The following is a 57,388-nucleotide window of genomic DNA, read 5'->3' on the forward strand; positions in this document are numbered from 1 at the left end:
TGATATTTTACAGACAAAAGAGTACAAACCTTCTCTCACGAATTTGGGCTTGTACTCTCTTTTTCTCTTATCACTCAGTCATCAATCTTTTTTCACCAGTAATTTTTTGAATTTCATCAATATCCTGGGTCACTTCCGCTACCCCAAGATATTTTCCTGCTTCGTTTCGTACGGCATAGTAACGGATCAGGATATATTTACTTCCCATTCTGATCCAGAAATCTTCCTCATCTTTTCTGCCGCTTTTAAAATCCTCCACAATTTTTTCAACGATATGGACACTTGCAGGAGGATGACAGTTGGAGACATTTCTTCCTAATATTGTCCTGGTTCTGGGAAACGCCCGGTCCTTTCCTTCGGAAAAATATCTCACTTCATCTTTCTCATCGACAAATGTGATATCAAAAGGCAGGGTATTGAGCAGAGCAGTCAGTTCTTCCGTATTTAACTCTCCCGAGGGAAGCTTAATAATTCCCTCCTCCGTTTTTACACATGTGAGTTCTTCTTCCCCCGCTTCAGGCTCCCACTGAGCAACATGCTCAATCATATAGCCGATTTCTCCGCTTCCTTCAGCAATGGTCTTCCAATCCTCCATGGTGAGATTTTCCATCATCATGGGAACCATAATATTTTCTTCCTTAAATATCATCTCCTGAATTTTATCTGCAATATCCTGGACTTTTTCAATCAAAGTCTCCTTTGGTACGGATTGGCTGGCTGTCAAAGCCGCCACCTCTTTTATCTGGACCTTGATTTCGTCATCCACCCCCCACATGACTTTAGGCGGTGCTGTAACCCCGTATTTCTCCATGTACGGAAAATACAGATTTTCCTTTTTCTTATAATGAATGCTTATATCCTTTAACTGGTCGATTCCTGCTTTCAGCTGGTCCATTGCATTTGGATTCTCGAGTGCCTTAAGAGACAGGAACGGCCGCACATCCTTTTCCAGTATGTGTGATATTTTTTTATTTTCCCTTACCAATACCTGAACCGGATGTCCAGGTATGAGCGCCGGCTCCTCCGGCTGATGAATTTCTTCTATCGTCCCCTTAAATACCGCTGCATGAACGTCACAAAGCTTCTGTACCTCTTCAACGGGAAGCCCCTCCGCAATCAGTGCCCCTTCTGCTTTTGAAATCTCACTGGCAGATACTCCGTGAAAGACCTTTTCAAACTGGGATTTCACTTCCTCCGCTGTCTTTCCTTCATGAAGCTGCCGTATGATATCTTTTATTGTCTTTTGCCTCATCTCGCTGTTGTTGATGAATTCACTCATAACCGTTCTCCCTTTCTATTTAAGAGCGAAGTAAGAAAAACACCTCTGTCTGATTCTTTATTTCTTTCAGAAAGAGGTGCTTTCAGTGATTATTCTACTTTAATTACATCTACCGGACAGCCTTCCTGTGACTCCACTGCCGTTTGTTCTGCTGATTCGGGTACGGTATCAACGTATACTTCCGCAGGACCGTCATCCCCCATTCTGAATACTTCCGGACAAGTTGAGGCGCAGAGCCCGCATTCAATGCATCCCTCTCTATCTACTTCTGCTTTCATTCTTTAACTCCTTTCTGTTCTGTCCCAGGGACAGCTTTCATTCTTTACCCTTAAATGCACTTTTATTGTTGGTATTTTATAATAAAAATATCCATTTTTTTATTATAAATATAACGAAAAAAGAAGATCTGGTGACAGCACAGACCTTCTTTTTCATCTTCTATTATCTCTTATTTATTTTAGCCAGATATTCCTGACCGAGTACATCTGCAGCGATCAGGGCATCGTAAAGCTGTTCTGGCGTTACATCTCCAATCATATTATGGATGCTTTCTCCTTGCGCACATGCATTCTCAGCCGCAATGCGGACCCGCTCCCGGTCTGTTACACCAATTTCTTTTAAAGTAACAGGAAGTCCCACACTGGCACAAAATTCCTGAACCTGATTAAACTCTGCTGCCGGCGCATTTTCTAATACCAGCTGGGCAAGGGTTCCGAATGCGACCACACTGCCGTGCATGGTTGATTCACATTCCTCCAGAGCCGTAAATCCGTTGTAAACGGAATGAGATACTGCCAGACCGCCGTTATCAGCGCCTACACCGCTTAAGTAGGTATTCGCCTCAATAATTGCTTCCAGTGCCGGAGTTACAATGTGGTTCTCACAGGCTTTTAATGCCTTATAGCCATCTTCTAAAAGAGTCTCATAGCAAAGTCTGCAAAGAGCCATTGCGGATTTTGTGATTCCGCCATTCTCCAGGCTGGGGGCTTTTGCCTTTTCACAGGCTCTTGCTTCAAAATAAGTACCCAGTGCATCTCCCATTCCTGCAATGAGGAATTTCACCGGCGCATGAGCAATAATATCAGAATCAACAATCACGGCATCTGGATTTTTCGGATAGAATATGTAATGGGAAAAACTGCCGTCATCGTTATAGATCACGGACAGACCGGTACAGGGAGCATCCGTTGCCACTACCGTAGGAATGACAGCTACCGGCAGCTTCTCATAATGTGCGGTAGCTTTCGCAGTATCTATGGCAGAGCCGCCGCCTACAGCAACCACGCAGTCAATGTGACCGTCTCTGACAATCTTTCGCATCCGTTCTATCTCACCGGTGGAACTGATTCCTCCAAATATTTCAAAATGCACTCTGGCATCTTTTCCTTCAAAACTTTTCTCAATTTTTTCATGGCAGTTTTTGTATCCGCTGTTGCTGCAGATAAAAAGAAATGATGTACCAAGATTTTTTGTTTCCTCGTAAACCGCTGACAAAGCGCCCTGCCCCTGTACGTATTTTAAAGGTGATCTCATTAATTTCAGCATAATAGTCTTCTCTCCTCAATCAGTAAAATTTTATCGTTATGTCTTATTAAATATACGCCTGAGAGACAGATATGTCAAGATTTTAACGAGTGATAAATTCAGTCAATTTAGCAAGCAGCAATTTCCTTAATCATGAATTCCCTTCCACCCAGGAGTTCCCAGGAGTAGCTTTGACAGCAGGGACATTTCACATATCCTTCCGCTACATGGAATACATGATGACACTGCCTGCACCGGCCACTGGCAGGAATGATCTCTATATCCAGGCGGGTGTTTTCAAGCAAAGTCCCCTGGACAGCAGCCGGATAACACTGCTCTACATAACTGGGTACCACAAGTGCCATCTCACCAATCTGAAGTACAAGACGATCCACCTGTGTGAGACTTTGTTCCCTGACCGCATCTTCCACAATCCGTACTACCTCCATTAAAACTCCCAGTTCATGCATACCATTCCTCCTTACTGCTGCTTCTTATTGCGCCAATTCCTTCACTTTGCGATAGGATTTTAAATTAGTATAAAGCTCCGGTCCGTATGGGCTGCGCCGCTTTTTCCAGATATTATACCCCATATATACTGCCACTGCTCCATTGCATAACAGGGCAATCAGGCTGACCGCAAAGTAAATGCCTGGCCTGTAGGAAGAATCCACACGGAATTGTCCCACATCCTGGAAACCGGGAAACGTCTGGGCAAACATACACCAAAGAGCCAGCGTCTGGGCCCGGTGCTGCAGCCATGCGCCCTTTCCAACAGTAAATGCACAGAGGGTCGGTGCCAGAAGAAGTGCAAGCCCACAATACCATGCATGGTGGGGAAGGCAGTTATAAGTATAGGCAAAATTCCATATATCATAGGCAGCGATCCAGAACCACAGCATGTCAGGCCACAGCATATCTCTGCTTTTGTCTCTGGCTGTCTCCTTTCTCAGGCAGATACCAAACCATCCGGTTATGGTAATAATATTTAAGACCCCAGCAGCTGCATTCATAAAATTCCAGGGTCCCCCCATAAGAAGAACAGAAACATCTGCTGTCGCATCCTGAGCTATGGTATGGTATGTCATACCTACTTCAAGATCTCTTGTCACCGCTTCCATGATATTGACAGCCAGGATCAGAGGCGGGAAACAAAGGGCAATACGGCTGTCACAAAGGCGGAATACAGTATTGTCCTTTCTTGTTTTTTGATAATGCCGGATTAGCCAGAAGCCGATGCAGCCTGCCGTTGAGGAATAGACTTTTGCAAGATGAAACCAGTCTGTATATGTACTCTTTCTCATAACTGTAAACCAAAGAACAGATAAAACAGCAGGCATTACTAAAAAGAAAAGGAAACCAATCATCTTATAGCGCCGTGACACCTCATTGAGCAGGAATAGCAAAGCAAATACCAATAACCATACAAGCAGATAAGACAGGGGAAAGGCCCCCTTTGCTGATTGAAATACAAACATATTACTACCTCCAGTTACATTGGGCACAACCTTTGGTTGAACCACATATATTTTGTTTATATTTTAACACTTTCCAGAAAAATTTGTCATGATTTCGCATACATTTTACTAATTATCGGAAGTTTTCACAGTTACTTTTCTTGCTTTTTATATAAATTTACCATATAATTATGATTGTGGTATCTGGCTCAACCAGATACAGTCTTATACAGACAGGGGGAATGATTTATGGAGTTTAAAAAGCTGAGTGCTCCAACATTAAAGGAGCTGTTTATTAAAGAGCTGGAATCCTGCATTCTTTCCGGTAAGCTTCCTATCGGGTCGAAGCTTCCGCCGGAACGGGAACTGGCAGTTTCTATGCAGATCAGCCGGTCTGTGGTAAATGCAGGAATTAAAAAACTGGCAGAAAAAGGCTTTCTTGACATACGCCAGAGGCAGGGAACATTTATTGCAGATTTTAGAAAAGAAGGAACTATAGATACCTTTCTTTCTATTATGAATTACAATGGAGGAATCCTTCGAAAAGAAGAAGTAAAGTCTATTTTAGAGCTTCGAATCGCGCTGGACAGCCTTGCGGTTGAGCTGGGTTCTAAGGATATTACGGATTCAGAGATTTTACAGCTGAGGAATTTAACGGAATCCATCGGAAGAGCTGCCAGCCCTCATGAAGCGGCAGAATCTGCCTTTGCATTTCACCATCATCTGGCGCTGTTTTCCGGAAATTCTCTCCTTCCTTTAATTTTTCGGTCATTTAAAGCACTGACTTACTCTCTCTGGCTTCGTTTCTGCGCCTTATATGGAATCCCCGCTCTTTATGAAAATACCAACGAATTATGTACACTCATAGAAGAACGGGATTTTGAGGGAGCCGAAAGCTATTTAAAGCGGTCGCTCTCCGACAGCATCAGCGGTCACCGGGAAATTTATTATACACCGTAATTTTCAAATCCGGTTCCAACAGTTTTAAGAAAACCGCCGGAACCGGATATATTGCAAATCCTTTTACCTCTCATCCATATAGATCTTTAAAAATTCAGCCATAAGCATGGCATAACTGAACATAAACACAAAGCCAGCTGCAGCAAGAGGCCATTTCCTCTTTTTCTCCGGTACCGAAAGTCCAATCATAACACCCAAAGCACAAAGACAAACCTTTAGCAATGCAAAATCTTTGATTCTGCACTGTCTGATATACTCATCCGCACAATTTACCAACTGTTTCATTTGTTCTGCCTCCTTCTTCCTTAATCTTTTGTGTTTAGTATACACCTATTAAAAAATTTTATTAAGATCTTTGACAAAAGGTCATAATCTGTTTCACGTCTGCTCCCATTTCCCGAAAGCCAGACCATAAAAATTCAATTTTTTCTATTCTTATCCGGATTAAATGAAGAGCCACCGGAAGCTTCCTCACATTCTCATAGTCTAATTTTTTCATCGCCAGAAATTCAAGGTACTGCGTACTTCCAGTTTCAATTATTTCAGCCGTGCCTTTGATCTGCATCCCTCTTAGCTGATTCATGCCCTGAAACTCATTAAAAACTGCCACAGATACATTGGGATTTTGCAGAATATTGGCAAACTTTACCCCTCCCTCACTTATCACATATATAAATCCGTTCCTGTATTGGTATTCGATGGGCGTCGCCCGGATTCGGCTTTTGTATCCGGTTGACAAAGAACAGGTATTATGATTGGTCAGAAACTCCTCGCAAAAGCCAAGCAATTTTTTTTCGTCCATCACCTTTGCAGGACAGTCCTTCCACTCCTTTATGCTTAACAAAGTCTCCACATATTCGTCCTGGTCAAAGCAGAGATAATCCTGCTCATCAAATTCTGCTGACTTGAAAAATACCGCCATACGTGTTCGGTCTTCATCCTCAAGTCTGCTTAAAATAAGATTTCCGGCAATTCCACCCTGGAATATCACACTACTTCCAAGGAGCCCGCTCACCGGCTGTAAATACGTCTTTACATATTCCTTGATCAAACAAGTGCAAAAAAGGACTATTTTATTCTTCTTCAGCCACTCCAGATTGTTTTTTATATACTCAACAGCTTCCTGCTCCAGCCGTTCATAATAGACGGGAATCAGTAAAACTACAAGATCCCATTCCTGTCCGAAATCTTTCATTTCTGAAAAACGCATGCATTTTCCAGGTCCCAGTACCAGTGAAGCCTGCAAGGCAGCCATTTTTGTAAATCCGTATCTGCTTTCATAAAGAATCAGTGTATTTTTCATTCTTGCACCTCCTTGTTAATTTTTATGCAGATTACAATTTTTTAGAATGTGAGAAATTTTTATCGTTCTGCATCCTGTTGCTTTTTGTATTAAAACATATTAGAATTGGTTTATTGAAACGAAACTGGAGGCAGCAACTATGGTTCTGGACATTCCTACAATTTCCATTGTACTTTTTTATATCAGTTTCATACAGCTGCTCATTATGCTGTTTGTTTTCCGTATTATTAAAAATTATCCCGGCATGAATTACCTGCTCTTCAGTTGTTTTGCTTCAGCTGTCTGCGGGCTTCTTTATGCAATCCGAGCTTCTGCAGTTCAGGGGCGTTTATTGATACACTTATCTGATTTTTCGTTTTATTTTTCCATATTAGGGTTAAATATCGGTTTTTCCAAATTTCTGGAACTTCCTGTCGCCAAAGGAAAACTGTTAGCTCTGACCTTTCTGTTTCTAGTCAGTTATACCTGTTTTTCTTTTATCTATGACAATAGCAGTTACCGCACTATGTCATTTTGCTTGTTTTCTGCCATTGCTATATTTTTCACCGCAGCAAATTTAAACAATCATTCCATTAACTCTGTTCGTCCAGCTACATGCATTATTGCTGCAGCGTGTATACCTTACGGATCCTTTCTGATCATCCGCGCTCTTTTTACCTTTAATAATGAGACGCTAAATTATAACATTGGTTCCTTTTTAAACCTCATAAACTATTTTCTGTCCATTGCCGGAATCCTTTTATGGACTTATTGCTTTATTATAATGGCTGTCCAGAGGGAACACGCAGATAAGACACTAGCGGAAGAACGTTTTCGCCTCATATTTGAAACAATACCCGATTCTGTATTTATCACGGAACTGCATTCGGGAAAAATAATCGATGTGAATGAGACGTATACCACTATAACCGGTTTCACAAGGGAAGAATCCATAGGTAAGACAACTCTCGATCTGAAGTTCTGGAAAGGTCCGAGTGACAGAGACTGTTTCTTTGACATAATCAGGAAGGATGGCGGTTGTAAAAACCTGGAAATCACCTTTTTAACCCAAGAACGGAAAGAATTAAACGCCCTTATTTCATCAAAGATCATTCATTTTGAAAACAATACATATATCATCAGTGTTATCCGTGATATTACGTGGAATCATGAATTAAAAAAGCAGCTGAAAAAAAGCGAGGATACCTTTCAGGCAATTATGGAACAAAGTCCTGTCTCTTTTATTCTCACCAATACCTCTGGAGAAATTGAATATGCAAACCCAACCTTCTTACAGCTTATGGGGTATGAATTGCAGGAAGTTATAGGCAAAAATCCGAGAATCTTAAAATCAGGATATCACAACACGGAGTTTTATCATAATTTATGGAATACAATTCTTTCAGGAAAACAATGGAGCAGTGAAATTGTTAACAAGAAAAAGAACGGCGATCTGATCTGGGAAAATATAATTCTGACACCGATCTTAAATGAAGAAGGTGAAATCATTCAGTTTCTCTCCACACTGGAGGATATTTCAGACCGGAAAAGGACGGAACAGGAACTTAAAATCCAGGCGAGAACCGATATGCTCACCGGAATCATGAACAGGAGAAGCTTTTTGGAGTCAGCACAAAAAGAACTTTCTAATATGAAACAAAACAGCCAGACTGCAGCATTTCTTATGATGGATATTGACCGGTTTAAGTCCATTAACGACACCTTTGGACATAGTATGGGAGACCGGGCGATCTGTCTGGTTACAGAGGAATGCCAGAAACTCATGAAAGGAAATGATTTACTGGGGAGAATCGGCGGCGAAGAATTTGCTGCGTTGATTTTAGACAGTCATGAAACCGAAATTGTGCAGACTGCTGATAAGCTGTGCAGAAGCATCGAGCACTTGCTGCTATACAATGATGGTCAGGAACGAATCCCCCTGCGCATCAGTATTGGCGTAACTTTCTTTCACCCAGCTTCCGATACTCTTGAAAGTCTTATGGAACGTTCCGACATCGCCCTTTATCAGGCCAAGAATGCAGGAAGAAACCGGATCTCTGTGATTTACTGAATAAAAAAGTTGTGCCTGCAGCGGGAACACTGCCGCAGGCACAACTTTTTATTCCAGTGAAACTCCGTTTGTTTTTATCACCTTCTGATACCAGTAAAATGATTTTTTTCTGCTTCGTTTCAGGGTTCCATGTCCCTGATTGTCTTTATCCACATAGATAAATCCATATCGTTTTTTCATCTCTCCAGTAGAGGCGCTCACCAGATCGATACAGCCCCACGGAGTATATCCGATTAAATCCACACCGTCGATATCCACCGCATCAATCATGGCTTTTATGTGTTCTCTTAAATAATCAATGCGGTAGTCATCGGACACAGTCCCATCCTTCTCCATCACATCAGCTGCCCCCAGCCCGTTCTCAACAATGAAAAGCGGTTTCTGGTAACGGTCGTACAACGTGTTAAGAGTGATACGAAGTCCCAGCGGGTCGATCTGCCAGCCCCAGTCTGAAGCTTTGAGATACGGATTTTTAATACTCTTCATCACATTTCCTGCTGTGGACTTCTTTAAGACCTCCGGATCCGCACTGGCACAGCGGGAAGAATAGTAGCTGAATGAAATATAATCAACGGTATTCTCCCTTAATATGCGATAATCATCCTCTTCTGCATTCAGTATAATTCCTTCTCTCTCAAAAAATCTCTTTGCATAGGCAGGATACTGGCCTCTTGCCTGAACGTCGATAAAGAAATAGTTGTCCCTGTCCTTTTCCATGGCTTTCCACACATCATCAGGACTGCAGCTGTATGGATAAAAGTTCCCTGCTGCAAGCATACAGCCAACCCTGTACTCAGGATCGATTTCATGGGCAAGTCTGGTCGCCATGGCTGATGCCACCAGCTCGTTATGTGCTGCCTGATATTTGACCTGGTGGGAGTTCTCCCCTTCCTCAAAGAGGATCCCCGCTCCCATAAATGGCAGATGCAAAAGCATATTGATTTCATTAAAGGTAATCCAGTACTTTACTTTTCCTTTAAATCTATGAAAAATGGCATCGCAGTAACGGACAAAGCAGTCAATCAGCTTACGGTTCTTCCAGGAACCATATTTTTCTGCCAGAGCTAACGGCACATCGAAGTGGCAGATAGTAATGACCGGCTCGATGTTATATTTTAACAGCTCATCAATCACTTCTTCATAAAACTTAAGACCTTCCTCATTGGGCGCTTCTTCTTCCCCTGTAGGAAAGATCCTGGACCAGGAAAGGGAAAAACGATAACATTTAAAGCCCATCTCTGCAAAAAGGGCAATGTCCTCCTTGTAGTGATGATACATGTCAATGGCTTCTCTTGATGGGTAATAGGAGTCATCAGGCAGAGTTTTATAATCCATCTCTCCAAGCATGACAGGAAAACGGTTTTCCCCCCATGGCACGACATCCACAGTACCCATACCTTTGCCGCCTTCTAAATAACCGCCTTCACACTGGTTGGCTGCTGTTGCTCCTCCCCATAAAAAATCTTTTCTCATCGTTTTTACCATTCCTTTCATAGTGTCAGATTATAGTATTTACTTCTTTGCTTCCTCATCCCGGTAAATAATAAAGCAGGCTGCAAATGCGATCAGGGCTGCAACCACCACACCGGCAGTTACCCAGGGAATACTGGAGGTATCATTATTAGCGGGATTGATAAAAGCAGGGAAACCAAAGATTCCCAACGCACCGGACATATATTTCTTTACATTTCCAGCTCCAATGATGGCACCTCCGATGGAAGCAGCCACACAGGAAATAATAAACGGTTTCTTCTTCGGCAGGGAGATACCATAAATAGCCGGCTCCGTCACACCAAAGATACCAGAGATTGCTGCCGGAATACAAAGACTCTTTAAATTTTTATCCTTTGTCTTAAGCATAACCGCTGCAACCACCGCAGTCTGTGCAAAGGAAGCTGCAAAATAAGGCTGCATGAAGCTGTCAAATCCCTGTGTATTCAGGTTCATGATATAAACCGGAATCAGTCCCCAATGGAGTCCGAAAATAACAAGAACCTGCCAGAACGCACCAACAATTGCACCTTCTAATACAGGACTTGCGTGGTAAGCAGCCTGGGTAAGGTAGCCAATGACTGCGGCAACGGAGTTTGCCAGCGGACCTACCACAACAAAGGTTAAAGGCGCTGCAAGCATCAGAGTCAGAGTCGGAACCAGGAAGTTCTTTATTACATCCGGGATCACCCGTTTCCAGAACTTTTCAATCTTAGACGCAACATATACGGCAAGGATGATCGGCACTACAGAAGATGGATAGCCGCTTTTTGGCATAATAACAGGAATCTTCATAAACGTAGCATAAATATTGGATTCAAACATGGTTCCTGCAAACAATACATCCATAACGTCCTTAGAACCCCCTGACCGCCTGCGCTTGCTTGCTCCATGGTCTCTGCCTTTGCCTGAGTGGTAAATGCGGTATTGCCAAGAAACAGCGCCATAGACAGAAACAGACAACTTTTGATACACTTGATTTTTTTCATGTTTTCCTCCTTTAATAAAAAGCATATTAACCCCATAAAAACAAAAAGACTGATCATACTTACACATTGCTTAAGCAAACATGTAAATATCACCAGTCATGCCTGTATCTGCTGATACAGTAACACCCAGTTATTCATTTTTCATATAATAAAACAATTACCCTTTTAATATCGAGTAAATATTACCATATTTTTCTTTATTTGTAAATACTTTTTGTATATTATTTAAAAAGCAAGCGTTTTACCCCTTCCACAGGCATCTCCTGCCCTGTATAGAGCTTAAAAGCTGCAGCCCCCTGCCAGACAAGCATTCCCTGCCCGCTGATACAGTTACACCCCGCTTCTCTGGCTTCTCTCAGCATCTTTGTCTCCTTAGGATTATAGACCGCATCTGTTACTACCAGCCCCTGGTGGAACATGGTCACATCCTTTACCACACTTTCATTGTCCATGGGTTTCATGCCTACAATGGTTGCATTTGCGAAAATATCACTGGTTTTCATTTCTTGTCTCATCATTTCCATATCTGTGATGTCAAATACATTTACGATGCAGCCAGGCTTTTCCTTTCTGATTTTCTCAGCCGTCAAAAGAGTTCTTTCAAAAAATGCATCTTTGATATTGAAAATGGAAATTTCTCTTGCTCCTTCTAACGCACACTGCACCTGTATTGCAGTCGCTGCACCTCCACCGCCGCATATGGTGATCTTTTTATCTTTAATTTCAACACCATGATCTCTTAAGTTATCCACGAATCCCTGTCCGTCTGTCATATGTCCGATGAGCTTTCCGTTTTCATTAACAATGGTGTTGACCGCACCTGTAATGCGTGCTGCATCTGACAGTTCATCCATGTATTTAAGCGCCTCTGTCTTGCAGGGCATGGTTACGTTGCAGCCTCTCATACGCAGGGTTTTTACTGCTTCTATCGCCTTTTCCACCTCTTCTACCGTAACATCAAAAGCGAGATAGGCATAGTCCAGTCCCAGCTTCTCAAAGCTGTAATTATACATAGCAGGTGAACCGGAATGCCCTACCGGTGATCCAATCAGTGCCATTAAACCTGTTCTTCCAGAAATCCTCTTATCCATATTTGTGCTCCTCATTATCAGATAGTTTCGTTTTTTGTTTCAATCTAGTAGATTTTATAATCTTCTAATTTCCCGTTGCTCCATTTGATATCTACTGTCTTACCGTTCTTGATCCTGAGACCTTTCACATAGCCATCTTCAAACTCAGCAGGAAGAGCCGGCAGAATTTTCACTTTGCCGTTGCGCTCCTGCACCAGCATATTGGCGATTCCGGCAGTTCCTCCGAAATTACCATCAATCTGGAACGGCGGATGGGCACACCACAGATTATCATAACTAGATCTGGTCAGCAGAGTTTTTAAATATTCATAAGCGTGCTCAGAGTCTTCCAGTGCTGCAAAAAGATTGATGATCCAGGCACAGCTCCATCCCGTATAACCGCCTCCGTTTGCCAGACGCAAAAGCAGAGAGGTTTTACACGCCTCAGTCAGTGTTTCATCCCCTTCAAACAGCTCAGACGGGAACAGGCCATACAGATGGGAAACATGGCGGTGTCCGGGTTCTAACTCTTCAAATTCCTTATGCCACTCTAACAGCTGGCCTTTGCTTCCGATTTTAAAAGGAGTGAGCTTACTCAGTCTTTCTGTTATTTCTGATAAAACCTCATCATCTAACCCTAAGATTTCACATGTTTTCTGGAAATTTCCAAAGACTTCCCTGATAATAGCCAGATCCATTGCCGTAGACATAGCAACTGCAACTGCGCTGTCTTTGCTGCCTGGAACTTTATACTTATTTTCCGGAGAAGTGGAAGGACAGGTAACATAGTGATCCTCATACAGATACAGCCAGTCAATGAGGAACAGGGCTGCTTCTTTCAGGATTGGATACGCGGTTTTTTCCAGGAATCTGCGGTCCGGGTTGTATTCATAATGCTTAAACAGTTCGTTCGTTAGCCATGCGCCGCCCATAGGCCACATTGACCAGGTAACGCTTTCCGGTTCCCCTTCTGCTTCCCCGTTAGCCATTCCAACCGGATTGGTATTGCACCAGTAATCTGCATTATGGTGGTGCACAAAGCCTCTGCACTGATAATGAACTTTGGCAGTCTTCCTGCCCTCCTCACAAATCCGCTTTACAAATTCAAAGTAAGGCTTAAGACATTCTTTTAAGTTACAGCTTTGTGCAAGCCAGTAATTCATCTGTGCATTAATGTTGGTTGTCCAGTTGCAGCTCCAGGGCGCTCTTAACTGCCAGCTCCAGATTCCCTGTAAATTAGCAGGGAGACTGCCTTCTCTGGAAGAGCTGATAAGCAAGTATCTTCCGTATTGGAAGTAGAGTGCGTAAAGTGCGTTATCCTTTTCCCCATCCCGAAGGCTTTGAAGTCTCACATTGGTAGGGACTTCCGGCTGCTCTCCAAGATAGAGCTCTGCCTTGTCATAGATGGATTTGTAATCACGGATATGCTGCTCTTTGATCTCATCATATGCTGATAAACGGTCAAAAGCCGGCTCCTTCACTGCGTAAAACGCCAATAGGACAGTGGATGCATTTAAGATACGAAGCCCATCTTTCTCACAGACTGCTTCTCCATCGCAGGAAAGAAGCCGTAAGCCTCCATGAAACTCCATTCCCTTCTCTCCCTGAATAATCGGATTTGGAGTATAATCCACATAGGAAGGATCCACATGCTCCGGACATTTTCCGCTTATGGTAATCCCCTCTTTCCCATACTCTGCTTTGTATGGTATCTGGGATTCAAAAGAAATCAGTGTATTGATTGCTTTTTTCTCACAATCCAGTTTAATAAAAAATGCTTTGGCAGGATAACTTGCAAAGTATTCCCTGTTGTAGCTTACACCGTTTACCCGGTAACTCACATGGCTGACAGACTGATCCAGATTCAGATCACGGCTATAGTCTGTCACATCTCCTTCATGGTCAAAGTCCATGTACAGATTTCCCAGGGGGAGATAGGATTCATTGTATTCTCCAAGCATATGAGTCCGGATCAATTCCTCCGCCTGCTCATACTTCTCCTGCTCCACCAGCCTGCGGCACTGTTCCAGATAAGGAAATGCACCATGGTTATTTTTGTCATGACGGTAGCCTGACCAGAGACTCTCTTCGTTTAGACCAAGGCACTCTCTTTTTTCATTTCCCCATATCATGGCGCCCAGGCTTCCATTGCCGATTGGGAGAGTTTCTTCCCACTTACCTGCCGGTTCGGTGTAAAATAGTTTCATATTAAATTTCCCCTTTTTCAGTTTTGTCCTGCTGCTTCACAGTCAATATACTGATTTTTTCTCCGTCTGTCAATGGTTTACTGCTTTGTAAGATTACAAGATCACCGGTTGTAAGTCCATTAGTCACTTCTATATAAGCATTCTTTTTCTTCCCCAGTGTGACAGAAGCTTTCACTGCACTGTTGTCAGATACCTTATAGACATAGGTACCGGAATCATCAGACTGAACAGACTTTGCCGGAATATAAACGGAATTTCCTTCCTTATTATCGGCAATTCTGATATCTGCCATCAGTCCGATTGCGCTGTTTGTACTCTCTTCTTCTAAAGATACTGTCACATCAAACATTCCTGTCTGGGAATCACTGACTGCAGAAATGTCACTGATACTTCCCTTTAAACTCTCCCCAAGAGTCTGTAGGTTCACATTGACTTCTGTTCCTGCTTTGATCTGGTCAATATCGATATCTGCTACTTTAATTTCAACTTTTTTCCCTCTGTCGTCAATAACTGTAGCAGCTTTAATCTGAGGTGAAACGGTCTGGCCTGCTTCCACACTGATTTTTGTCACCAGTCCTTTTATGGGTGATACCACCACGCAGTCATCATACCGCTTCTGGGCGATATCAAGGGCGGCTTTCGCACTTTCAAGCTGTGCCTTTGTTACCTCACACGTTGTTGTCTGGTTGTTCTGGGCTGCCTGAAGCTGTACCTGTGCCACATCCATCTGAGCCTTGGCAGCCTCATAGTCTGTCTGGGAGACATCACCGCTTGCATAAAGGACTTTTATCCGGTTAAAATTATCACTTGCTGTAGTAAAGCTTATCTGAGCGGGTTTTACAACCGTATTTTGCTGATTTGCTTTTTGTGCACTGTTAAAACTGGCCTGTGCCGCCTGATATCCGGCCTTTGCCTGTTCTAACTGTAGGCTGGCATCCTGATTATCGATCTGGAACAATGCAGCACCGGCTTCCACATGATCCCCTTCTTTGGCCATGATCTGGGTCACTTTTCCGCTGGCAGCTGGTATGATATCGACGCTGCTTAAAGCCTCTACGGTTCCCTGCCATACCATGGCGGATAAGTCCTTTCCCTCTTTTGCTGCAGCCACCGTTACTTCTGTCTGTCTTCCAGCTCCCGCACAGCCGGAAAGAGCCGACGAAAGCATTGCTGTTACCATTAAAACTGCTGTTAATTTCTTCATCTGTTTTCTCCTTCTTCGACCTTTACTTTAAATGAACTTTTACAGAAGCATTCATTCCAAAAACAAGAGGAAGATTCTGCTGGTTTTCAATCGCTACCTTGATGGGGATTAACTGTGTAACTTTAGTATAATCACCGCTGGTGGTAAAACTGTTTCCTCCTGAAAAATAGGTCTGTGTAGCCGGATCTATTTCTATTACCTGTCCCTTAAACGTTTTTCCAGGGTATGCATCCAGTTTAATATCCACTTTCTGCCCCAGTTTTATTTTCATAATATCTGTTTCTTCCACATTAACCCCGATGTAGAGATCGGATGTATCCGCCACAACAGCCAGTTCCGAACCAGGGGCAGCCGCCTGATTGGCCGCTCCCTCATTTTTCACAATCGTTCCTGTTATTGGAGAGGTGATATAAGGCAGTGTCTCCTGACGTCCAAGTACCTGGTCCTGTTCTACCAGATCCCCATTCTCCACCTCCCATGACAGAAGCTTTCCATTGGTGATTGCTTTCACCGAATACAGCTTTGCTGTCACTCTGGCATTATCCGTCTTAAAATACGAGATGCTCATATAATAGGCATACCCCCCGGCAGCTCCTCCCAGAAGAATCACTGCAAGCAAAAGGGGGATGAGTATTTTCTTCAGTTTTCCTGTTCCCTTACTGATTTCCTGATCTTCGATGTTGATGTGTTTGTTTTCCTGCATATCATTTTCCTCCGCTATGATTGTTCTGCAAACTGGCTGTGATACAGATCGGAATAAAATCCTTTCTTTTCAAGCAGTGTTTCATGATTTCCCTGTTCTATGATGTCGCCATCCTTCATAACCAGAATCATATCAGCATCCCGTATGGTGGAAAGACGGTGGGCGATAACAAAGCTGGTTCTGTTTTTCATTAATTTATCCATGGCTTTCTGGATAAAGACCTCTGTTCGTGTATCAATGGAGCTGGTTGCTTCATCAAGAATCAGGATCTTAGGATCTGCCAGAATGGTCCGGGCAATGGTTAAAAGCTGTTTCTGCCCCTGGGATAAGTTACTGGATTCTTCATTAATCACCATATGATAGCCTCCGGGCAGAGTCCGTATAAATTCATCGCAATGAGCAGCTTTTGCTGCGGCTATTACTTCTACATCCGATTTATCAAAATTTCCGTAACGGATGTTATCCATTACTGTAGCATTATATAACCAGGTTTCCTGCAGCACCATGCCGAACATGGAACGTAAGTCTCTTCTGGTAAATGTAAGGCTGTCATGCCCGTCTATCAGGATCTGACCGGAATTAAGCTCATAAAACCGCATCAGCAGTTTTACTACAGTGGTTTTTCCTGCTCCTGTGGGACCTACAATTGCCACAGTCTGTCCTGCATTAATCTGAGAGGAAAAATGATTGATAATCATTGTATCCGGCTGATAGCCAAAGCAGACATTTTTAAATTCCACATTTCCATGAACCTGGTCTAATACAACAGGACTCTCCGTCTCACGGATTTCTTCCTCTTCATCTAAAAATTCAAATACACGCTCTGCAGCAGCAGCTGTAGACTGAAGGGTATTAGAAACATTGGCAATCTGAGAGATTGGCTGCATAAATGATCTCATATACTGTATAAATGCCTGGACATCACCGATTTCAATGACTTTTTTTACCGTTAAATATCCGCCCAGCAGACAGACACATACAAATCCAAGATTGCTGACAAAGGACATGATGGGCATCATCATTCCTGATAAAAACTGGGATTTCCACGCAGATCCAAAAAGCTTATCGTTAATCACCCGAAATTTTTCAATGGCCTCTTTTTCTCCGTTAAAAATCTGAACCACATTATGACCTGCATAGATTTCCTCTATGTGACCGTTTAAATTACCCAGGCTTTTCTGCTGCTGGGCAAAAAATTTCTGGGATTTTTTCACTACCGTAACGATCAGCCCCATGGAAACAAACAATACGAGAACTGCAACCAGGGTCATGCGGATACTGATGGACAGCATCATGACTACAATACCGATTAAGGTTGTCACCGATGTGATCATCTGGGTCAGACTCTGATTTAACGTCTGGTTTACCGTATCCACATCGTTGGTAATTCTTGAAAGAATCTCTCCATGTGTTCTGGTGTCGTAATAATTTAACGGAAGCCTGTTCATTTTCTCCGAGATGTTTTTCCGCAGCTCATAGGTGATCTTCATGCTGACCCCTGACATGATATAGCTCTGCAGATAGGAAAAGAGAGCAGATACAACATAGAGGACAACTAAAAGCAGCAGTCGGTTTCTGATATAACGGAAATCCGTAAGCAATCCGGTTCCCATGGCCCAGGCGATCAGACCTTCATAAAGCTTGGTGGTGGCCTTTCCTAAAATCTTGGGTCCTGCGATTGAGAATACGGAGGAACAGCAGGCAAATAAGAGCACAACTATTACGGAAATTTTATAATGCTTCAGATAAATGGCAAGATGAAGCATAGTGCCTTTAAAATTCTTCGCTTTTTCCGTCTTCTGACCAAGTCCGCCGCCCCTGCCCATGGGTACGCCTGAGGATTTTTTTTCACTCATTTCAGTTCCTCCTCACTCAGCTGTGACAGCGCAATTTCCCGGTACACCTCACAGGTTTTCATCAGCTCCCGGTGAGGTCCTTTTCCAGCAATCCTGCCCTGATCCAGAACAATAATCTGATCCGCATTCATAATGGTGCTGATTCGCTGTGCCACCAGAATGGTGGCGCTGTCTTTCGTTTTTTCTTTCAGTGCTGCGCGAAGCTTTGCATCTGTTTTAAAATCAAGAGCGGAAAAGCTGTCATCAAACACATTGACGGCTGCCTTTTTTACCAATGCACGGGCAATGGAAAGCCGCTGCTTCTGTCCGCCTGATACATTTTGTCCGCCTTGTGAGATCTCTGTCTGAAAACCCTCCGGCTTGGAACTGATGAATTCTTCTGCCTGGGCTGTACTGGCAGCTTCCTCCACCTCTTTATCACTGGCTCCTCTGTCTCCATATTTTAGATTGCTCTCAATGGTTCCGGAGAATAAAATCCCCTTCTGAGGAACAAAACCAATCATATCCCGAAGCTTTTTAAGCGGCCAGCTTCTTATGTCTGTGCCGTCAATCAATATCTCCCCTTGTGTCACATCGTAAAAGCGGGGAAGTAAATTGACCAGTGTGCTCTTTCCGCTTCCGGTTGCACCGATAAAAGCCGTTGTCTGTCCCGGCAGTGCCGTAAATGAAATATCATGAAGAACCGCTTCGTCCGCATCCGGATAGCGAAAGGATACTCTGCGGTACTCCACAATCCCCTGGGGTTTTTCTGAAATAAGTGCTGTTTCTTTCGGGTCTTTGATGGTGGAATCTGTAGTCAGAACCTCAACCACCCTCTTTATGGATACAATGGCTCTTGGAATCATAATAAACATCATTGCCATCATTAAAAACGCCATGATAATCTGCATGGCATACTGCATATATGCCATCATATCTCCTACCTTCATCCGAAAACCGGATACTGCCTTTGCCCCGACCCACACGATTAAAAGATTGGTCAGATTCATAATCAGCATCATGGAAGGCATCATACCGGAGGTAACCCGGTTTACAAACAGATTTGTGCCGGTCAGCCTGGCGTTCACCTTATCAAATCGCTTCTCTTCGAATCTCTGGGTATTAAATGCACGGATCACCAGAGTTCCGTCAAGACTCTCCCGGACCACAAGGTTTAACCGGTCGATTAATTTTTGTACATACTGAAACCTGGGCATAACCACCATCATCATGGAAAAAATCATCACCAGCAGCAATCCTACGGCTAACGCAATGATCCACGACATGGATTTATCCTTTTCCAGCGCATGAATCACACCACCGATACCAAGAATGGGTGCATAAAATACGATTCGGATCAGCATGACAATCAGCTGCTGGATCTGGGTAATATCATTGGTGGTTCTTGTAATTAACGAGGAGGTGGAATACTTCTCCATCTCCGCACTGGAAAATCCCTCAATTCTCGTAAACACATCCTGCCGCAGATTCCGGCAGATGCCTGCTGCCATTCTGGCTCCAATCAATCCCACAATTACCGTGCAGAACGCACTGATAAAGGCGATTCCCATCATTTGAAATCCGGCTTTAATTATGTATATCGTGTCTCCCGATGTGATACCCTTGTTTACGATATCAGACATATAATCCGGAAGGGATAAATCACAGGCGGCCTGCCCGAACAGCAGCAGCATGACTGCTGCCAAAGAGATCAGATAGGGTTTGAAATACCGGAAAAATACATTCAAGTCAGTTCCCTCTTTTCCTGTTTCATCATTCTGTCTTTTTATTCATTTCTTCTGTCAACTCATTTACTTCTTTGTCCATCTGATCAATAAAGCGGTTCCACAATATCATCAGCTGTTCCATGTCTTCGATTCCCATGTCATCGACGACCCTGCTCACCAGAAGATTAACGTTTTCCATGCATTGTTTCCTGACAAACTCCCCTTTTTCAGTGAGCATAACGCATATATTTCTTCTGTTTTCCGGATCGATTTTCCTGGATATCAACCCCCGCTTTTCTAAGGAGTTTAAGGTCCGTGAGGCAGAGGATAAGACGATATCCATATTTTTTGCCAGTACAGATACATAGATGCCTTTATTATCCTGATCCCCATTTGTGGCCTGGTAAATCTGCTGAATCGCAAATACTTCAAGGCGGGTCAGACCCTGGGACAGGAATATTTTATCGATTTTTCTTCCTTTCCCCATCATAACTGCAAGATGCGTCTTTACCTTTTTTATGTACTCGTCTTTTTCATTCATTAATTTCTATCCCCTTATTAATACTTAACACCGTTAACAGTTACCAACGTTCATCATTCTACACTTCTCCTGTTTCTGTGTCAATATACAAATTTTTTCCTTACGTTTTCTTAACACTTGGAGCGTAAGGAGATTCAGACCCTAAAATTGTACCTTTTTCATGCCACTTATAGGCAATTAAAATAGGAAAATCGTCTATCCACTAAATTTAGAGGATAAAGAATTTTCCTATTTCTCTTTATTAACACCTACATTTACTTATTCAACAAGACTAAAATCTTATAAAATCAGGTTTTTTTCGAATGGAGAGCATCTTTTGGGATTTGAAATTGATCCATGTTCTGCTTCAACAAGTCAGCTTGACCACTAAGTTCCTCACTTGCTGCCGCGCTTTCTTCTGCAGTCGCACTATTGCTTTGAATAACAGAAGATATTTGATCAACTCCTATTAATATCTGAGACACTGCATCTGATTGTTCTTTAGAAGTACGGGCAATATCATTAACAAATTCTCGCACTTGATCTGATCCTGCCACAACATTTATCATTGACTGTGCGGTGATATCAACAATTTTAGTTCCCCGTTCAACCGCTTGTACTGTTTCTTCAATGAGCATAGTAGTATTTTTTGCCGCATCTGCTGATTTTTGAGCCAAATTTCGAACTTCATCCGCAACAACAGCAAATCCTTTTCCAGCAGAACCAGCTCTCGCAGCTTCAACAGCAGCATTTAGTGCTAAAATATTCGTTTGGAATGCAATATCCTCAATCGTTTTTATAATTTTACTGATTTCTCCAGATTTTGAATTGATATTATTCATAGCCAATTTCATTTCTTGCATTTGACTATTACTACTCATAACCTCTTCAGAAGTAGACACAACTTCTCGGTTCGCCAACTGAGCACTGTTTGCAGTATTCTTAATTTGCAGTGAAATATCAGAAATCATTGCCGAAAACTCCTCGATACTGCTTGCTTGCTCCGTTGTTCCTTGGGCAAGTGATTGTGCTCCAGATGATACCTGATTAGCGGCCATTGCAATTTGTTCCGATGATGTTTTAACATTTTCAATTGTCAGAGAAAGATTCTCTGAAATGTTGAGAAGAGAATCCTTTATTTTTGAAAACTCTCCAATATATTCTTGTTTCAATTCAAAACATAAATTCCCCTGTGCAATTTGATTTAAAATATGTGCTATCTCTTGAATATACTCTTTATACTCAACTAAAGTTATTCCTATCCTTTTGAATGAATCAATAAGTTCACCTACTTCACCACTTGCTTTGGTTTGTAATTGCACATAAAAATTTCCTCCAGCTATTTTATTGGCAGCTTCGGATACTTCCTTTATTGGTTTTGAAATTTTTAGACTTGTAATTATACCAAACAAAATAGCTAGTAATGACACAATAGAAATAATAATCATTTCCAACCTGATTAAATTTGTAACAGGGCTAAGTATGTCCTCCTTATCCAAAAGCGCTGCATATCGCCAATTTGTCTTTTCACTTTTTATAGACTTAACCAAATAAGTTTTATTATTCAGTTTTACTTCATTGAAATCTGCACCTGATAAAATAAGATTACTTAATTCATCTCCATATACCTCTGTTACATTTTTAAAATTATTATCACTGTTACTTGGATCTGCAATAATTGTTCCGCTATCATCAACAATGATAAAACGTCCTTTTGAATCTTTCCCTGCCTTATCAACCATTTCTGTAATCTTATCTAAACTCATATCTAATGCAACAACACCGATTACGTTTCCTTTGGTATCTTTTAAAGCTTGAGAAGCACCTAAAATAACAATGTTGTCCGTTGCAAAGTAATATGGATCTCCTAATACTACTTTATCTGGATTATTAAGTGCAACAGGGTACCATGGTCTCTGCCGCGGATCAAAAGGGCCCTCCATATTTCCTTCTGGATACTGAACATATCCTCCCGATTCCACCCCCATATATACATATTGATAATTAGGATGTGTTTCACCAAATTCTTTAAATCGCTGGTAAATTTTCTGTTCCACTCCTCCATTTTTACCAGGTGTCATTTGCATAATTCCATTATTATTTAAATAATTTGTCAGAGATCCATCTGCCTGTTTAATTATTGCTTCGTTTGCAAACCCACTTGTATTATTCATTAATTCTTCAATGATTGAATCAATATTACTATTAAACATCTCAAGCTGCTTATTGGATGCGCTTTCTTGTTCAGACATTATACTTTTACTCGTAAAATTTATAAATATTATAGAAACTAAGATTAATGGACACAATGAAAATAACAGAATAATTATACTAAGCTTTGTCTTCAAACTGAAGTTCATTTTTTTCATCATTATGATCATTCCTTTCAATAAAATGAGTGTTCAATATCTTCTAATTAAATTTATCTTTGGTATTAACTTTTCTTTTCCTATAAAATTACACCTCCTTTCGTATATACATCCAAATAAATAAAACACACATATTAATATTATCTTTATAAAAGTGATATCAAATATTTTTCTACTTCTCATTATAAATTTCTACAATTTTCTACAATTTTCTACAATTTTCTATAAGCCCATTATATTGTATCGGTAAAAATTATGCAACAAATTCTTCTCACTGCAGGCTTAAATTGTCAGAAAAAATGTGGTATGATCTAAGCAAAACCAACGATATGCAATTTTACTGATGAAAAAGGAGGTCGTGTCTTGACCCTGATGAAACAAATGATTCGTTATTTTTTTCTTATGATTTTATTTAATTTTACCCTGATTTCTCCCCTGCTGCCAAACACCCTGGTCCGTGTTTTATCCTGCAGCAGCCTGATGCTCTTTTATCTCTGCTATCATTTTGTGCCTGTAAAAGTCAACGGTAAAGGGCGGAGACTTAAAATTCTGCAGGGAGGCTTAGAACTGCTGAATGCTGTCATCATGTGCTTCTTTCTTGAACTGGCAGTTTACGGATTCCTTTTAATCTTTTATAAAATGGTGCCGCCCCTGCGCCTTGTTATAAATGGTATTGTCTGTGCCATATTCCTGTATCTTCTCCTTATAAACGGTATTATCCGGATCTTTACCTGCTCGGGGCAGCTTGGTTTTTTTAATCGAATAGCCCTTTTGCTTTTCTGGTGGATTCCAGGCGTCAATCTCGTACTGCTTGGCAGGTTCATTGACGTATCACATAAAGAATATGAATTTACAATGGAAAAACAGCAGTATTATGAGAAATGGAAAGAGGAAGAATTATGCAGGACAAAGTACCCCATATTAATGGTGCACGGGATATTCTTTCGAGACTGGAAAAGCTTTAACTACTGGGGGCGGATACCAGATGAACTGATCCGGCACGGAGCTGCCATCTTTTACAGCAATCACCAGTCATCTGCTTCTGTGGAACAATGCGGGGAAGAGATCCGAACATGTATTCTCGACATTGTCCAAAAGACCGGTTGTGAAAAAGTCAATATTATCGCTCATTCCAAAGGCGGCCTTGACAGCCGTTACGCAGTCAGCTGCCTTGGCATGGACCCATATGTGGCTTCTATCACCACCATCAATACTCCTCATGCAGGCTGCCATTATGTATGCCGGATTTTGGACCGCATCTCTCCTAAGTTTGCCGGTTTTATTGGAAAAAGATATGAATCCCTGTTTACTCTTCTTGGAGATGACCACCCCGACTTTTTAAGCGGCCTAAGGGATTTAACCGACAGGGAATGTGTGAGACTTGGGAAACTAATGAAGGATGCCCCCGGAGTTCTCTGTCAGAGTACAGGATCACAAATGAGGTCCACGACAAGTGCTATGTTCCCTTTAAATCTTGGTTACATCATTATCCGGCTTCTTGGTGAAGGAAGCAACGATGGCCTGGTATCCACAGACTCCATGGTCTGGGGAAATAATCTGGGGATTTTAAAACCAAAAGGAAAGCAGGGTATCTCTCACGGAGATGTCATAGACTTATCCCGAAAAAATATAGAAGGCTTCGATGTCATGGGTTTTTATACAGATTTGGTACATAACCTGAAAGAACAGGGATATTAGCTGGATTAACCGGAAAGGAGAAATCATGAATAAGGATACAGTTATAAAAAGTTTAAAAATTGCTGTCGCCGCCGTGCTCTCCATCGCATTAGCCGGAGAATTGGGGCTTCGCTATTCCGCTACTGCCGGAATCATTACAGTACTCAGCATTCAGAATACAAAAAAAGAAACCATTAAAAGTGCAAGGAACCGGACACTGGCGTTTGTATGTGCGCTCTTAATTGCCCGTCTCCTTTTTGGAATTCTGGGATTCACCCTGCCTGCATTTGCCGGGTATTTGTTTCTCTTTGCTCTTCTCTGCTTTTATGCTGACTGGGGAGAAGCTATTGCCATGGATTCCGTTCTCATCACCCATTTTCTGACCGAACGGTCCATGGCTATGGCACTAATCGCCAATGAGGCAGGGCTTTTTCTCATTGGTACAACGGTTGGAATCTTAGTGAATCTGCATTTGCGGCGACGGAAAGATGAGTTCCAGATGCTTTCTGATGAAGTGGATCACCAGATTAAAGAGATCCTCAGCCAAATGTCATGTTTCCTATATTCCGATGACAAAACCAGCTGCAGACCTGCAGACCTTCTCTCTCTTCAAAAGGCACTTCGGGCAGCCAAGGCCAGTGCATTAACCAATTATAACAATGCGCTGTTTAAGAAAGATACCTACGAAATTGATTACATTGAGATGCGCAGGCAGCAAAGTATTCTGCTTTCTGAAATTTACGTGAATATCCGTTCTATTTCCTGTCTGCCAAAGGAAGCAATGGAAGTATCCAGGCTGCTGATAAAAATTGAGCAGGGCTATCACAGAAACAACACGGTGGAAGGGCTTCTAAAGGATTTAGATCTGCTCTTACTGGAATTAAAGGATCACGCGCTTCCCTTTAACAGAGATGAGTTTGAAGCAAGAGCTATTCTTTTTTATATTCTGAAACAGCTGCACAGACTTCTTTTAATTAAACGGGAATTTATCTTAAATCACAGCAGTTAATGCTACCGGTTATCAACACGTTCCGGATAAAGATCGTGGGACGAAAGCCGCTCCCAGGCTACCTGTTCCCATTTGGTCCCCTGTTTTCCATAGTTGCAGTAGGGATCGATGGAGATGCCGCCTCTGGGAGTGAATTTCCCCCAGACTTCAATATATTTTGGATCCATAAGGTTTACTAAGTCTTTCATAATAACATTCATACAGTCTTCATGAAAATCGCCGTGATTGCGGAAACTGTATAAGTAAAGCTTTAAAGACTTGCTTTCTACCATACGTTCACCTGGAACGTATGAAATGGTAATAAACGCAAAATCCGGCTGCCCGGTGATCGGACAAAGACTTGTAAATTCCGGGCAATTGAATTTTACAAAATAATCGTGATCCGGATGCTTGTTAAAAAAAGTCTCCAGTACTCCCGGATTATAGTCCGTTTCATAGACAGTACCCTGATTCCCCAAATGAGTCAGTCCCTCAGTTTCTTCCCTTGTTCTGCCTGTCATATCTATTCCCCTTTCTTAAGTGCGGGATCTGCAACCCCGTTTTTTGCAAAAGCATCTGCCCGATCAATGCAGGTTCCGCATTTACCACATGGTTCCTCCCCACCCTCGTAGCAGCTCCATGTCAATTCATACGGAACCTTAAGCTTAAGCCCCCGCTCCACAACCTCCGCTTTCGTCCATAATACAAAAGGAGCTTTCAGGCTAAGTTGATTCCCTGTTCCGATGTTTATAGCCTGGTTCATTGCTTCCCGAAAAGAGTTACTGCAGTCCGGATAGGCATTTCCCGCCGCATCATCGCTGTGAGCTCCGTAATAGATCACGCTGCAGCCTTTTGACAGCGCAATGCTGGCTGCGGAAGAGAGAAACAATCCGTTACGGAACGGAACATAAGTGGACACTGGTTTTCCCTCACTGCTCTCAAGCTGTTTTGCATAGCTTTCCCTGGGAATCTTCCGATGGGACCGGGTTAATAAGGAACAGTCACTATAAGCAAATATTCTGCTTAAATCAAGACTCATATATTCCACATCATAGTAGTCTGCAATTTTTTTGGCAGCCTCCAACTCCTTCTCGTGCTTTTGTCCATAGGAAATGGAAAGTGTGCATACATTCTTATTTCCATACTCTTCTATCGCCATTCCAAGGCAGGTTGCGCTGTCTACGCCTCCGCTTAATAATACAAGTGCTTTCATCTTTTTCTCCCATTCTTCTCTCTTATATGAAATCTAAATACGCAATTCCGGCTCCGACCGGAAACGGCCTCTTAAGGTGACCGTTCTGGTCCTGGCGGATGAACTTTTAATTCCTCTGGCAGTCATGCAGCTGTGTCTGCCCTCAATAATAACTTCTATGTCCTCTGATCCGGTAACTTCTGCAATAATTTCTGCAATATCAGAGCCTATTCTCTCCTGAAGCTGAAGCCGCCTGGCTGCCATATCCGCAATCCTTGCAATTTTGCTCAGCCCGATCACTTTTCCGTTTGGAATATAAGCCACAGCGACTTTCATATCATACATAAGCGCCATATGATGTTCACAGTAACTGAACACTTCCATGTCCCTTACTACTACCATGTCCTCTCCCATGCCGGCTGTGTCTATATCCTCTTCAAATGTTTTTCCAAACATCACCGCGATCTCATGATTGGTATAATTGATTCCTTCAAAAACTTCCCCGTACATTTTAGCAACCCGCGCCGGCGTATCCTTTAAGCCTTCTCTGTCCGGATCTTCTCCCAGCGCCTTTAATATGCCCCTCACATGAGTCTGAATTGCAGCTGTATCTATTGCCATAGCACGTTCCTCCTTTCCGGCTAAACGCCCACTGCATCAGGTCCCCAGATGATCTTGTGCATCTGAAGCTGAAGAGTCACATCATTTAACCGGTTCTGCTTCATAAAATCCACAGTATCAGTCAGTGAAAGTTTGCCAAATACCGTACTGAAATAGATATGGCACCGGTCAGAAAGTTTATAACTGTCTATGATTTTTACCGCCCGTTCCAGATCCATTCTGCTTCCTGCAACAAATTTAACCGTATCCTTCTGCTTTAAACAATGGAAATTAGAAAGCAGCATTGCGGTTTCCATACCGCTGCCTGGAAGCTTATAATCCATTGTAAATGAAAGTGCATCTGTTTCACGCTGATAATCAGAAAGATCAACACTTCCATTTGTTTCAACCTCAACCCGAAGTTCCTCATCCAATAAAAGAAGAGAAAGCAGATCTCCAATGCCGTCTTGAATAAGCGGCTCCCCCCCGGTAAGCGTCACATTTTTTATACCCGTTTCTTTTATGTATTCATAAATATTAAGTTCACTCATGGTTCTCCCATGTCCCAGGGCATCTTTCGCCCAGGCAGTATCACAGTAGGAGCAGGAAAGATTACAGCCATAAAAACGGATAAATACTGCCAGCTGTCCTGCGTATACTCCCTCTCCGTTAATGCTCATAAACGTTTCCGCCACATTATATTCAGCCATGACTGTCCTCCCCGTAAGAAGCGCAGTTTGCGGGGGTCTCATAAACTCTGGCAGATTTCACGTAATATCCCTTTTCACTCATTTTTTCATAGAAGTATCTGGAAAATCCTTCTGCTGTGGGGCGGAAATCCACTTCAACCACTGAAAATTCCTCTTCCCTCAGGGCATATAGTGTATTTGGTTTAAGCGAATTTTTCTCCATAATCAGGGAATGGTCTAAATAATCTGTTTCATTTTTTAAATCCTCTTTGAGTCTGGAGAAATCAACAATCATGCCCTGCGTCTGCCCTTCTTTTTGAAGTGACGGGCTTTGAATTTCTATCACCACTCTCCACCTGTGACCGTGGATATTTTTGCATTTTCCTTCATAGCCCTTTAAAAAATGGGCCGAATCAAAGCTTTGTTCTGTTTCTAAGTAATACATGGGTCCCTCTGTCCTTTCGAATATCGAAGCAGGATTTTATATTTGCCGGATTATCGCAAAAAAAGCAGGCATAAGACTATGCCTGCTTTCTCTATCTGCACGAAAAAAAAGTTATAAAACTCTGATAACTTTTTTTCCAACAATATTAAAATCAGCCCTAGTTTTGTTTATAGACAGGATGGTACTAATGAACTGTCTTCTATGCGGTTAAAAGTATAACACCGTTTTTTCCCCGCGTCAAGGAAAGGGCGGGATTATTTACTCTCTGCTTCCAGCTGCGCAATCTTTTCCTTAAACTGGGGAAGATGCTTCTTATGAGCCACTAACAGCTCATCAAGAATCGTCCCTGCGATCTTACCGCTTGGCACCAATGGATTTAATGTAAATGCCTGCAGAGCAGTTCCGTAATCACCGGTAACGGCTGCCTTAATGGTAGTCAGTTCCATATCCTTCATCACCTGCAGTAAACCTCTGGTAGAGGAATCAAAGCCACCCCAGGAGATGGGAACAGGGCCGCCTGCCGTAATAATGCTGCTAACCTCAACCACCACATCATCCGGCAGATCGGAAATGGCTCCGTTATTTCTGGTGCTTACAACCATGGTTGTCTTCTTGTCGTTATAAATGGACGCAATCAGCTCACAGGCCGCATCGGAATAGAATGCACCGCCGCGCTTTTCAAGCTGAACCGGTTTTACCTTTAAATCAGGGTCCTTATAAAGCTCAAAAAGCTCTGCTTCGGTCTTCTTTACAAGCTCTGCCCTGGTTTCCCCTTTTGCAAACGCTTCCAGTTCTTCCTTCAGCATGTCATCTGTAATGTAGTAATACCTGTGATACATACATGGAATGATTCCCAGATTCCTGATCTGGTCTGCTAAAAAAGCGATATTCGGAATGTTCTGTACACCGGAGCTTTTTAACCCCTGCATGGCGTTCTTAAGACCATCTGGCTTTGTGTATACGGTCTCAAGAACCTCACCCGTTTTTTCAACTCCCTCATGATTCCACACTCTATGCCAGTGAAAATGGTTTAAACCGCCAAACCGGAAGAATAAATCCTCCTCCTTTTCCTTTAAGGCACCTGCTGCGATCTTTCTGCACATGATAGGAACATTACACAGTCCCACTACCTTATTCCATTTACCGTAACGCATTACCGCTTCAGTCACCATGCCTGACGGGTTTGTGAAGTTTACAAGCCAGGCATCCGGACAGAGTTCTTTCATATCTTCCACGATTTCCAGAATGACTGGGACTGTACGGAACGCCTTAAACATACCGCCTGCACCGTTGGTCTCCTGACCGATCACACCATGTGATAAGGGAATCCGTTCATCCTTAATCCGTGCATCCAAAAGCCCAACCCGAAACTGAGTGGAAACAAAATCTGCACCCTTTAAGGCCTCTCTCCTGTCCAGTGTTAAATGAACTTCCCAGTCTAGTCCTGCTGCTTTCACCATCCGCTTTGCAAGGTTACCTACAATTTCCAGCTTTTCTCTTCCTTCTTCAATATCCACCAGCCAGATCTCTCCGATAGGAAGCTGATCCTTCCGCTTAATAAATCCTTCTATTAATTCGGGGGTATAACTGGACCCGCCACCAATGGTTACTATTTTAATTTTCCCTTTCATACACTTACCTCCTGGTATTTGATAGAAAAAGCATACTCCAAAAATCTTTGAAAGGGAATGGATTCGCCATCTTTGGGCACAAGCATTGATGTTTTGGTATTTGTACCATAAAAGAAACAGGTTGTTTTATCCCTGTTTCTTTTCCATGGTCAGCCTTGCTAAGGCTTCCACAATATAAACTGCCGGAATCTGAGAAGTGATATCCACCTTCATCTCATCTGTCTCTTTTCTCTCTTTTTGAATGTAGTAGGAAATGTTGTAATCTGAGATTCTCGCCAGAGTGCTGTTCCTGCTGTTAGTAATGGAGACCAGAGTGCTGCTGCTTTCCTTCAGAATAGAAGAATTATCTATCAGAAGATTCGTCTCCCCCTCCACAGACATAACAATAATGATGCTTTCCTCCGGAAATTCCAGATTAATTGGAAACATAGGACCGTTAATCCCTGTGGAAAAGATTCCGATATTACAGAAATAGCGGCTTGCGTACTCAGCCATAATTCCCGAATTACCGGTACCAATGAATATAATCTGCCGTTTGCCTGCAATCACTCCGGCGATAGTATCCAGCTGCTTTTGAAAAGACTCCGTATTGACCCTTTCAAAAAAATCTGTAATAGAAGATACATCAAATCGTTTTTTTACAGACCCATTCTTTCCCTTTTCTAACTTAAACCGTACCTTAAATTCCGAAAAACCGCTGCACATGGTTTTCCTGCAAAAGCGGGTGATGGTGGTGGTAGACACATGGGCTTCCTTCGCCACCTCCCGAATTGTCATATACGGTATCTTCTCACTGTTTTTCAATATAAAATTGTAAACCTCGTAGTCCAGTTCTCCAAATTGTTCCATCACCTGACGGGTAAACAATGTCATTGCCAGTCACCTCATAATAATCCTGTTTCTTCTTTTGTTTATATAATCATAGCTGCTATTAAGTATTATAAGACACAGTTCCCAGATTCAGCAGCCTGTTTTGTATTTTAAGCAAATCCAAAGTATCTGAGAAGTCCCAGATAAATTCCGTAAGCGAATCCATACTGGTCATTACGCAGTTTTTCCGCATCCGAATAATTACTTAGATATCCCAGTTCCACTAAGTTGGCAGGCATATCCGCATTCCTAAGTACATACAAGGAAGGATTTTCACGGATTCCATTATTCTTGGTTCCAACCATATCATTAATTCCGCCCATGATCTGTTCCGCCAGCCACTGAGCCTGGGTAAAATACTGATAAATGTATACTTCCGTTCCGTTAATTTCAGGATTCGGATTTAAATTACTGTGAATGCTGATAAAATAATCTGCCGGCCACTGGTTTGCCATGGCAACTCTGGCAGCCAGACTGGTGGTATTATTGGTACCCAGAACCGTATCCGGCTCTGGTCTCGAGACCCTTGCCTCAAAACGCGGATCACTGTTTAGAAGGTTCTGCAGATAAAGCCCTACCTGGAAATTAATTTCTGATTCCTGTAATCCGTTGGCCTCTGCACCGCTGTTAAAAGTACCGCTGGGATTATGCCCCTGATCAATAAATATTTTAATTGCCATCTCGCATTTCCTTTCCTGCTTCAATATTATAAATATATTCCGCAGTTTGGTAAATGCTACATATTTATGGATTTTTTTGTATATTTTTGAATGAATTTTTCAGGCGCCGGATGAACGGGAGTAAAGAACCCTCTTCCCGTGTTCTCCCAGCCAGTAAGGTAATCCGGGATATTTGGCTGTTATATAATCTTCAAAACGGTCAGGATCCTCCTGATTATTGGAAAACATCTCGTAATGGCCCGGAACGGTAAGACCCGGGCAGACCGCCCCTGCCAGATCCACTGTCTCCTGATAGGTCATATTTCCTATAATATTAGAGCGGTAGCGTTCCCCATCTCTTCCATTAATGGGCAGAAACATTACATCCATAGCTCCAAAGCCTCTTAATTTGGCAAGCAGTCCTTCATACATGCAGGTATCTCCTGAATGGTACAGCCTGCACCCCATTCCTTCCAGCACCACTCCCACGTAAGGGTGTTGTCCTGTAACCGGATCCGGATCCAGGAATTCATGGGCTGAGGCTATCCCTGTCAGCTGTATTCCATCTTTCAATTGCAGCTTTTTCTTGTCTTCCAGTCCCCAAAAGCGGCTTTTTTCTATCTGTAATTCTTTGCTTAGAGAAGGAATCAGCTTCTCAGGAACAAGAAACACTGCTCCCGGCGAGCTGACAGAGAGCTGATGCCAGACAGCTCTGTCTATGTGATCGGAATGATCATGGGTTCCGATTATATAATCTGCATTGGTGATTTCAGCAGGATCCAGCAGCGGAGGAATTCTTCTTCTGGGATGATCAGCCAGAAATGCATCTATGTAGAAAGTAACTGCACCCAGCTTCACTGCATACCCCAGCTGTCCAAGCCACCAAAATGCTGCTTCTCCCTCCCCTGGTACTGTCTCACCGATTTCTGTCACTAAGTCTTTCCCGCTTTTCGCGGTTCCCATGTACTTCTGTTTCATATTAATCCGCCTTTCCGGTTCCTGTTATAGCCTACAGATTGTATCATATCATAGATTTTTACGGATGTAATCCTGAAAATGAAACAGATAAATGCCGGGCTGCGTTAAACAGCCCGGCATTACTATGTGCATGCTGGAAGCAAATTTCCGGTTCCTGATACAAACCGTTTTCGTCAGCATATTTTTATGACTCTGATATAATTATAGTTCTGAAATACCTTTTCTCATTTTATCCTATGAGCTATGATAGTTCCTGGTGATGGAAAATGCAGTATTTCTGACTCTTTTTTTCACTTTTCTTATCATGGATAGAAACTCTGACGACAATATAAACAGAATAATAAAAGGAGACAATATATGATAACCTATCAAAATCTTTACGATAACCGTAACATGCTAAAAATCAACGAACGCGGCTGCGTAAAAGTGTTCGAGCATCAAAAAGACTTAAGTGTAAATTTTGCATCTTCCATAACTTCTTACTATGCCTCTAAGATGAATGTCCGCAAACGACAGGTTTTAATTGAGCTTAACGGCAATTCATATACGGTTCAGGCCGGAGCCATGCAGTGGACTTCCGGTTCCGTATCCATGACCTCCGGAATCAAAGGCGTAGGCGATTTTCTCGGTAAAGCGCTGGCTTCTAAGGTAACAAAAGAATCTTCTGCAAAACCGGAATTTAAAGGCAGTGGCCTTTTGATGCTGGAACCGACTTATAAACATATTCTTCTGGAAGATATTTCTGAATGGGGAAGCTTGGTACTGGAAGACGGTTTATTTCTGGCCTGTGATTCTTCAATCAAGCAGAATATCGTTGCAAGAACCACTTTAACCTCTGCTGTTGCAGGTAAAGAAGGCTTGTTTAATCTTTGTCTCACAGGACAGGGAATTGCAGTGTTGGAAAGCCCTGTGCCCAGAGAAGAGCTGATCGAGTTCGATTTAAAGGATGATGAAGTTAAGATTGACGGAAATATGGCAATCGCCTGGTCTAACTCATTAAAATTTACAGTGGAACGGTCCTCCAAATCGTTGATTGGTTCTGCAGTTTCAGGAGAAGGTCTGGTGAATGTATACCGGGGATCCGGTAAGATTCTCATGGCACCAGTGGAATAATCATCTGTTTAAGAACCGGGCATACCCATGAAAAAGGTACGCCCGGTTTTTTTATCTAAATTTATTCAAAATAATTTAAGGAAATAATGTCTCACTATTTCTTAATAATTCTTAAATCAGCCCATTTAGCCTTGTTATTGTACCTATAAGTGCTATAATTCACATGATTAAATCAATCAAGGAGGCATCTGTCCATGAGCTCTTTACAGCAGATATTAGTGGTAGATGATGACGCGGATATAAGGGAAGTAATCCGCATTCAGCTGGAGAACAAAGGGTATCTCGTATTGGAGGCCGCTAACGGAAATGATGCGGTAAACATCGTAAAACTAAATCCTGACATCGACCTGATTATTCTGGACATCATGATGCCAGGCATATCCGGGATTGAGGCCTGTTCACAAATCAGAATGTTTCATTCTGCACCTATATTATTTTTAACTGCCAAATCAAAAGTTTCGGACAAAAACGATGCCTACGTAAACGGAGGGGACGATTATCTGGTGAAACCATTTTCCCAGGCAGAGCTTTTTATGAAAATTCAATCACTTTTAAGAAGGTATGTTGTTTATAAGGGAAAATCAGAGTCTGCCGTTAATCTTTCCGAGGTTCATGTCCAGGATATCGTGATTGATACAGTAAACCACTGGGTATACAGGGAGAACCAGAAAATAGAACTTACCGATACAGAATACCAGATTTTAATGTATCTGGTCAAAAACAAAGGCAATGCCAAAGATGCTCAGGCTATTTACGAAGGCGTCTGGGAAGAAAAATTTCTTCCAACCTCCACCAATACAATTATGGTTCATATTTTAAAGCTGAGAAAGAAACTGGAACTGGATTTTAACAATCCATTGATCATCCGCACTGTCTGGGGAAAGGGATATCAGATTGATGAAGGGTAAAACATTTTCTTCCCTGCGTTATATGCAGATACTTGTACTCCTGTTTGGAGCATTCTTAAGCTTTGCCATGTATCTGATCGTGGGAACACTGGGAGAATACCTGGTCTCCACAAAGCATATGGCCGATGATTCGGTATTAAAGCGCTTAAACAAATACCAGGATTCCTTTGAAGATTATATCACGGAAAATAGCATTTCCGTTAAGAATGTCAGGGCTATCTCCAGATGGGTCAAGGGTCATAAATATATATATATCACCATTTATGACGGAGCGGAAATTATTTACGAATCCGGATTCTGGAATGACTCCTACTCTTCCTATGAAACTGCGGCAACCCTTGTGGAAAACTGCACACAGCAGGAAAGGGATATTAAGTTCTCAGATGGAACTTACTCTGTGTCCATCATTGATTCTTCGCAGATCAAATGGCTTGATGTGGTGTTTTATTGTTCCTGGATTGTATTTTTTATTATATTTTTCATTATTATTATCCTTTATAACCGAAGAATTATCGACCGGATCGCCCTTCTGTCAAAAGAAGTATCTTTAATTGAACAGGGAAACTTAGAGCAGCCGATTTATCACAAGGGAAATGATGAGATCTCACTTCTGGCTAGAAATGCTGATAATATGCGCCATTCTATTATCACCAGGTATAAAAGCGAAAAGGAAGCATGGGAGGCAAACAGTGAGCTGATCACCTCCATGTCCCATGATATCCGAACGCCTTTGACTTCCTTAATCGGATATCTGGAAATTCTGGATTCCAAAGATTATTACTCCGAGGAACAACTTGCAAAATACATTAAGAGCTGTAAGGAAAAATCCATTCAGCTTAAGGATCTTTCTGACAAACTGTTCCAGTACTTTCTTGTATTCGGTAAAGAAAATATATTAATGGAACCTGACATCTTTGATGCAAGAATTCTGCTCCAGCAGCTTTTAAGCGAGCATGTATTCAATTTAAACAGCTTAGGTTTTGAGGTTCAGACAGAGTTCATGGATGAGTCATGCAGCATTATCATTGATATCCAGTATTTAAACCGTCTGTTTGACAATCTGTTTTCCAATGTCAGAAAATATGCCGGTCACGGCACGCCGGTTATTGTAAGGGGCAGCAGGGAAAAAAATAATTTAATCATCAGTATTACCAATGAAATACGTACCGATCTGGTTTTTCAGGAAAGCACCAATATCGGACTCAAAACCTGCAGAAAAATTGCCCAGCAGATGAACGGAAGTTTTGAGATTTTCACTACAGAAACTCTTTTCACCGCCCGTGCCACATTTCCTATTATACCAGCAGGAAAGGAACCGCAGACATGAATAATGTATTAGAATATCTGGAGAACTCCGCTAAAAATTTTCCTCATAAAACAGCGCTTACTGATCCGTCCTCCAGCTGTACCTACAAGGAGCTGTACGACCGGGCCAGAATCATCGGCAGTTATTTATCCGGACTTACTGCGTCAGAAAAACCAGTTGTCGTTTACATGGATAAATGCGTGGAAGCTCTCATCTCTTTTATGGGAATCGTCTATGCAGGCTGTTTTTACACATTTATAAATCCGGATCAGCCCGCTGCCCGTATCGGCCAGATTCTTGAAGTTTTACAGCCTGACTGCATCATCTGCCTTGGTGACGCAGACCAGAAGCTTAGAGGACTTTCTTTTCATGGTACCATTTTTGATTACCTAAAGATTTCTTCCCCGCTTTTTTGTGAACGTCTGAATGCCATCCGGTCTGAGTCTTCGGACACCCAGCCTTTATATTGTAATTTTACTTCTGGTTCCACCGGGGTTCCAAAAGGCGTTCTGGTGAGCCACAGATCTGTCATTGATTTTATGAAATACTTCCCGGACATGTTTCACATCACCCAGGATGATGTGATCGGCAACCAGGCTCCTCTGGATTTTGATGTATCCGTCAAGGATATCTATTCCGCCTTTAAAACCGGCGCTTCCATCGTTCTGATTCCGAAAAAACACTTTTCCATTCCTACCATGCTGTTAGACTATCTGTGCAGCCATCAGGTAACGACACTGATCTGGGCTGTTTCGGCTCTGTGTATGGTCTCCCAGCTAAAAGGCTTTACCTACAAAGTGCCGGATCGGGTGAACAAGGTTTTATTCAGCGGTGAAGCCATGCCTGCAAGCCATCTGGCCATCTGGCAGAAATACCTTCCTCATGCGCAGTTTGTGAATCTTTACGGTCCCACTGAAATCACCTGCAACTGCACGTATTATCCGGTTTTAAAGGTATTTGAGCCGGAAGAAAAAATCCCCATTGGAATCCCATTTCCCAACGAGCGCGTATTTCTCCTAGGACCGGACGACAAACTCATCACAGAGGAAGGGAAAACTGGAGAAATCTGCGTGGCAGGAACCGCACTGGCCCTGGGATATTATAACAATCCTAAACAGACACAAAAAGCGTTTGTTCTGAATCCTTTAAATACCCACTATCCGGAAACCATCTACCGGACCGGTGACCTTGCTTTTTATAACAACCTTGGAGAACTGTGTTTCTCCGGCAGAAAGGACTTTCAGATTAAGCATATGGGACACCGGATAGAACTGGAGGAAATTGAACTTGTATTAAACAGCTATCCAGAGATCAGCCGGGCCTGCTGCGCATTCGATACCAAAAAGAACCGCCTTGCTGCATTTTACTGCGGAGAGCTGGATAAAAAGGAGCTGCTTAAGCGCATGCGGGAGACGCTGCCGTCCTATATGATTCCAAACCTGTGTATTCCTGTACTCCACATTCCCGTTACAGCAAACGGTAAGATGGACAGAAAAAAATTATTGGAGATGTGTCTATGAAAACTGCATTTGAAACTTATAAAACACCATTTTATCTTTTTAATACAGATATCCTTACCAGCCGGATCAGTGACATACGGGCGGCACTTCCGCCAAATACCCAGCTGTGCTTTGCAATGAAGGCCAATCCGTTTTTAGTCCGGGAAATGGAAAATCATGTGGATTATTTTGAGGTATGCTCTCCCGGAGAATTTCACATCTGTGAAAGAGCCGGGATTGATAAAAACCGGATTGTAATGTCAGGCGTACATAAGAATCCGAAGGATATGGAGTACGCCATTGCCAGATATGCAGACAGCATTATTTTTACCGTGGAATCCTTTCAGCACTGGCAGATTCTTTCCTCCTGTGCAGAGAAAGAGAAAAAAAGCATCCGGGTGCTTTTGCGCCTTACCAGCGGAAATCAGTTTGGAATGGATGAAACGTCCATACGCCGTATCGTTTCAGAGGGGCCTTATCAATATGTGGAACTTATTGGACTCCAGTACTTCTCCGGCACACAAAAGAAGTCCGCCGATAAGTTGAAAGGCGAATTAACGATGCTTTATAATCTCTGCACGGATTTACAGAATCAGTATCAGTTTACAGTAAAAAAGCTGGAATATGGCCCAGGTCTTCCTGTGTGCTATTTTGAAGGGGAATCAAATGAGGAAGAGACCATGCTTCTTGCCCTGTCATCTGCATTACGCAGTCTGAATTTCAAAGGACAGGTAACACTGGAGATGGGACGCTTTATTGCCGCCTCCTGCGGACTTTATGCAACCAGCGTTGTAGACTTGAAAACCAACAATGACCAGTCCTACTGCATTGTAGACGGCGGAATCCACCAGCTGAACTATTATGGCCAGATGCTGGCTATGAAAAAGCCATTTATCACTCATTACGGAAAAAAAGAGAGGGAGCTTAAAGAATGGACTGTCTGCGGCTCTCTGTGCACCTCCAGCGACGTTCTTGTCAGGCAGTATCCGCTTAAGGGTCTGGAACAGGGAGATCTGCTTGTCTTTCAGAACACAGGAGCTTACTCTGCTACAGAAGGAATGGCGATGTTTTTAAGCCGTGACCTTCCACTGATACTTCTTTATTCAGAAAAAGAGCAGTTTCGGGTTGCAAGACCCTCTCTTGCAACAGACCAGTTTAACTATTTATACTCAGAAAGGGGATAAAAAATGAAAGAACTATTAGAGATTTTAAATGAAATTAACCCGGGGATTGATTATGAGACGGAGACAGGACTGATTGATGAAGCACTCCTTGACTCCTTTTCCATTCTCTCACTGATACCCGAGCTGGAGGATGCTTTTGGCATTACCATTACTCCTGCAGACATGGTTCCGTCCAACTTTAATTCAGCAAATGCAATGTGGAGCATGATTAATCGTCTGAAAGAGGAATAAGCCATGACCTATACTTCTATCCTTTACCTTTTCATCTTTCTTCCCGGTGTCATACTTATCTACCAGCTGGCACCGGCACGCCACAGGTATTTAGTTTTACTGGGAGCCAGCTGGCTTTTTTTTCTCTCCTTAAGCGGTACGCTTATTGTGTACCTCCTGATATCCACCCTGTCCGTCCACCATATCGGACTGTGGCTCTCCTCCTGTAAAAAGGAGCTGGATTTAACGGGCAGATCCCCGGAAGAGAAAAAAGCATTAAAAGCAGCCTGCGCCGGAAAAAGGCGGAGAATCCTCTGGTTTGGTATTGGAATCCAGCTTGGCATGCTGGTCGTTCTAAAATATTCCGGATTTTTCAGTGATAACTTCAATCATTTATTAAAGGCAGTCTCTTATCCAGCGCTTCTGCCTGTAATGAAATTTGCCCTCCCCATTGGGATTTCTTTTTATACGCTGCAGGCCGTCTCCTATCTGGCAGATGTTTATTATGAAAAAATTCCTGCCGATGACCATCTGGGCAGGCTGGCTCTTTATTTGTCCTTCTTTCCAATACTGATGGAAGGTCCCATATGCCGATATTCCCAGACAGCTAAGGCCCTTACAGAAGGGAAACCTCTGGACTATAAAAATGTAACCTATGGGTTTCAGAGAATCCTGTGGGGACTTTTTAAGAAACTTGTTATTGCAGACCGGCTGAATCTGCTTGTTGAAACCATTTTTGGATCATATAAACAATACGGAGGCATTGTGGTAATAACAGGTGCCATTCTTTATACATTTCAGCTTTACGCTGATTTTTCCGGCTGCATAGATATGACCATCGGTACCGGTGAAATCTTTGGAATATCCATTCCGGAAAACTTCCGTCAGCCATTCTTCTCCAAAAGCGCTTCGGAATTCTGGAGACGCTGGCATATTACCCTTGGCACATGGCTGAAGGACTACATCTTTTACCCTATTTCCTTAACTGCACCGGTAAAGAAATTCGGAAAAAAATCCAGGGCGAAGTTTGGTAAGCACTTCGGTCAGGTGGCAGCCTCTGCTCCTGCACTTTTGGGAGTGTGGATCTGCAATGGCTTCTGGCATGGCACCGGCTGGCATTATCTCTTTTTCGGAATGTATTACTTTGTCCTGATTATTCTGGGAAATCTCACGGAGCCTTATGTGATAAAGGCCGCCACAGCATTAAAGATCAACCGAAGCAGTCTGTTATATCAGAGCTTCCAGTCCGTAAAGCTTCTCATCATTGTCTTTACAGGAGAACTGTTTTTCCGGGCGGAAACTTTAAGGGCAGGTATTTTCATGTTCCGTTCCATCTTCACTGATTTTCATCTTTCTTCACTGACCGACGGTTCTCTTTTGAAGCTGGGACTGACTTTGCCTGATTATGCAGCTGTATTGTTGGGCTTTCTGGCAGTTCTCTTCGTTGGTGTGATTCATGAACGGGGAATTTCCATAAGAAATCATATATCAGCCTGCCGGCTGCCGCTTCGTTGGAGTCTCTACTATGGAGCAATTCTGCTCGTAATCGTCCTCGGTGCATACGGCAACGGATATTTACCGGCAAAACTGATTTATGCCGGATTTTAAGAGGTGACTGAATGCAGGAAGGAAACAAAATAAAAACCATATCATTTATCATTGGACTCATCATCCTTTTATATATCATGTCCTTATTGTTTATGCCGGTGAATACCGGAGCAGGAGGACTTTACAAAAAAGCCGGCGGTATATCGAAAGAACCGGTAAATACCATTGATTATCTGGCTATCGGAGACAGTGAATGCAGCACCAGCATCTCACCCATGGAAATCTGGAATTCCTATGGCTACGCGGGATACAACTGCGGCGTACCAGGTCAGAGGCTCCAGGATACCTACTATCTGTTAAAGCGGATATTAAATAAGCAGTCTCCTAAAGTGGTGCTTTTGGAAACCAACGCCAGTTTCCGGGATTTCAAATACATCAATGCTCTGGAAACAAGAGTTGATGAGAAAACAAAGAAGCTGTTTCCCATCTATCAATACCACAATAACTGGAAATATTTTCATTTATATATGCTGAAAAATATCAGTACAAAAGCAACTAAAAAACCATCCTCTGTATACAAGGGCTATCAGCGCAATACAATTACCAGACCTTATACTGGCGGTCCCTATACAACAGAGACCGACAAGGTACATCAGATCGGGGATCAGCCCGGTTTCTACTTAAAAAAAATCATGGACTTATGTAATGAGAAAGGGATACGGCTGATCTTGTACAGTTCTCCTTCTCCCAAATGCTGGTCCTATGCCAAACACAATGCAATGAAACAATTCGCAGATAAAAATGGTCTTGATTATGTAGATCTTAACCTTTCCTTAGACCGTTTATCCATTGACTGGAATCAGGATTCCAGAGACAGCGGAGATCATATTAACTATTACGGAGCAAAAAAAGTATCTGCTTATCTGGGAAATTATTTATCCGGACAAAACCTGCTTACCGACCACCGGCAGGATTCTTCCTATGCTGCGTGGAACCTGGAACTGAAGCAGTATCTGGCAGATGGCAGTAATAACAAAGAGTAAGAGCATGCCCTGCAGTTTAAGACCGCAGGGTATGCTTTTTCTTATTTTATCATTCCTGTCTGTAATAAGATAGGAAATGTGTCAGACGCTCACAGGCAGATTTGAGCTGATCCATCTTAGGCAGGTAAACAACGCGGAAATGATCCGGTTTTTCCCAGTGGAAGCCGCCGCCATGTGTCAGCAGGATCTTCTGGTCCTTCAAAAAATCCAGCACGAATTTTTCGTCATCTTTGATTCCGAATCGTTTCGTATCAATTTTCGGAAATACGTAAAATGCAGCTTTCGGTTTTGTTGCAGTTATTCCCGGAATCTGGTTGAGTGCCTGATAGATATATTCCCTCTGTTCATAAATTCGTCCGCCTGGTGCCAGAAGTTTCTTCGTCTCCTCTTCCATCTCTAGAGCCGTTCCGATTACAGACTGGGCCGGAACGTTAGAGCACAGCCTCATGGAGGACAGTAGATTAATGCCTTCCACATATCCCTTTGCAAAGGATTTGTCTCCGCAGAGACTCATCCAGCCGCAGCGGTATCCAGCAATTAAATGGGATTTTGACAGTCCGTTAAATGTGATAGTCAAAAGATCCGGAGCCAGGGAGGCAATGGAGGTATGGGTCAGTCCATCGAGCACCAGTCTGTCATAGATTTCATCTGCAAAAATGATCAGGCCATTTTCGCGGCACACCTTCACAATTTCCTCTAAAAGTTCTTTGGAATAAAGTGTACCAGTAGGATTATTGGGATTAATCACCACAATCCCCTTGGTCCGGTCTGTGATTTTACTTTTAATATCATTGATGTCCGGATACCAGTCTGCAGATTCATCACAGATGTAATGAACTGCCTTTCCTCCTGCCAGTGTCACAGAAGCGGTCCATAAAGGATAATCTGGAGATGGAACCAGGATCTCATCTCCAGAATCCAAAAGCCCCTGCATGGACATGGTTATTAGTTCACTGACTCCGTTTCCAGTATATACGTCATCAATTCCCACTTCATGAATTCCTTTTTTCCGGCAATACGTTACGATGGCTTCTCTTGCGGAAAACAGTCCCTTGGAATCAGAATAGCCTTCTGTATTGATTAAATTATCATTCATCTTTTTTAAAAGCTTATCCGGCGCCCGAAATCCAAAGGGAGCCGGGTTGCCGATGTTCAGCTTTAAAATATCAATCCCCTGTGCGGACATTCGGTTGGCCTCATCCATCACCGGTCCTCTGATGTCATAGCATACATAATCCAGCTTCTTCGATTTTTCAAATTTTCTCATAATACTTTCCCTCTTTCCTTAATTTAGCATAAAAAAAGGCCCCAAGCGTTGATACGCTTAGGGCGAATATACATCCGTGTTACCACCTAAATTCAGAGAAATCTCTGCACTCCATACAGTACTGACATACCGCGTCCCTGTAACGTGGGAATCCGTTGAAGCCTACTTGGGAAACTTCCCGTTGGGTTCAAAGCTCCGAGACTGCTTCCATATACTTCAATAAAGGTTCACACCAGCCACCTTCTCTCTGAAATTCTCCGTATATGTACTATTCCTCTTCATTGCCTTTTCACTATTTTCGAAATAATAACACAGCAAAATGGAATTGTCAATAGAATTTCTCATCTCACTGTATCTTCTTTGCAAAATCCGATGCACTCATCAATCCAGGCTATGATATTCTCCTGCCGCATAATAGCACCGCGAAGCACAAGAAAATCCCCGAATCTGTCTGAGTCATGGGGGGGAACCTGGGGATACTGTTCAAATCTCTTTTTTAATGTATTCAGCCGGCTGTAATGCTGCAGCCGCTGATTCTCCAAAAGATAAATTCTTGTTTTCACATCAAGATTGCCTGAAAAATACATCCGGAGTCGGAATATATCTTTGGGCGTCTTTTGAATCTTTTCATCCTTATGAAGCCATTTTATAAAATCCCTATATCCATCCTCAGTAATGGTATAACGTTTTGCTTCCAGAATCTCTCCGCTGATTTCAATATCGTAATTGACAAGTCCTTCTTCATTTAATTTTTTCAGTTCCGGATAAATCTGGCTATGATTGGCATACCAGAATTCTGCCAATTCATAATTAAATTCTTTGGCAATTTCATAGCCGGTCATAGGGTGACGGCATAATAGCCCTAATATGGCATATTTTAAACTTCTCATTTCATTTTCCCCATTTTTTTTAAATTCTAGTTATAACTATAGCAAATATGGAAAATATGTCAATATAACAGTATAAAACAAAAACGTAAAATTATACATGTTTATATTGACATGTTTTGTCGATCATGGTATAAACATTGTTATAATAATCACAATTAGGAGGGGTAACATGAACTACAACAAAAAAAGATGGCTGATCCTGACCGCCAGCTGCTTCATCAACCTGTGCATCGGTTCTTTGTATGCATGGAGTGTTCTTTCAGTGCCAATGGCTGAACATTTAAGTCAGTTAACAGGAATTACACTGACAGCCAGAGATTTATCCATTGTATTTGTAATTGCCAACGCAGTCGGTCCAATTACCATGATCACCGGAGGTACCATTAACGATACTCTGGGGCCAAAATTAGTGGTCTTAATTGGAGGAATCATGTTCGGCGGCGGTATGTTCCTGTCAGGTTATGCCACTAGCGTAAACTTTTTAATCGGAACTTACAGCCTTTTACTGGGATTAGGTCTTGGAATGGTATATGGTGCGACAATCAGTACATCCATCAAGTTCTTCCCTGACAAGAGAGGTCTTGTGGGCGGACTTACCACAGCAACATTTGGAATAAGTTCCGTCATTATTCCACCCATCGCAGCCATGATTATATCAACAACAGGAGTTACTTCTGCATTTAAAATAATTGGTGCTGTTTTCACAGTTGTTATCTGTCTCAGTGCGATGTTTATGGAGAAATGCCCTGCTAATTTCGTTCCTGAAGGTTATACACCGCCTTCAACCAGTAAACAGGCAGCCATTAATAAAAACTGGAAAGAGATGCTGCAAATGCCTGTTTTCTACATCATGATTGTACTGCTCACCTGCGGAGCATTCGCTGCCCTGATGTTTATTCCAATGGCTTCCCCTCTGGCTCAGAATATTGTGGGAATGTCAGTGGTTTCTGCTACTGCTGCTGTTTCTACTCTGGCCTTATTTAATGTACTGGGCAGAATCCTTGCAGGCTCTGTCTCCGACAAAATCGGACGTATCAACACCCTGGCTCTTGCCTGTATGATGTCTATAATCGGTCTGATCATGCTTTATTTCTGCAATAAGGGAGATGTGGTTTTATTTTATATTGCCATCTCAATTATTGGTATCTGCTTCGGATCTTTCATGGGAGTATTCCCTGGCTTTACTGCCGACCAGTTCGGACCGAAAAACAACAGTGTCAATTACGGAATCATGTTTATCGGATTCGCTTTGGCAGGTACAGTAGGACCAATCGTTTTAAATAAGATTTTTGCTGCTACCGGAAGCTATAAAAATGCATTCCTGACAGCATTAATCATCTCGCTGATTGGACTTGTGCTCACATTCATCTTTACACGTATGAAAAAATCACAAACGAACTAAATTATCATGTTCCGATATAAAATGCGTCCTGACCGGGGTGATTTCCCTGGCAGGACGCATTTTTATTATTCGGTCAATGTACCTGTTCCACCTCAACGGGAAATACAATTCCAGCCATTCTCCTGGCTTCTGTCTGAATTTCACATACGCACAGGCTGTGGTCCAGATATTGGTAACAGGTGTTTAAATCCCCTCTGTGAATCATATTTTCAAACTCCAGAAATTCGCAGATCATTCTATGACCGTATGAATGATTCTTCACCGTCTTTTGTGTACCGTCATTGAGAACCATACGAATTCCCTGGCATAGATTTGCCGGACTGTCCTGAATTAAATAACCCTTGTCCCCCAAAATGGCACAGGAACAGGGTGCACTGCAGTCTTTTGCTCCGGTCAGCGTGCACTGAAAGCTGCCGTAATCCAGCAAAAGCACCCCGGAAGTATCAATCCCCCTTTCTATATTGGGGAAATAATGAATGGATGAAGGCTTTCCGAAAAGTCCGGCAGTATAATGAATATTGTAGATATTAATATCCATCAGTGCACCTCCGGCGCATGCAGGGTCAAAGGCAGGAAGTATTTCCCCCTGTTTGAAACGGTCATACCTTCTGGAGTATTGGGAATAGCTGCACTGCACAAGCCGGATCGTTCCCAGCTCAGGAAGGAATTCCTTTACACGCCTGTAATCAGGCTGATGAAGTGTGGTTACTGCTTCAAACAAAAACAGTTTTTTCTCCCTGGCTGTCCTGCTTAAAGCCATGGCCTGTTCCACAGCCGGAGTAAATGGTTTCTCTACAATCACATTCTTTCCTGCCAAAAGCGCCCGATAAGCATAGGAATAATGAAGGTGGTTTGGCAGGGCAAGATATACCGTATCAGCTTCACTCCTTAAAACGTCCTCATAATCGGTAAAAACCTGGTTAATGGAATATTCCTGCGCGAGCATCCGGGCTTCCTTCTCACTTCTTTTTGTACTGCAAAGAGCGTACATCTCAGTCTTTTCAAGATGATGGGCAATGGATAAAAATTCCTGTGCAATGATTCCTGTGCCTATGATTCCCAGCTTCATAGCCCGTTCTCTCCTGCTTTACTTAACTCACCTGTTACGGAATCTATCACCAGTCCGTAAACACGGATCTCTTCCGGTACTAATGGATGACAGCGTATCAGTTCCACCGATTTCTTAATGGACTGTTCCAGATCCTCAAATCCGCCCAGCCATGACTCAAAATCAATCCCATAATACTTAATTAAATCTATGTCTTTCTGCGTGATTCCCCGTTCCTTCATCTTTTCTATCATTTTAACGCTGTCCGTATGCCTGGCTCCGCAATCTGTATGTCCTATTACTAAAATCTCTCTGACATCCAGCTCATAGATTCCGATTAACAGACTTCTCATAACACTTCCGAATGGGTGGGATATCACCCCTCCCGCATTTTTAATAATTTTTGCATCTCCGTTTTTTAATCCAAGTGCTGCAGGGAGCAGCTCTGTCAGCCTTGTATCCATACAAGAAACGATTGCGGTTTTCTTTTGCGGATACTTATTTGCGATATACGTTTCATAGCTTTTATTCTTTACAAATTCTCTGTTAAATTCCAGTATTTCTTCTAGCATATTCCGCCATTCTCCTTTTATGTATCATATATTATTGGTACGATAAACTCTCCATATCACACCCGTTCCCGGAATAAAAAGATTGGGATCCTCCTCAATATTTATCCCCATGTCAACGATATACATAGATCCATCGGGGCCGAACAGTACATGGCTTGGTCTTTCAAGTCCGCCTCCCTTTGAGAGGGAAGCAGGAAATCCGCTTAAATTAATGGCAAAAGTACTGATCGTCCTTGCCCTCATATCAATTCTGGAAATCCGGTGACCTGCACCGGCATAGGCCTGACCGTCTCCTAACCTAGTTCGTATGGTACTTCCGTACTCTGCAACATAAACATCTCCATATGGACCGAATTTCTGATCATAGTTAAAGTCAAAGCTCATCAGCGTTGAATTGGGCTGAAAAGTGACATAAGGCCTGGGCGGAATGTTAGGTTGATTTTTTAAGATAAGCGTAGGCTGATAGCCTCCTGACGGCGTAAATCGGGGGGAATCAACTGGTTCTCCTCCGGAATAATCCGGCCAGCCATACCACAGATCGGGCGTGATATAATAAAAATCATCAGTTGCATTCTCAATGGGCCTGCTGCCTACCGGATTAAATCCGTTATTTACAGCATATAACTGGCCGCTGTTATTGAACTTTAGGAAAAGGGGATTACGAAATCCCCAGGCAACCTGCTCTATATTGGAACCGTCTAAGTTTGCTCTTAAGATACTGCCTGATGCCTTAATATATTTCTTTCTCATTTCAAACTCGATGTTTGGAATCCCATAGGGAGAAAAAGCACCGGTAACTGCTGAATCAGCCGTCACTGCTTCTGTCAGAATATTATCGGTTACAAAATTCTGACCGTTTAAAATGACATAATCTCCGGTATAATCACACAGCAAAGGAGAAATCGTAACCCATTCGTTGTCATTGCCAACTACACCGCTGTTGGTAACGGTGCCCTGTCCGAAATAGATCTTATAGTCCGGAGAAAATGCAACCGGACCATTGTAATGATCACCATTGCTTGGCAGCCCCATAATAATGTTCTGCCTTGTACCATCCTTGAATATTCTGGTCACAAAGCCTCTGTGTGATACATACAGAACCCCATTTAAATAATTAATGCCGGAAATGGGTATCACGAAATCTTCGGCGATTAATTCCAGTTCACCGTTCACTACTTTCAGTATCTGGGGATTACCGGTAGCAAGACCGGAATCAGCAATAAAAAGGTTCCCTTCCTCATCAAAAACAATACCTGCCGGTGCATTGAGACCCTCTGAAAACACTTCGATCCCATACCCTTTTACTACGTAAATATCTGCAGGATTCAGATAACGCGGGGAAGCAGAATCGCTGTCATTGCAAGAGTGAATCCTTCTTCCATTATTTTCTCGAAACATTCACTTCACCTGATATTTTTTACTATTATATTCATAATACCAGAAAATATCAATCTTGTTTGGCTGTATCCATGTTTAATAACGGCAGATACGCTTCATATCCCTCTGCTTTCATCTGATCTTTCGCAATAAATCTTAAAGCTGCACTGTTGATGCAGTAACGCAGACCCCCCAGTTCTTCGGGACCATCTGTAAAAACATGCCCCAGATGAGCATCTCCCAGGCTGCTGCGAACCTCTGTGCGCTGTCTTCCAAAGCTTCTGTCATCCAGTTCCCTGATCAGGTCCTGAGTCAGAGGTCTTGAAAAGCTCGGCCAGCCGCAGCCTGATTCAAATTTATCGCAGGATAGGAAAAGAGGCTCCCCTGTCGTCACATCAACATAGATTCCTTCCCTGAATTCATCATAATATTCATTTTGGAAGGCAGGTTCTGTTGCACTGTTCTGTGTCACCTCAAACTGGGTTTCTGTCAGACTGTTTCGCAGTTCATTCTGGGATTTGGGAGGGAATTTTCTGCTTTTATCCTCTGCAAGCTTTGCCTTTTCGAATTTATCACCGGATATATGACAGTACCCTTCCGGATTCTTATCAAGGTATTTCTGATGGTATTCCTCCGCTTTGTAATAGTTGATCAGAGGAAGACGTTCAATGGCTATCTTCTCTTTATACTTCGTTTGAAGCGATTCAATCGACTGCTCAATGACCGGTTTATCCCCTTCATCCGTATAATAAATACCGGTTCTGTACTGGGAACCGGTATCTCCGCCCTGGCGGTTTATACTAACCGGATTAATCACATCATAATAAAGTTCCAGAATATAGGGCAGTCCGATAATGGAATCGTCATATTCCACTTTAACAGTCTCCGCATGTCCTGTATTGTTATGGCAGACCTCTTCATAAGTGGGATTTTCTGTTGTTCCATTGGCATACCCCACTTCTGTTGTTGAAACGCCAGAAACATTTTCTAAGTATTTTTCTGTTCCCCAGAAACATCCTCCTGCTAAATATATCTCTTTTTTCATAATAATCACCTTTCTGTATTTATAGAATCAAACAGATGATACTGCTCCATCAGTTCCAGACAGGACTTTAAAATCTCTGCTGTCATTCCCCAGATCACCCATGTGTCATACCGGTAAAATAAAATATCGCGGGTTCCTTTCCTCCAGGTATACTGATTGCCTCCGGGAATCCACTCATAGGGGAAATCTTTGGGCGGCTCTGTAACCAGACTGCTTTCATATGATTCGGGTGTTGTATTTCTTAAATAATCCAGAGGTACCTTTATGATCTCCCCTACTTCATCTGTACTGAAAGTGTCCTGATAATCTTTGAGTACACCGATAAATGAATGAATAATCAGACGAAAGGGGGAGAGATAGATGTCTCCAGGTCCCAGAACCTCAATCTGACCGGCAGTAACGCTTAATTCCTCCATAGTTTCCCTTACCGCACATGCTAAAAGTGTTTCACCCTGCTCCAGCTTTCCTCCAGGAAAGCAGATCTCATCTGGCTGATGTTTTAAATTGCTGGAGCGTTTTTCAAATAACAGATACTTTGCTCCGTCAACTGTGAGAATAGGAATAAAGACCGAATACCTGGTGTATTTCTCATCCTCAATGATACCAGGCTTTCTTTGGGAAAATAACTGCTTATTCAAAACGGCCACCTCCTTTATGCTATGAGAATTATAGCATCTTTTCATGCTTCTTACAATATGAGAAAGCAATACACCAAATAATCGAATAGTTTTTTTCCGACAAGCATAAAATGCAGTAATTCAATAATGATGGAGAAACCTCTATGACCTCGAAAGAAACCTATGTTCAATGTTCTCTTCAGTATAATCTCTTCTGGATCCGCATTCTAAAGGAGCACGCTATATTTATTGAGGCTACCATGCCCCCTCCCGGAAAAGAATATGCAGACCAGGCAGATACCTACAAACAGCAGTATGATAAGCTCCTGGAAGTAACCATTAAACTTTCAAATGGTGCCATCCCTTTAAGTGTGCTGGAATCCGGCCAGTATTATACCCAATATACAGAAGAAGCAGAACGGCTGGCGCAGCAAAGCACCGGAGTAATTGTTAATTCCCAGCTAACCCGTATGACCTATGACATTAAGCCCTGCAGCGACGGTTTTTCGGCAACCACTAAAATGGAACAGGATGTTTTCATGCTGAATCAGAATCTTTTAAATCTGACCACTTCTTTCGTTCAGTTTCAGGCAGATCTTTTAAATAAGCGTGTATCCTGCGGTCTTTTTACCATGATGTTTACCGCTGATATTTTACATATTCTCATGGAAGCCAAACGATATCTTGAAATTCTAAAACGGCTTCAGAGCAGGGACACCGCCCTGATTACTGATTATAAATCATTCTGGTCGCAGAATATGGCCGGTCACGCAAAGGTGATGCGTGGAGAATTTGACCCAACGGAAACAGCCTATTTCAATGCTGCCAACCAGTTTGCCAATACCTTTGATCTGCTGAGCAAAGCGGAATCGCAGCCGGAAACCTTCCCCTCCGACCGGGAAATTCTTTCTGATGCCATTGCGATCAGCGATTTTAAGTCGGACACCACCTGCGGGCTTATTACCTGTAAAATCCAGGCTATTATGCTTTCCCTTTATACCGACCATCTTTTAAGAGAGGCAAATCATTTTATATATCTTATGTATGAAGGAAGCTGATAAATTAACAAGCGTGAATAAAGCACAAAAATGCGTCCTGATCTAAGACGCATTTTTGTGCTTTTCTTTTAAGACGCTGTATTGGCAGGAAAATATTTCTCCGCAATTTTTTGTGCTGTTCTGGTGGCGAGTGCCTGGGTGGTGAGTGTGGGATTGGGACCGCCCAGTCCGTTGCACAGAACACTGTTATCAGCGATAAAGAGACGTTTGACCTGTAATGCCTCACAATTGGAATCTGTAACAAATCCAATTCTCATGGTACTCATAATATGGACGCTGACATCCGGCGGCCAGTCGGACCGGCTGACTGTTTTTGCTCCTGCTTTCTTTAAAAGCTCAGCGGCCAGCCCCACCAGCTGGTCTCTCCTTTCCCTGTCAGCCTCACTGATCTCATAACTGATAATGGGAACGTAGCCATTCTCGTCCATTCGCTCCGGATCAAGTGTTACTCCGTTTTTCTGGTTAACATCGTCATCAGAAAATACCACAATGCTGAGAGTTCTCTGATAATTGCGCATGAATTCTTTTAAAAGCTGTCCTGCAATGATGCCCTCCCTGTCCCATGGTTCCTCTTCTTTGGTCTGGTTCTGGAAATAATACCCCTTCTGGCTTGTTCCGTATACCATGGAAGCATAGATGCCAGGGCTTGTTCCAAAGGGTTCAAATGCCCCAAGTCCCGGATAGTCCAGTCTCGCCGCGGAGTTTTGCCCTACGTAGGGCTTTACATCCGACATTCCCAGAACTTTCATCAGATCTTCTTCTTCAAAGATACCTGATACACAGTCAATCATATGAGTAGTCATTCCTCTGCCCACCCATTTGTTTTCAGGAAGATTGGAATTTAACCACAGTCTGGGGGATTCAATGGCACCGGCAGATAAAACAATCACTTTCGCCTTACGCTCACTGACTTCTCCAGTCCAGGTATTCCTTACGGTCACACTGGCTGCGTACAATCCCTCCTGATTCTCACCGGTATGTATGGCTGTAACAAACGAGTTTGGCATAACCTCAACATTTCCCGTTGCCAGCGCATACGGAATATAGCTTACCAGCGTGGACCGCTTTGCTACACTTTCCACATTGGGACCGATGCTGCAGCCATTTATACAATGTCCTCGAAGGGTACAGCCTACGGCCTGATTATTCTCCAGATCAAAATTCGGATTACTAAGCATGGGGTTTATGCCAAGAATACCGTTGGGCTGGAGGCGGTAACCGGGCTCTGTCAGATTTGCATCACTGATATAATGAAATCCCATCTGTTTGGCACCATAAAAAAACAAATCCTCTTTGGACGTTCCAGTGGCTTCACGTACAGGAAGCGTTCCCTCAACTTTTTCATAATAGGGTATCATCTCTTCGTAGTCAATGGGCCAGTCGCTTTCAAATGCGGATGGATAGGCGCGGGGACAGTTTGCAAAATACAACAGTGTAGTTCCTCCCACACCTGCACTTTGCCAGACAAAACCGCCTTTCTCATTGATTCTCTGCCAGGGGCTTAGATTACGGTCTGCCGGTCCCCAGCGGAATTTACCCGTTATAACATCATTCATGTCATTTTCTAAATCAGTAAAAGTCCTTTTAAGCAGCCCTATATCCAGGTCATCATTACTGGAGCTCTTTTCCGATCCTGCTTCGGCATTCGGCTCTGGCCATTTACTGTTTCCATACCATGGACCAGCCTCTAAAATCAGCACTTTTAAACCCTTTTCTCCCAATTCTTTTGCTGCAACCGCACCGCCGCCGCCTGCACCGATCACAATTACATCTGCATCAAATCCGTTATCCATACGCACCTCCAACCTGATTCCCAGCCTTACTGTTTCTGTGCAAAATCATAGGCTCCTGGTATCCGGTATCCCAGGGAAGGACCCGGATATCCAATCTGTTTCCAGCTGATCGGTATATATTCCAGCACACGTAAATTCGGAGACATAAATCTGGTGGACCCGTAACCAGACCATTCAGAATAATACCCCATCATTGTGAGCCGGCTTAATGCCGGGAGTACCGGAGCGATATCCCCTGGTTTCATGGCAAGACCTGCTGGTATATAAATAATGCCATCGGAACTGGTAAGCCGGTCTATTGTTTTTAACCTGTCTTCCGGTGTTAATTTAAGAAAATAAACACCTCCGGAATCGTCTGATAAATCCGAATCTCCCCCCTTCTCCATGAGGTACTGTTTTGCAGCCAGGTTTAAAACTTCTGCCGCAGCAATTGTAAATGGCGCAGGATAGCTGTCCAGGGACATGATTAAATATTCCGCCGTATAGGACTCCAATGCTCCGTAAAACTGGATCTTTCCATACTGTTCTGCCAGATCGGGTGACTGGGGTACTATTGCATCTGCATATGCCCGGAATGTATTGACCACGTAATCGTAGACTGTAGTTTTGTCTAAAAATCCGTTGTTTAAATTCTGAATGTTTTTTTTCATTCATCCACCTGCTTTCTTCCGAAAACGCATGTTCATAAAATACTATGAAAACAGGTGGAAAAGTATCACAAAATTGTTAGCTGTCTTTGCCCATGGTAACGCAGCCACCACTAATATTATCACTTTCGCTGTGAAACAAAGATACTGGCAATAATAACACAAACTCCCACGATCTGAATGAAGCTGATTCTTTGCCCCAGCACAATATATCCCAGAATAAATGCGGTCAATGGATTCACCGGACTTAATAGAGAAACCCGGACTGGTGACAGGATTTCAATTCCCCGAAACCACAGATAATAGGCAAGTCCAGTATTGACAACTCCAAGTAAGGCAAGCCCTGCCAAATTCATAGGTGTGAGAACGGGAATGCTGCCCTCCAATAGATACACCGCCGGAATCAGAATCAGACTGCCGAAAAACAGCTGCCAGGAGGTAAATTCCATCTGGCTTACGCCCTCCGGCTTTCCCCAATATTTGGTCAGTACTACGCCAAGAGCCATTACCACAGCTCCGCATAATGCAGCTGCCACACCCCACAAATCTATGGTCATCTGCGGTTTCACAAGGAGCAGTTCCACCCCTGTAATCATCATGGCAATCGCTGCATAGGACCGTAAGGCAGGTTTTTCTTTTAATAATAGCCAGCTGAAAAGTATAACAAATATCGGCTGTACACTTCCGACGATGGAAGCTATCCCGCCAGGGAGCCGATACGCAGCAATAAATAAAAACAAGAAAAAAATTCCTATATTTAGACTCCCAAGAATGAATGACTTTAAAATCCAGATTCCTGTAGGCAGTTTCCTGTACCATAACAGTAAAAGCAGTCCTATGGGAAATGCTCTCATAAATGCCACAAAAACCGGACGCTGTATGGGAATCAACACGGAGGCAATGATGTACGTGGAACCCCAAAGTATTGGAGTCAGCATAGTAAGTAACGTATCTTTCATTTGCTTCATCTCTTAATCCTCTTATCCTTGATCTTTTATCTCATCGTTTATTATCTTAACGTTAAGATATTTTAAGAATAAAGCGCATTCCGGGTTTTGTCAAGTGTTTAAGCGCAAAGATATTTTACTTTCTTATATTTCAATGATCTGAATGGCAGACGCAACTTCCTCTGCCAAGTCATTGCTCTGCCATTCAGTATGATAATTTAAACAAACGCAGCGGTAATCTACACCATTTTTTATAAGCTGCTTTCTATAATGCACATGTCCCATAAAGTGATATGATACGTGATATTTTTCAAACAGTTCCCCATACTCCCTGCTGCCAAGAAAAGCATTAAAATAATCCCAGTCTGGCCTGGTATCTGGTACTTTAAATTCTGCTGTACCGATCATATGGGTCAGTGCAATCACGTTCTTTCCTTCACAGGCCAGAAGCTTTTCTTCCAGATCATCTCGCATTCTTTTGTGAAACTGCCGGTCAGACTCATGCCATTGTACCATGATACAATCCTGCCATATTCTCTTATTTTTTTCTCTTTTTTCAAATGCTTCAATGGTATAACCCGGATCACCAAACGAGTAATCATACCAGCCGATGGATCCGATTATACTCCAGTCCTTCTTTAACACTACGTTCTTATTACACAGACAGCCGCTTTGCTTTGCGTAGATCTCATAGATTTTTCTGGCATCCTTTATTTCCCCTTCTCTGTCCCACATATCATGATTCCCGGGAACGAAATACACAGGGATACCCACAGCCCCCTCTAATTGTTCCAGATAGGAAAGAGTCGTTTTATAATTATTTGATATATCACCTGCCACCAGCAGTATCTCAAGATTCTGCGCTTTTGTATAATTTTGAATGGTCTTTATTATAGGGTAATCTATATTTACATCCAAATGAATATCTGAAATTGCTCCGATTCTCATCTTTCGTTCTCCTTATATTTATCCTTTTGTGCATAATGGCATCTCACCAAATGCCCTTCTCCAATTTCCTGCAGATCCGGGCAGCTTTCCTGACAGTCTGCTCCCGCATCCCGGCATCTGGTTTGGAAGGGACAGCCTGTGGGGGGATTGGCCATATTGGGGATATCCCCATTTAAAAGGATGCGCTCTCCGGGTCCAGCATAAGAGCTGCTGCTATGCTGACATGCTGCCTCTGCCCACCGCTTAATTCATTGGGATATGCTCTTTCATAAGCAAAATCAAGCCCTGTTAATTCTAACATTTCCCTCACTTTTATTCGTCTTTCCTGAAAAGAGAGAGCGGTATGAAGTTTTAACGGCTCCTCGAATAGGGGTCCTGGAATACCATCTGAATCTTTCTTTTAAACTCCCGATTCTTCTGTGTTATTGGATTTCCCGAGTATATAATTTCTCCTTTAGTAGGTGTAATTACATTTGCAAGCATCTTCCCCAAAGTGGATTTCCCGCAACCGCTTTCACCTACAAGACCAAACACTTCCCCCGGGTAAATGCAAAAATCCAGTTAGCAGACTTCTGTAAATTATCTGTATAAATAATTTTACAATTTTAACGCAAAGAAATTTAACATTAAGAAACTTCACTTTGAATTTTTCTTGTGCTTTTTATTTCCAGGTGTTACACTAAAAACATGAAAAAAGATGATATTGATAACATTATTGAGCAATGGGCCAACGAACTACCGGAGCTTGATGCGTCTCCAATGGCCGTCTGGGGAAGAATTAAGAGAACTGTCAAACATTCAGAAAGGAGATTGGCAGATAATTTTTCCTTGTACCAGTTAAACAGCGGTGAATTTGACGTATTGGCAACTCTGCGGCGTTCCGGTCAGGAATTCAAATTAAAACCTACGGATTTGTATCAGTCACTTATGATCACTTCCGGAGCCATAACAAACCGGATTGATACTTTAGAGAAAAAGGGATTAGTCAAAAGAGTTCATGACAACGAAGACAGGCGGACCATCTATGTCCAGCTGACAGATGCGGGATATGAACGGATTTCCCAGGCAGTAATATCCCATACCCGGACAGAAGAGTCCTTACTGAAAGGACTGACAAAAGAAGAACTGGCCCAGTTGGACCAGTTATTGAAAAAACTTCTTTATTCTCTGGAAAATCAGTAAGACCGGCAGTGTCAGCTTATGACAGCTCTTGTGCATATGGGGGGCATCATACCTTACTTTATGCATCCGAGGTGTTTTTGTTGCAGATTATACATTAGGGTTTAGCCAAATGTATCAATCTATAATTCTAATATTTTATAAATTACTATACACAATAGCACGACTTGCAATATGTTTATAATACAAGAAAGAACAAAGCAAAACCAGAAATGACTATGTTTATGCTCTATACTTTTTATATCCCTTAAGAATTTTCTTTTCTGAACCAGTTCACTAATAAATGCTCCTATATAACCTATATATATAATAGCAGCCGATCCAACAAACATTAAATTTAACCAGCCAAGATTAATTCCATTTTTAAATACATTAAATCGTTCAAAAAAATATAGAAAACAAATTGGAAAAGCAAATAAAAAAGCAGCATTAGATACAGGTATATAATCATAACTTTCATCTATTTCAACATCAGTAAATTCATCTTTTTTATTAGATGAAAAAATATAATGCTTATTATTTTTTGCAATTAACTTCCATTTATCATAATCTATAGAAAAATTGCAATTTCTAATTCTTGGAATCACCTTATAATTCACGGCAATTGGCTTTTCTACTTTATAACAATCAGCCCAGGAATTACTTCTACATAATATTAAACCTAATCGGCTCATTTTTTCATACAATATTTCTAAATCGCAGACTCCTAAACATGAATATAAATGTATAATCCAAATATGATTACCCAACATAAAACACACACACCTTTCACAGATTACGGAACTTATGCCCCAACGGTCTCATTTTACCTTCGGTATTAAATCACGTTCTTTAATTCTATAATTAGATTTTCAATATTTCATTTCCATATATTTTCTATTAAATTATAACACAAAGATTTATTTACGCTACATTAACTTCCAATGATAATTGACATAATTTTAATATTATCTCCAACTACTATTCGGCAGAGAACTGTTGGTACTCTGCCGAATAAATAGAATATAATCCAATTATTTTCCATTTGCATATACTATTGACTTCACAGTTTCTTTGGTACCAGCTGTATAGTTTTTACTAGTTTCAATAACACGTCCAGACCAATCAAAAACTCCGTAAAAAACTCCGTATGTCGATGATGCTACATTCACCCGCACTGCATTTCCCTGATTCGTCCGTTTTCTTATATTTGAAGCAACACCCGCTTTATACGCCGAATCCAAACTTATCATAAATCCTGGTACTTGTGCATTTGGAACAAAACATAAAATCAAACCAGTCAATGCTTGTGCATCGCCCGTTTCTATCGATGAAGCTAATTGAGCTCCGTGCAGATGCTTCAGATAATAGATCGTATTTGTCTGTCCGTA

The 57,388-nt window shown here is 42.3% G+C and carries 58 protein-coding genes and 1 other annotated feature (1 of these 59 cut by a window edge); of the genes, 15 read left to right on the top strand and 43 right to left on the bottom strand.

Going from position 1 to position 57,388, the window contains the following annotated elements:
- Positions 1–70 precede the first annotated feature (70 nt).
- The 5 genes from RZO55_RS23805 to RZO55_RS23825 all read right to left on the bottom strand — a co-directional run bounded on the left by RZO55_RS23805 (position 71) and on the right by RZO55_RS23825 (position 4,281).
- On the bottom strand, positions 71–1,279 hold the full coding sequence (locus tag RZO55_RS23805) for a DUF438 domain-containing protein (protein ID WP_318066738.1): 1,209 nt from the start codon (positions 1,277–1,279) through the stop codon (positions 71–73).
- A gap of 89 nt (positions 1,280–1,368) precedes the next feature.
- Positions 1,369–1,557: a ferredoxin gene (locus tag RZO55_RS23810; RefSeq protein WP_318066739.1), complete on the bottom strand. Its 189-nt coding sequence runs from the start codon at positions 1,555–1,557 to the stop codon at positions 1,369–1,371.
- Positions 1,558–1,720: 163 nt separating this feature from the next.
- Positions 1,721–2,824, bottom strand: coding sequence for a glycerol dehydrogenase (locus RZO55_RS23815; RefSeq protein ID WP_318066740.1), 1,104 nt, complete (start codon positions 2,822–2,824; stop codon positions 1,721–1,723).
- Between the two features lie 107 nt (positions 2,825–2,931).
- Positions 2,932–3,273 carry a hydrogenase maturation nickel metallochaperone HypA/HybF gene (locus RZO55_RS23820; protein WP_318066741.1) on the bottom strand — a complete coding sequence of 114 codons (342 nt, stop codon included), beginning with the start codon at positions 3,271–3,273 and terminating at the stop codon, positions 2,932–2,934.
- Positions 3,274–3,297: 24 nt separating this feature from the next.
- Positions 3,298–4,281, bottom strand: a complete 984-nt coding sequence (locus tag RZO55_RS23825; RefSeq protein WP_318066742.1) for a DUF5692 family protein — start codon at positions 4,279–4,281, stop codon at positions 3,298–3,300.
- 228 nt (positions 4,282–4,509) lie between these two features.
- Between RZO55_RS23825 and RZO55_RS23830 the strand changes: the two genes are divergently transcribed.
- Complete coding sequence (locus RZO55_RS23830; RefSeq protein WP_318066743.1) at positions 4,510–5,220, top strand: FadR/GntR family transcriptional regulator; 711 nt, start codon at positions 4,510–4,512, stop codon at positions 5,218–5,220.
- Between the two features lie 63 nt (positions 5,221–5,283).
- On the opposite strand, the gene RZO55_RS23835 is transcribed toward RZO55_RS23830, so the two are convergent.
- Together RZO55_RS23835 and RZO55_RS23840 are read right to left on the bottom strand one after the other, a co-directional pair.
- Complete coding sequence (locus RZO55_RS23835; RefSeq protein ID WP_318066744.1) at positions 5,284–5,505, bottom strand: permease of phosphate ABC transporter; 222 nt, start codon at positions 5,503–5,505, stop codon at positions 5,284–5,286.
- Between the two features lie 61 nt (positions 5,506–5,566).
- Positions 5,567–6,523 carry a pyridoxamine 5'-phosphate oxidase family protein gene (locus tag RZO55_RS23840; RefSeq protein WP_318066745.1) on the bottom strand — a complete coding sequence of 319 codons (957 nt, stop codon included), beginning with the start codon at positions 6,521–6,523 and terminating at the stop codon, positions 5,567–5,569.
- A gap of 139 nt (positions 6,524–6,662) precedes the next feature.
- Between RZO55_RS23840 and RZO55_RS23845 the strand changes: the two genes are divergently transcribed.
- Entirely contained in the window at positions 6,663–8,573 is a 1,911-nt protein-coding gene (locus tag RZO55_RS23845) for a sensor domain-containing diguanylate cyclase (protein ID WP_318066746.1), read from the top strand.
- Positions 8,574–8,621: 48 nt separating this feature from the next.
- Here the strand turns inward: RZO55_RS23845 and RZO55_RS23850 are convergent, their stop codons facing one another.
- The 11 genes from RZO55_RS23850 to RZO55_RS23900 all read right to left on the bottom strand — a co-directional run bounded on the left by RZO55_RS23850 (position 8,622) and on the right by RZO55_RS23900 (position 22,691).
- On the bottom strand, positions 8,622–10,058 hold the full coding sequence (locus RZO55_RS23850; RefSeq protein WP_439100091.1) for a 6-phospho-beta-glucosidase: 1,437 nt from the start codon (positions 10,056–10,058) through the stop codon (positions 8,622–8,624).
- A 27-nt stretch (positions 10,059–10,085) separates the two neighbouring features.
- Positions 10,086–10,913 (bottom strand): PTS transporter subunit EIIC, encoded by an 828-nt coding sequence (locus tag RZO55_RS23855; RefSeq protein WP_318066748.1) that lies wholly within the window; start codon positions 10,911–10,913, stop codon positions 10,086–10,088.
- On the bottom strand, positions 10,856–11,053 hold the full coding sequence (locus tag RZO55_RS23860) for a hypothetical protein (protein WP_318066749.1): 198 nt from the start codon (positions 11,051–11,053) through the stop codon (positions 10,856–10,858). Before RZO55_RS23860 ends, RZO55_RS23855 begins: the two co-directional genes overlap by 58 nt.
- Positions 11,054–11,274: 221 nt before the next feature.
- A complete protein-coding gene (aroE, locus tag RZO55_RS23865; protein ID WP_318066750.1) occupies positions 11,275–12,144 on the bottom strand; it encodes a shikimate dehydrogenase in 870 nt (289 codons plus the stop codon).
- Between the two features lie 44 nt (positions 12,145–12,188).
- On the bottom strand, positions 12,189–14,330 hold the full coding sequence (locus RZO55_RS23870) for a glycoside hydrolase family 95 protein (protein WP_318066751.1): 2,142 nt from the start codon (positions 14,328–14,330) through the stop codon (positions 12,189–12,191).
- 1 nt (position 14,331) lies between these two features.
- On the bottom strand, positions 14,332–15,534 hold the full coding sequence (locus RZO55_RS23875) for an efflux RND transporter periplasmic adaptor subunit (RefSeq protein ID WP_318066752.1): 1,203 nt from the start codon (positions 15,532–15,534) through the stop codon (positions 14,332–14,334).
- Positions 15,535–15,556: 22 nt separating this feature from the next.
- Positions 15,557–16,237 (bottom strand): efflux RND transporter periplasmic adaptor subunit, encoded by a 681-nt coding sequence (locus RZO55_RS23880; RefSeq protein WP_318066753.1) that lies wholly within the window; start codon positions 16,235–16,237, stop codon positions 15,557–15,559.
- 14 nt (positions 16,238–16,251) lie between these two features.
- Positions 16,252–18,093: an ABC transporter ATP-binding protein gene (locus RZO55_RS23885; protein WP_318066754.1), complete on the bottom strand. Its 1,842-nt coding sequence runs from the start codon at positions 18,091–18,093 to the stop codon at positions 16,252–16,254.
- Entirely contained in the window at positions 18,090–19,766 is a 1,677-nt protein-coding gene (locus tag RZO55_RS23890) for an ABC transporter ATP-binding protein (protein ID WP_318067102.1), read from the bottom strand. The genes RZO55_RS23885 and RZO55_RS23890 overlap by 4 nt, the downstream gene beginning before the upstream one ends.
- A gap of 79 nt (positions 19,767–19,845) precedes the next feature.
- Entirely contained in the window at positions 19,846–20,340 is a 495-nt protein-coding gene (locus RZO55_RS23895) for a MarR family winged helix-turn-helix transcriptional regulator (protein ID WP_318066755.1), read from the bottom strand.
- A 287-nt stretch (positions 20,341–20,627) separates the two neighbouring features.
- Positions 20,628–22,691 (bottom strand): methyl-accepting chemotaxis protein, encoded by a 2,064-nt coding sequence (locus RZO55_RS23900; protein ID WP_318066756.1) that lies wholly within the window; start codon positions 22,689–22,691, stop codon positions 20,628–20,630.
- Between the two features lie 369 nt (positions 22,692–23,060).
- Between RZO55_RS23900 and RZO55_RS23905 the strand changes: the two genes are divergently transcribed.
- Both RZO55_RS23905 and RZO55_RS23910 read left to right on the top strand, forming a co-directional pair.
- On the top strand, positions 23,061–24,386 hold the full coding sequence (locus RZO55_RS23905; RefSeq protein WP_318067103.1) for a lipase family alpha/beta hydrolase: 1,326 nt from the start codon (positions 23,061–23,063) through the stop codon (positions 24,384–24,386).
- Positions 24,387–24,411: 25 nt separating this feature from the next.
- Positions 24,412–25,374 carry an aromatic acid exporter family protein gene (locus RZO55_RS23910; protein WP_318066757.1) on the top strand — a complete coding sequence of 321 codons (963 nt, stop codon included), beginning with the start codon at positions 24,412–24,414 and terminating at the stop codon, positions 25,372–25,374.
- 2 nt (positions 25,375–25,376) lie between these two features.
- Here the strand turns inward: RZO55_RS23910 and queF are convergent, their stop codons facing one another.
- From queF to RZO55_RS23955, 9 genes are all read right to left on the bottom strand, one after another.
- Positions 25,377–25,874 carry a preQ(1) synthase gene (gene queF, locus RZO55_RS23915; protein ID WP_318066758.1) on the bottom strand — a complete coding sequence of 166 codons (498 nt, stop codon included), beginning with the start codon at positions 25,872–25,874 and terminating at the stop codon, positions 25,377–25,379.
- A gap of 2 nt (positions 25,875–25,876) precedes the next feature.
- Positions 25,877–26,566 carry a 7-cyano-7-deazaguanine synthase QueC gene (gene queC / locus RZO55_RS23920; RefSeq protein ID WP_318066759.1) on the bottom strand — a complete coding sequence of 230 codons (690 nt, stop codon included), beginning with the start codon at positions 26,564–26,566 and terminating at the stop codon, positions 25,877–25,879.
- 33 nt (positions 26,567–26,599) lie between these two features.
- Positions 26,600–27,166, bottom strand: coding sequence for a GTP cyclohydrolase I FolE (gene folE, locus RZO55_RS23925; RefSeq protein WP_318066760.1), 567 nt, complete (start codon positions 27,164–27,166; stop codon positions 26,600–26,602).
- A 20-nt stretch (positions 27,167–27,186) separates the two neighbouring features.
- The gene (gene queE / locus RZO55_RS23930; RefSeq protein ID WP_318066761.1) at positions 27,187–27,855 is read right to left on the bottom strand and encodes a putative 7-carboxy-7-deazaguanine synthase QueE; all 669 of its coding nucleotides are present in this window, start codon (positions 27,853–27,855) and stop codon (positions 27,187–27,189) included.
- Positions 27,848–28,279, bottom strand: coding sequence for a 6-pyruvoyl trahydropterin synthase family protein (locus RZO55_RS23935; RefSeq protein WP_318066762.1), 432 nt, complete (start codon positions 28,277–28,279; stop codon positions 27,848–27,850). The genes queE and RZO55_RS23935 overlap by 8 nt, the downstream gene beginning before the upstream one ends.
- Positions 28,280–28,533: 254 nt before the next feature.
- A complete protein-coding gene (locus RZO55_RS23940; RefSeq protein WP_318066763.1) occupies positions 28,534–29,910 on the bottom strand; it encodes a 6-phospho-beta-glucosidase in 1,377 nt (458 codons plus the stop codon).
- A 126-nt stretch (positions 29,911–30,036) separates the two neighbouring features.
- On the bottom strand, positions 30,037–30,783 hold the full coding sequence (locus RZO55_RS23945) for a MurR/RpiR family transcriptional regulator (protein ID WP_318066764.1): 747 nt from the start codon (positions 30,781–30,783) through the stop codon (positions 30,037–30,039).
- Between the two features lie 107 nt (positions 30,784–30,890).
- Positions 30,891–31,460, bottom strand: a complete 570-nt coding sequence (locus RZO55_RS23950; RefSeq protein ID WP_318066765.1) for an N-acetylmuramoyl-L-alanine amidase family protein — start codon at positions 31,458–31,460, stop codon at positions 30,891–30,893.
- 99 nt (positions 31,461–31,559) lie between these two features.
- Positions 31,560–32,417, bottom strand: coding sequence for an MBL fold metallo-hydrolase (locus RZO55_RS23955; RefSeq protein WP_318066766.1), 858 nt, complete (start codon positions 32,415–32,417; stop codon positions 31,560–31,562).
- Positions 32,418–32,774: 357 nt separating this feature from the next.
- On the opposite strand from RZO55_RS23955, the gene RZO55_RS23960 reads away from it, so the two are divergent.
- From RZO55_RS23960 to RZO55_RS23995, 8 genes are all read left to right on the top strand, one after another.
- Positions 32,775–33,530, top strand: a complete 756-nt coding sequence (locus RZO55_RS23960; RefSeq protein ID WP_318066767.1) for an AIM24 family protein — start codon at positions 32,775–32,777, stop codon at positions 33,528–33,530.
- Positions 33,531–33,724: 194 nt separating this feature from the next.
- Entirely contained in the window at positions 33,725–34,438 is a 714-nt protein-coding gene (locus RZO55_RS23965; RefSeq protein ID WP_318066768.1) for a response regulator transcription factor, read from the top strand.
- Positions 34,428–35,765 (top strand): HAMP domain-containing sensor histidine kinase, encoded by a 1,338-nt coding sequence (locus RZO55_RS23970; RefSeq protein ID WP_318066769.1) that lies wholly within the window; start codon positions 34,428–34,430, stop codon positions 35,763–35,765. Before RZO55_RS23965 ends, RZO55_RS23970 begins: the two co-directional genes overlap by 11 nt.
- Entirely contained in the window at positions 35,762–37,264 is a 1,503-nt protein-coding gene (locus RZO55_RS23975; RefSeq protein ID WP_318066770.1) for an amino acid adenylation domain-containing protein, read from the top strand. The genes RZO55_RS23970 and RZO55_RS23975 overlap by 4 nt, the downstream gene beginning before the upstream one ends.
- On the top strand, positions 37,261–38,427 hold the full coding sequence (locus RZO55_RS23980) for an alanine racemase (RefSeq protein ID WP_318066771.1): 1,167 nt from the start codon (positions 37,261–37,263) through the stop codon (positions 38,425–38,427). Before RZO55_RS23975 ends, RZO55_RS23980 begins: the two co-directional genes overlap by 4 nt.
- A 3-nt stretch (positions 38,428–38,430) precedes the next feature.
- Positions 38,431–38,658, top strand: a complete 228-nt coding sequence (locus RZO55_RS23985; RefSeq protein WP_318066772.1) for a phosphopantetheine-binding protein — start codon at positions 38,431–38,433, stop codon at positions 38,656–38,658.
- A 3-nt stretch (positions 38,659–38,661) separates the two neighbouring features.
- Positions 38,662–40,245 (top strand): MBOAT family O-acyltransferase, encoded by a 1,584-nt coding sequence (locus tag RZO55_RS23990; RefSeq protein WP_318066773.1) that lies wholly within the window; start codon positions 38,662–38,664, stop codon positions 40,243–40,245.
- Positions 40,246–40,256: 11 nt separating this feature from the next.
- Positions 40,257–41,228 carry a hypothetical protein gene (locus RZO55_RS23995; protein ID WP_318066774.1) on the top strand — a complete coding sequence of 324 codons (972 nt, stop codon included), beginning with the start codon at positions 40,257–40,259 and terminating at the stop codon, positions 41,226–41,228.
- A gap of 49 nt (positions 41,229–41,277) precedes the next feature.
- Here the strand turns inward: RZO55_RS23995 and RZO55_RS24000 are convergent, their stop codons facing one another.
- Positions 41,278–42,495 (bottom strand): pyridoxal phosphate-dependent aminotransferase, encoded by a 1,218-nt coding sequence (locus tag RZO55_RS24000; RefSeq protein ID WP_318066775.1) that lies wholly within the window; start codon positions 42,493–42,495, stop codon positions 41,278–41,280.
- Positions 42,496–42,550: 55 nt separating this feature from the next.
- Positions 42,551–42,786, bottom strand: a binding site (T-box leader).
- A gap of 50 nt (positions 42,787–42,836) precedes the next feature.
- On the bottom strand, positions 42,837–43,385 hold the full coding sequence (locus RZO55_RS24005) for a PadR family transcriptional regulator (RefSeq protein WP_318066776.1): 549 nt from the start codon (positions 43,383–43,385) through the stop codon (positions 42,837–42,839).
- Positions 43,386–43,554: 169 nt separating this feature from the next.
- On the opposite strand from RZO55_RS24005, the gene RZO55_RS24010 reads away from it, so the two are divergent.
- Complete coding sequence (locus tag RZO55_RS24010; RefSeq protein ID WP_318066777.1) at positions 43,555–44,787, top strand: L-lactate MFS transporter; 1,233 nt, start codon at positions 43,555–43,557, stop codon at positions 44,785–44,787.
- A gap of 73 nt (positions 44,788–44,860) precedes the next feature.
- Here RZO55_RS24010 and RZO55_RS24015 read toward each other — a convergent pair whose 3' ends face one another.
- Genes RZO55_RS24015 through RZO55_RS24035 form a run of 5 tightly spaced genes read right to left on the bottom strand, consistent with a single transcriptional unit; the run spans position 44,861 to position 49,467 of the window.
- On the bottom strand, positions 44,861–45,856 hold the full coding sequence (locus tag RZO55_RS24015) for a Gfo/Idh/MocA family protein (RefSeq protein WP_318066778.1): 996 nt from the start codon (positions 45,854–45,856) through the stop codon (positions 44,861–44,863).
- Positions 45,853–46,407, bottom strand: a complete 555-nt coding sequence (locus tag RZO55_RS24020) for a beta-class carbonic anhydrase (protein WP_318066779.1) — start codon at positions 46,405–46,407, stop codon at positions 45,853–45,855. Before RZO55_RS24020 ends, RZO55_RS24015 begins: the two co-directional genes overlap by 4 nt.
- 24 nt (positions 46,408–46,431) lie before the next feature.
- The gene (locus RZO55_RS24025) at positions 46,432–47,805 is read right to left on the bottom strand and encodes a PQQ-dependent sugar dehydrogenase (RefSeq protein WP_318066780.1); all 1,374 of its coding nucleotides are present in this window, start codon (positions 47,803–47,805) and stop codon (positions 46,432–46,434) included.
- Positions 47,806–47,854: 49 nt separating this feature from the next.
- Positions 47,855–48,829 carry a peptide-methionine (R)-S-oxide reductase MsrB gene (gene msrB, locus RZO55_RS24030; protein ID WP_318066781.1) on the bottom strand — a complete coding sequence of 325 codons (975 nt, stop codon included), beginning with the start codon at positions 48,827–48,829 and terminating at the stop codon, positions 47,855–47,857.
- Positions 48,830–48,834: 5 nt separating this feature from the next.
- The gene (locus tag RZO55_RS24035) at positions 48,835–49,467 is read right to left on the bottom strand and encodes an NUDIX hydrolase (protein WP_318066782.1); all 633 of its coding nucleotides are present in this window, start codon (positions 49,465–49,467) and stop codon (positions 48,835–48,837) included.
- 143 nt (positions 49,468–49,610) lie between these two features.
- On the opposite strand from RZO55_RS24035, the gene RZO55_RS24040 reads away from it, so the two are divergent.
- On the top strand, positions 49,611–50,504 hold the full coding sequence (locus RZO55_RS24040; protein WP_318066783.1) for a DUF2935 domain-containing protein: 894 nt from the start codon (positions 49,611–49,613) through the stop codon (positions 50,502–50,504).
- Positions 50,505–50,572: 68 nt separating this feature from the next.
- Here RZO55_RS24040 and RZO55_RS24045 read toward each other — a convergent pair whose 3' ends face one another.
- The 7 genes from RZO55_RS24045 to RZO55_RS25990 all read right to left on the bottom strand — a co-directional run bounded on the left by RZO55_RS24045 (position 50,573) and on the right by RZO55_RS25990 (position 55,400).
- Positions 50,573–52,297 carry a GMC family oxidoreductase N-terminal domain-containing protein gene (locus RZO55_RS24045; protein ID WP_318066784.1) on the bottom strand — a complete coding sequence of 575 codons (1,725 nt, stop codon included), beginning with the start codon at positions 52,295–52,297 and terminating at the stop codon, positions 50,573–50,575.
- 26 nt (positions 52,298–52,323) lie between these two features.
- On the bottom strand, positions 52,324–52,947 hold the full coding sequence (locus tag RZO55_RS24050; RefSeq protein WP_318066785.1) for a gluconate 2-dehydrogenase subunit 3 family protein: 624 nt from the start codon (positions 52,945–52,947) through the stop codon (positions 52,324–52,326).
- A 119-nt stretch (positions 52,948–53,066) separates the two neighbouring features.
- Positions 53,067–53,912, bottom strand: a complete 846-nt coding sequence (locus RZO55_RS24055) for an EamA family transporter (protein WP_318066786.1) — start codon at positions 53,910–53,912, stop codon at positions 53,067–53,069.
- 123 nt (positions 53,913–54,035) lie between these two features.
- Entirely contained in the window at positions 54,036–54,839 is an 804-nt protein-coding gene (locus RZO55_RS24060; RefSeq protein ID WP_318066787.1) for a metallophosphoesterase, read from the bottom strand.
- Positions 54,836–54,994 (bottom strand): oligopeptide/dipeptide ABC transporter ATP-binding protein, encoded by a 159-nt coding sequence (locus RZO55_RS25985; RefSeq protein ID WP_369293255.1) that lies wholly within the window; start codon positions 54,992–54,994, stop codon positions 54,836–54,838. Before RZO55_RS25985 ends, RZO55_RS24060 begins: the two co-directional genes overlap by 4 nt.
- A gap of 17 nt (positions 54,995–55,011) precedes the next feature.
- The gene (locus tag RZO55_RS25820) at positions 55,012–55,221 is read right to left on the bottom strand and encodes an ATP-binding cassette domain-containing protein (RefSeq protein WP_336624368.1); all 210 of its coding nucleotides are present in this window, start codon (positions 55,219–55,221) and stop codon (positions 55,012–55,014) included.
- The gene (locus RZO55_RS25990) at positions 55,191–55,400 is read right to left on the bottom strand and encodes an ATP-binding cassette domain-containing protein (protein WP_369293262.1); all 210 of its coding nucleotides are present in this window, start codon (positions 55,398–55,400) and stop codon (positions 55,191–55,193) included. Before RZO55_RS25990 ends, RZO55_RS25820 begins: the two co-directional genes overlap by 31 nt.
- Before the next feature lie 126 nt (positions 55,401–55,526).
- Here RZO55_RS25990 and RZO55_RS24070 point away from each other — a divergent pair, with 126 nt between their 5' ends.
- On the top strand, positions 55,527–56,021 hold the full coding sequence (locus tag RZO55_RS24070; protein WP_318066789.1) for a MarR family winged helix-turn-helix transcriptional regulator: 495 nt from the start codon (positions 55,527–55,529) through the stop codon (positions 56,019–56,021).
- Between the two features lie 119 nt (positions 56,022–56,140).
- Here RZO55_RS24070 and RZO55_RS24075 read toward each other — a convergent pair whose 3' ends face one another.
- Together RZO55_RS24075 and RZO55_RS24080 are read right to left on the bottom strand one after the other, a co-directional pair.
- The gene (locus RZO55_RS24075; RefSeq protein ID WP_318066790.1) at positions 56,141–56,692 is read right to left on the bottom strand and encodes a hypothetical protein; all 552 of its coding nucleotides are present in this window, start codon (positions 56,690–56,692) and stop codon (positions 56,141–56,143) included.
- 339 nt (positions 56,693–57,031) lie between these two features.
- Positions 57,032–57,388 carry the 3' portion of a hypothetical protein gene (locus RZO55_RS24080; protein WP_318066791.1) on the bottom strand. Its footprint extends 345 nt past the window's final position, so the window shows 357 of its 702 coding nt (coding positions 346–702); its start codon lies beyond the right edge, outside the window; its stop codon occupies positions 57,032–57,034.

The sequence above is a fragment of the Clostridium boliviensis genome (assembly GCF_033342255.1).
Lineage (GTDB): Bacteria > Bacillota > Clostridia > Lachnospirales > Lachnospiraceae > Lacrimispora > Lacrimispora boliviensis.

What these genes read in the sequence shown, in the direction of transcription:
- RZO55_RS23825 (WP_318066742.1), bottom strand. Translation starts at nt 4,281, where the DNA reads ATGTTTGTATTTCAATCAGCAAAGGGGGCCTTTCCCCTGTCTTATCTG.
- RZO55_RS23905 (WP_318067103.1), top strand. Translation starts at nt 23,061, where the DNA reads ATGAAACAAATGATTCGTTATTTTTTTCTTATGATTTTATTTAATTTT.
- RZO55_RS23820 (WP_318066741.1), bottom strand. Translation starts at nt 3,273, where the DNA reads ATGCATGAACTGGGAGTTTTAATGGAGGTAGTACGGATTGTGGAAGAT.
- RZO55_RS23850 (WP_439100091.1), bottom strand. Translation starts at nt 10,058, where the DNA reads ATGGTAAAAACGATGAGAAAAGATTTTTTATGGGGAGGAGCAACAGCA.
- RZO55_RS23840 (WP_318066745.1), bottom strand. Translation starts at nt 6,523, where the DNA reads ATGAAAAATACACTGATTCTTTATGAAAGCAGATACGGATTTACAAAA.
- RZO55_RS23845 (WP_318066746.1), top strand. Translation starts at nt 6,663, where the DNA reads ATGGTTCTGGACATTCCTACAATTTCCATTGTACTTTTTTATATCAGT.
- msrB (WP_318066781.1), bottom strand. Translation starts at nt 48,829, where the DNA reads ATGAAAAAAGAGATATATTTAGCAGGAGGATGTTTCTGGGGAACAGAA.
- RZO55_RS23975 (WP_318066770.1), top strand. Translation starts at nt 35,762, where the DNA reads ATGAATAATGTATTAGAATATCTGGAGAACTCCGCTAAAAATTTTCCT.
- RZO55_RS24005 (WP_318066776.1), bottom strand. Translation starts at nt 43,385, where the DNA reads ATGAGAAGTTTAAAATATGCCATATTAGGGCTATTATGCCGTCACCCT.
- RZO55_RS23880 (WP_318066753.1), bottom strand. Translation starts at nt 16,237, where the DNA reads ATGCAGGAAAACAAACACATCAACATCGAAGATCAGGAAATCAGTAAG.
- RZO55_RS23935 (WP_318066762.1), bottom strand. Translation starts at nt 28,279, where the DNA reads ATGTATTACTTAGAAACAGAACAAAGCTTTGATTCGGCCCATTTTTTA.
- RZO55_RS23910 (WP_318066757.1), top strand. Translation starts at nt 24,412, where the DNA reads ATGAATAAGGATACAGTTATAAAAAGTTTAAAAATTGCTGTCGCCGCC.
- RZO55_RS23805 (WP_318066738.1), bottom strand. Translation starts at nt 1,279, where the DNA reads ATGAGTGAATTCATCAACAACAGCGAGATGAGGCAAAAGACAATAAAA.
- RZO55_RS24000 (WP_318066775.1), bottom strand. Translation starts at nt 42,495, where the DNA reads ATGAGAAAATTTGAAAAATCGAAGAAGCTGGATTATGTATGCTATGAC.
- RZO55_RS23950 (WP_318066765.1), bottom strand. Translation starts at nt 31,460, where the DNA reads ATGGCAATTAAAATATTTATTGATCAGGGGCATAATCCCAGCGGTACT.
- RZO55_RS24010 (WP_318066777.1), top strand. Translation starts at nt 43,555, where the DNA reads ATGAACTACAACAAAAAAAGATGGCTGATCCTGACCGCCAGCTGCTTC.
- RZO55_RS24050 (WP_318066785.1), bottom strand. Translation starts at nt 52,947, where the DNA reads ATGAAAAAAAACATTCAGAATTTAAACAACGGATTTTTAGACAAAACT.
- RZO55_RS24040 (WP_318066783.1), top strand. Translation starts at nt 49,611, where the DNA reads ATGACCTCGAAAGAAACCTATGTTCAATGTTCTCTTCAGTATAATCTC.
- RZO55_RS23875 (WP_318066752.1), bottom strand. Translation starts at nt 15,534, where the DNA reads ATGAAGAAATTAACAGCAGTTTTAATGGTAACAGCAATGCTTTCGTCG.
- RZO55_RS24015 (WP_318066778.1), bottom strand. Translation starts at nt 45,856, where the DNA reads ATGAAGCTGGGAATCATAGGCACAGGAATCATTGCACAGGAATTTTTA.
- RZO55_RS23815 (WP_318066740.1), bottom strand. Translation starts at nt 2,824, where the DNA reads ATGCTGAAATTAATGAGATCACCTTTAAAATACGTACAGGGGCAGGGC.
- RZO55_RS23855 (WP_318066748.1), bottom strand. Translation starts at nt 10,913, where the DNA reads ATGGATGTATTGTTTGCAGGAACCATGTTTGAATCCAATATTTATGCT.
- queE (WP_318066761.1), bottom strand. Translation starts at nt 27,855, where the DNA reads ATGGCTGAATATAATGTGGCGGAAACGTTTATGAGCATTAACGGAGAG.
- RZO55_RS23960 (WP_318066767.1), top strand. Translation starts at nt 32,775, where the DNA reads ATGATAACCTATCAAAATCTTTACGATAACCGTAACATGCTAAAAATC.
- RZO55_RS24060 (WP_318066787.1), bottom strand. Translation starts at nt 54,839, where the DNA reads ATGAGAATCGGAGCAATTTCAGATATTCATTTGGATGTAAATATAGAT.
- RZO55_RS23900 (WP_318066756.1), bottom strand. Translation starts at nt 22,691, where the DNA reads ATGATGAAAAAAATGAACTTCAGTTTGAAGACAAAGCTTAGTATAATT.
- queC (WP_318066759.1), bottom strand. Translation starts at nt 26,566, where the DNA reads ATGAAAGCACTTGTATTATTAAGCGGAGGCGTAGACAGCGCAACCTGC.
- folE (WP_318066760.1), bottom strand. Translation starts at nt 27,166, where the DNA reads ATGGCAATAGATACAGCTGCAATTCAGACTCATGTGAGGGGCATATTA.
- RZO55_RS23835 (WP_318066744.1), bottom strand. Translation starts at nt 5,505, where the DNA reads ATGAAACAGTTGGTAAATTGTGCGGATGAGTATATCAGACAGTGCAGA.
- RZO55_RS23980 (WP_318066771.1), top strand. Translation starts at nt 37,261, where the DNA reads ATGAAAACTGCATTTGAAACTTATAAAACACCATTTTATCTTTTTAAT.
- RZO55_RS23810 (WP_318066739.1), bottom strand. Translation starts at nt 1,557, where the DNA reads ATGAAAGCAGAAGTAGATAGAGAGGGATGCATTGAATGCGGGCTCTGC.
- RZO55_RS24075 (WP_318066790.1), bottom strand. Translation starts at nt 56,692, where the DNA reads ATGAGCCGATTAGGTTTAATATTATGTAGAAGTAATTCCTGGGCTGAT.
- RZO55_RS23990 (WP_318066773.1), top strand. Translation starts at nt 38,662, where the DNA reads ATGACCTATACTTCTATCCTTTACCTTTTCATCTTTCTTCCCGGTGTC.
- RZO55_RS23985 (WP_318066772.1), top strand. Translation starts at nt 38,431, where the DNA reads ATGAAAGAACTATTAGAGATTTTAAATGAAATTAACCCGGGGATTGAT.
- RZO55_RS23945 (WP_318066764.1), bottom strand. Translation starts at nt 30,783, where the DNA reads ATGACATTGTTTACCCGTCAGGTGATGGAACAATTTGGAGAACTGGAC.
- RZO55_RS23860 (WP_318066749.1), bottom strand. Translation starts at nt 11,053, where the DNA reads ATGAAAAAAATCAAGTGTATCAAAAGTTGTCTGTTTCTGTCTATGGCG.
- RZO55_RS23940 (WP_318066763.1), bottom strand. Translation starts at nt 29,910, where the DNA reads ATGAAAGGGAAAATTAAAATAGTAACCATTGGTGGCGGGTCCAGTTAT.
- RZO55_RS23965 (WP_318066768.1), top strand. Translation starts at nt 33,725, where the DNA reads ATGAGCTCTTTACAGCAGATATTAGTGGTAGATGATGACGCGGATATA.
- queF (WP_318066758.1), bottom strand. Translation starts at nt 25,874, where the DNA reads ATGACAGGCAGAACAAGGGAAGAAACTGAGGGACTGACTCATTTGGGG.
- RZO55_RS24045 (WP_318066784.1), bottom strand. Translation starts at nt 52,297, where the DNA reads ATGGATAACGGATTTGATGCAGATGTAATTGTGATCGGTGCAGGCGGC.
- RZO55_RS23890 (WP_318067102.1), bottom strand. Translation starts at nt 19,766, where the DNA reads ATGCTGCTGCTGTTCGGGCAGGCCGCCTGTGATTTATCCCTTCCGGAT.
- RZO55_RS24020 (WP_318066779.1), bottom strand. Translation starts at nt 46,407, where the DNA reads ATGCTAGAAGAAATACTGGAATTTAACAGAGAATTTGTAAAGAATAAA.
- RZO55_RS23870 (WP_318066751.1), bottom strand. Translation starts at nt 14,330, where the DNA reads ATGAAACTATTTTACACCGAACCGGCAGGTAAGTGGGAAGAAACTCTC.
- RZO55_RS24070 (WP_318066789.1), top strand. Translation starts at nt 55,527, where the DNA reads ATGAAAAAAGATGATATTGATAACATTATTGAGCAATGGGCCAACGAA.
- RZO55_RS23995 (WP_318066774.1), top strand. Translation starts at nt 40,257, where the DNA reads ATGCAGGAAGGAAACAAAATAAAAACCATATCATTTATCATTGGACTC.
- RZO55_RS25985 (WP_369293255.1), bottom strand. Translation starts at nt 54,994, where the DNA reads ATGGCCAATCCCCCCACAGGCTGTCCCTTCCAAACCAGATGCCGGGAT.
- RZO55_RS23830 (WP_318066743.1), top strand. Translation starts at nt 4,510, where the DNA reads ATGGAGTTTAAAAAGCTGAGTGCTCCAACATTAAAGGAGCTGTTTATT.
- aroE (WP_318066750.1), bottom strand. Translation starts at nt 12,144, where the DNA reads ATGGATAAGAGGATTTCTGGAAGAACAGGTTTAATGGCACTGATTGGA.
- RZO55_RS23895 (WP_318066755.1), bottom strand. Translation starts at nt 20,340, where the DNA reads ATGAATGAAAAAGACGAGTACATAAAAAAGGTAAAGACGCATCTTGCA.
- RZO55_RS24055 (WP_318066786.1), bottom strand. Translation starts at nt 53,912, where the DNA reads ATGAAGCAAATGAAAGATACGTTACTTACTATGCTGACTCCAATACTT.
- RZO55_RS24025 (WP_318066780.1), bottom strand. Translation starts at nt 47,805, where the DNA reads ATGTTTCGAGAAAATAATGGAAGAAGGATTCACTCTTGCAATGACAGC.
- RZO55_RS23955 (WP_318066766.1), bottom strand. Translation starts at nt 32,417, where the DNA reads ATGAAACAGAAGTACATGGGAACCGCGAAAAGCGGGAAAGACTTAGTG.
- RZO55_RS23970 (WP_318066769.1), top strand. Translation starts at nt 34,428, where the DNA reads ATGAAGGGTAAAACATTTTCTTCCCTGCGTTATATGCAGATACTTGTA.
- RZO55_RS23885 (WP_318066754.1), bottom strand. Translation starts at nt 18,093, where the DNA reads ATGAGTGAAAAAAAATCCTCAGGCGTACCCATGGGCAGGGGCGGCGGA.